The following is a 56147-nucleotide window of genomic DNA, read 5'->3' as shown; positions in this document are numbered from 1 at the left end:
GGCAAGGGGCCGGCGGCCAATCCGGGAAAGATCGGGAACACCCTGGGCCCATGGGCTGTTGATGGATCCTTGAGGATGCATTGAGCAGGCACCACGGAGTTTTGTGCCTGGTTTGCTTTCCTTGAGAAGGTTGGTACCTTCAGTCCGAATCACGCAACGCACCCCATGCGTTGCCGCCGGTCGCGCCAGGCGCGGCCGAGGATCGCGGAGCGGATCCCGCCCGCGAACGCGCACCCGACGAGGGGCGCTGCATCCCATCAAGATCAGTCAGTAGATCAATCCGAATATCCGGCACCGCGTTCCGCGGTGCGAGGCCGAGTCCGTCCTGGTCGAGACGACCGGAACGGAGCCGGGGACCCAGGTTCCAGGGGTGAATCGGCGCGACCCGAGAGCCGCGCCGTAGGGCTGCTTCCATGCCCGAATCCGTCAGCTAACCCGGTAGGCGTCATGGGAGTAAGGAGATTTCCTGCATGACCGGTCGTTTCGATCGTCTTTCCCTGAGCAGGTTCACGCCCGAGGACAAGGCCGTCGGCGTCGCCGCCAGCGCGGTCCTCGCCGGGGCCATCGGCCTCGCGGTGTTCAACCCCCTCGCCGGCGAGAGGGCCGTCGCCGACGACGCCCCGCAGGCCGCTGCCGTCGTCCAGCAGGGCAAGTCCGCCGAGTCCCCGGCGGCCGCGAAGGCCGCCGAGAGGGCCGACGGCGGGACGGGCAACGTCTCCGCGGCCGACGCCCGCGCCGAGGGCTTCAAGGTGGCGCCCCGCGCCGTCAAGCCCTCCGAGGTCATCAAGCTGGCCGAGAAGCAGATCGGCACCCGCGAGGGCAAGGGCGGCATGACCAAGTACCACAACTGGTACGTGTCGACCCCGCAGGCCGCCGCGACCGCCGAGCGTGACGGGGGCTTCTCCGTCAACGACTACAAGGGCGCCCAGTGGTGCAACATGTTCGTCTCGTGGCTCGGCGCCCAGACCGGCGTCAAGAACATGGGGTGGGACGCCTACACCGTCCAGCACGCCACGTGGTTCAAGAAGACCGACCGGTGGGGCCACAAGCCCAAGCCCGGCGCGGTGGTGTTCTTCGACTGGAAGAACGGCTCCAGCGGCGGCATCGGCGGGATCGACCACGTCGGCATCGTCGTCAAGGACAACGGCAACGGCAAGATCACCACTGTCGAGGGCAACACCGACAACGCGGTGAAGAAGAAGGTCCGCGACAAGTCCCAGGTGGTCGGCTACGGCTACCCGGACTACGCGTCCTGATCCGCTCAGGAAGCCCTGATCCACTCAGGAGGAAGGCGCCCGGCTCCCCGGCCGGGCGCCTTCTGGCGTTCCGGGGGAAGTGACCAGTGCCTCCGGTGAAGTCGGGTAATGCCAAGCGTTGACAGCCTTTGCCCGCCCTTGGACCTCACTGCGGCGTTTCTGGAAAGGAATGCGACACCGCGTCCCGCCGGAGCGTGGGAAGGAGAGGTCGCCGTGCGCCCCGATGTCAGCGTCGTGGTGATCGCCTACAACGACGCGCGGCGGCTGCCCCGCGCGGTCGGCTCCGCGCTCGCGCAGTCGCTCGGCGGCGTCGAGACGGTCGTCGTCGACGACGCCAGCACCGACGGAACGGCCGAGATCGCCGACCGGCTGGCCGCCGCGCATCCCGGCCGGATCAGGGCCGTCCACCTGCCGGAGAACTCGGGCGGCTGCGGGCGTCCGCGCAACACCGGCATCGAGGCGTCGACCGGCCGGTACGTGATGTTCCTCGACAGCGACGACCTGCTGGACCGGCACGCCTGCCTGAATCTCCTCGCCGCCGCCGAGGACACCGGTGCCGACATCGTGTCCGGGCTGTGCGACCGGATCTTCCTGGACGTGCCCGTGGGCGTGAAGGGACGGGTCCGCGCCTGGTATCCGTGGCTCTACCGGAACAGGGCCGTGTACGAGGCCCTGGACGACAACCCCGACCTCCTCTACGACACGCTCTCGACCAACAAGGCTTACAGGCGGGGATTCCTGGAGGAGCACGACCTCCGTTTCGTGGAGCAGCTGCACTACGAAGACTTGCTCTTCACAGCCGAGGCGTACCTCGCGTCAGGACGGACGGCGCTGATCCCGCACCGCGTCTACAACTGGCTCGTCCGGGAGCGGACGCTCGACCCGTCAATCTCCAACCGGCGCGCCGAACTCGCGAACTTCGCCGACCGGCTGGAGATCCACCGCCGCATCGACCGGCTGTTCGAGGCGCGCGGCGCGCACGCGCTCGGACAGGCCAAGGACGTCAAGTTCGTGAACCACGATCTGATGCTCTACCTGCGCGAACTGCGCGACCGCGAGGAGTCCTACCGGGCCCGCTTCCTCGATCTGGCGGCCGGGTACCTGGCCGGCCTCGACCCGCACGTGTTCGAGGAGGCGAACCCGCTGTCGGCGATCGCCGCCTACCTGATCCGCGAGGGCGACCACGCGGGCGCGCTCGCCGCCGCCGAGTACGACCCGGCCGGGCGCGCCGAGCTGCGGGCGCGGCTGGTCGAAAGGGACGGACGGGTCTTCTGGGGCGCGAGCGGTCCGAGCGGGAGCCTGGGGCACCGCGTCCTGGACGTGACCGGGTTCGGCTTCCACGTCCGGCCCCTGAAGGAGCTGCGTCCGGCGAACACGGTCACGCGGCTGGAGGTCCGGGACGGGCGCGTCCGCATGGCCGGGCACATGCTGAACCCGCTGAACCGGATCGGCCCGGACGCCGCCCTCTCCGGCACGCTGGAGTTCCGCGACCGGCGGGGCCGCGCCCCGCGCGGGCGGGTGCCGGCGGCCGTCCGGTACGAGGGCGACCGGATCGGCTGGCGGGCCGAGTTCGACCCGCGGCGGCGCATCAGGCCGGTCGGGTTCGTCGACCCGGTGTGGGACGTCCGGCTCCGCCTCCGCGTGGACGGCGAGGAGATCGTCACCCGGCCCGGCCCGGGCCCCGGCGCGCCGCCGCTGGACGGGGCGGCGGCGCTGCCCGTCCGTCCCCGGCTCACGCGGTTCGCCGCCGACCGGCTCCGCTCGTACGTCACCGAGGGCGGGCATCTGGCGTTCGCCCTGGAGGCGGGGAGCCCGTGGGCGCGGCGGGCGGGGACGGCCGCGCGCCGGGCCGTCCGCTCCCGGGCCGGGCGGCTGGCCTGGCGGCACACCGGACGGCGGGCGCGGCGCGCGAAGAAGGGCGTCCGCGCGGCGCTGACGTCCAAGAAGACCAAGACCGCCGTGTTCAACCGGGTGCTGAGCAGGCTCCCCGTCAAACCCGCGGTGGCCGTCTTCGAGAGCCACATGGGACGCCAGTTCTCGGACAACCCGAAGTACATCTACCGGGAACTGCGCAGGTCGGGCAGGCACGTGGACGCGGTCTGGTCCTACGCCTCGTCCCGGGAGGGCTTCCCCGGCGACGCCCGGTTGGTGCGGCGCGGCACGTGGGCCTACTACCTGGCGCTCGCCCGCGCCCGCTACTGGGTCGACAACCAGGGCTTCCCGGACGGCCTGCGCAAACGCCCCGAGACCACCTACATCCAGACCTGGCACGGCTCGGCGTTCAAGCTGATGGGGCTCGACCAGCCGCGGCTCAAGCACGGCCCGGCCGCCGACCGGGCCAAGCTGCGGCGGATGGTGGAGCGGTTCGACTGCTTCCTCGTCCGGTCCGGGCACGACGTGGAGACGCTGTGCGCGGGGCTCGGCGTCCGCTCGGAGCTGCTCGCGACCGGGTATCCGCGCAACGACCCGCTGGTCAACGGGCTGGACGGCGACCCGGAGCTGGCCGCCGAGGTCGCCGCGCTGCGCCGCGCGCTCGGCCTGGACGACGGCCGCCGCGCCGTCCTGTACGCGCCGACGTTCGCGACCGGCCCGCGCGGGCGCCCGGTCAGGCTGCTGGACCCGCCCGTCGACCCGGACGTGTTCGCGCGGGAGCTGGGGGAGGAGGCCGTGCTGCTCGTCCGGCCGCACTACCTGTGCCGGGCGAACGTCCCGCCGGGCGCCCGCGCGGTGATGCGGGACGTCGGCCGCGTCCCCGACGTGACCCCGCTGCTGCTCCTCGCCGACGCGCTGGTCACCGACCACTCGTCGATCATGTTCGACTTCGCGCTGCTGGACCGGCCGATCGTCCTGCACCTGCCGGACGGCCGCGACCTCGCGCCCGGCTACTTCGACCTGGAGCGGCACGCCCCCGGCCCGGTCACCCGCACCGAGGACGAGCTGGTCGCCGCGCTCGCGGCCCTGGACGACGCCGCGCCCGGCCACGCCGCGCGCCGCCGCGCGTTCGCGGCCCGGTTCGGCGAGCACGACCGGGGATCGGCCGCCAGGGCCGTCGTGGAGCGCTATTTCCCCACATCACGGACTGTCCGGGGGAGGGAGCACCATGGCCGCCGCACCGCGTGACGTCTTCATCGTCTGCAACAACGCCGACGACATGGGCGGGCTGCAGCGCTGGGCGCACCACATGGCGCGGCGGCTCGCCGAGCGCGGCGACCGCGTCACGCTCGTCGGGATCACCCGCGGCGATCTCCCGCACCACCACGACCGGGACGGCTCGTACGCCGTCGAGGTGCTGCACCGGGTGTGGCGCCCGCCCGTGCTGGCCTGGCGTCCCGCGACGGCGGCGCAGCGGCTGAACGTCGCGGCCCGCACCCGCGGCGCGTGGCGGGCGGCCGCCCAGCGGCGCGGCGCGGCCCGGCTGTCGGAGCTGTTCGCCGGGGCCCGTCCCGGCGCGGTCGTGATCGCCGCGCAGGTGTGGGCGATGGAATGGGTCCGGCGGGCGGACACCTCCGGGCTGCGGGTCGTCGCGATGAGCCACGAGTCGTTCGAGGCGACGCGCGCGTCGTCGCGCTACAAGCGGGTCAAGGAGCACTACGCGGACGCCGACCGGATGCTCGTGCTCACCGCCGAGGACGCCGACGCCTGGGCCAGGGCGGGCATGACCAACGCCGACTACGTCCCGAACCCGGTGCACGTGACGCCGGACGTCCATCCGACGCTCGACCTCCCGGTCGTCGCCTGCGTCGGGCGCCTCTCCTACGAGAAGGGCGTCGACCTGCTGCTGGAGGCGTGGGAGCGGGTCGCGGCGCGGCATCCCGGCTGGCGGCTGCACGTCTACGGCGCCGGTCCGGACGAGGAGCGCCTCCGGGAGCAGGCGGCCTCGCTCGGCTCCGTGGAGTTCAGGGGCGTGATCGCCGACGTGGAGGAGGCGCTGGTCGAGGCGTCGGTGTTCGCGCTGCCGTCCCGCGCGGAGGGGTTCCCCATGTCGGTCCTGGAGGCGATGGCGTACGGTCTGCCGACGGTGGCGTTCGACTGCGCGCCGGGCGTCCGCACGCTGATCGAGGACGGCCGGGGCGGCGTGCTCGTCCCGCCGGGCGACACGGCCCTGTTCGCGAAGGAGCTGGAGCGGCTGATGGAGGACCCCGAGCTGCGCCGCGCGCTCGGTGCCGAGGCCCGCGCGTCGGTGCTGCGGTTCCATCCGGACGCGGTGCTCGCCCGCTGGGACCGGCTGTTCGACCTCCTGCACCGCGACCGGCCGTCCGGCGCGCCGGAGCGCGCGGCGCGCTCCGTCCCGGTGACGGAACCCGCGGCCCGGAGTGATTCTTTCTAACAAGTGTTTGGTAGAGTGCTCGCGTGACGGAGCATGAGTCCCCGGCGGACCGGGCCTTCCGCGCCGAGGTCCGCGACTGGCTGCGGACCGAGCTGGCGGGCCGGTTCGCGCACGCCCGCGGCCTCGGCGGCCCCGGCCGCGAGCACGAGGCGTTCGAGGAGCGGCTCGGCTGGGAGCGGCACATGGCCGCCGCCGGCTGGACGTGCGTCGGCTGGCCCGAGGAGTACGGCGGACGCGGCGCCACCGTCGAGCAGCAGGTGATCTTCAACGAGGAGTACGCGCTCGCGGACGGGCCCGCCCGGGTCAACCACATAGGGGAGAACCTCCTCGGCCCGACGATCATCGCCTTCGGCACCGACGCGCAGCGCGCCCGGTTCCTGCCGCCCATCGTGGCGGTGCGGGAGCTGTGGTGCCAGGGCTACTCCGAGCCGGACGCCGGGTCCGACCTCGCCAACGTGCAGACCCGCGCCGAGTTGGACGGCGGCGAGTGGGTGATCAACGGCCAGAAGGTGTGGACGTCCCTCGCCGTCGAGTCCGACTGGTGCTTCGTCGTCTGCCGCACCGAGCCGGGCTCGTCCCGGCACCACGGGTTGTCGTATCTGCTCGTCCCGATGCGCCAGGACGGCGTGGACATCCGGCCGATCGTCCAGCTCACCGGCACGTCCGAGTTCAACGAGGTGTTCTTCGACGGGGCTCGCACGGACGAGGCCGACATCGTCGGCGCGCCCGGCGACGGCTGGAAGATCGCGATGGCGACGCTCGGGTTCGAGCGGGGCGTCGCGACGCTCGGCCAGCAGGTCGGGTTCCGGCGCGAGTTCGAGGGCGTCGCGGAACTCGCCAGGCGCACCGGGGCGATCGGCGACCCGCTGCTGCGCGACCGGCTGACCAGGTCCTACATGGGCCTGGAGATCATGCGGCTGAACGCGGTCCGGACGATGGCGGGCGTCGCCGCGGGCGCGCCGGGCCCGGAGTCGTCGATCTCCAAGCTCGTCTGGGGAACCTGGCACCGTGAGCTGGGGGAGCTGGCCATGGACGTCCTCGGCGTCGCCGGGCTCGTCATGGACGGCGAGCCCTACGACCTGAACGACTGGCAGCGGCTGTTCCTGTTCTCCCGCTCCGACACGATCTACGCCGGGTCGAACGAGATCCAGCGCGACATCATCGCCGAGCGCGTCCTCGGGCTGCCGAGGGAGGCCCGCGGATGACGCCCCGCTACGTCCCCGGGCACGGGCTGCTCGACGGCCGCACCGTCGTGATCACCGCGGCGGCCGGGGCCGGGATCGGCGGCGCGACCGCGCGGCGCTGCCTGGAGGAGGGCGCCCGCGTCCTGCTCTCCGACGCGCACGAGCGGCGGCTCGCCGCGTCCGCCCTCGAACTGGCGGAGGAGTTCGGCGCCGACCGGGTCGCCGCGCTGGCCTGCGACGTCACGTCCGAGGAGCAGGTCACCGCCCTGTACGCGCTCGCCGTGGAGCGTTTCGGGCGCGTCGACGTCGCCGTCAACAACGCCGGGCTCGGCGGGACGTCCGACCTCGTCGACATGACCGACGACCAGTGGGGGCGCGTCCTCGACATCACGCTCACCGGCACCATGCGCTGCACCCGCGCCGCCCTGCGGGCCATGCGCGGCCAGGGCTCCGGCGTGATCGTCAACAACGCCTCGGTGATCGGCTGGCGGGCGCAGCGCGGGCAGTCGCACTACGCCGCCGCCAAGGCCGGGGTCATGGCCCTCACCCGCTGCTCCGCGCTGGAGGCGGCCGACTTCGGCGTCCGGGTGAACGCGGTGTCGCCGTCCCTCGCCATGCACCCGCACCTGGTCAAGGTGACCTCGGAGGAGCTCCTGGCCGACTTGACCCGCCGCGAGGCGTTCGGCCGCCACGCCGAACCATGGGAGGTGGCCAACGTTATCGTCTTCCTGGCCAGCGACTACTCCTCGTACATGACGGGCGAGGTCGTCTCCGTCTCCTCACAGCACGCATAGGACGTATCCACGATGAGTCCACGACGGCGCGACGCCGAGGGCACCGCCGCCGCCCGCGCGGAGCGGCGGGCCGAGCTGCTCGCCACGGCCGCCGAGGTGTTCGCCTCCCAGGGCTACTCCGCGACGACCGTCCGGCAGGTCGCGGACGCCGCCGGGATCCTCGGCGGCAGCCTCTACTACCACTTCGACTCCAAGGAGGCGATGGCCGACGAGATCCTGTCGACCTTCCTGGACGAGATGTGGGCCGCCTACGAGCGCGTCCTCGGGGCCGGGCTCAGCGCCCGCGACACGCTCGAAGGGATCGTCGTCGAGTCGTTCCGGACGATCGACCTGCACCGCCCGGCCGTCGTGCTGTACCAGAACGAGTCGAAGCACCTCGCGACGAGCGAGCGGTTCGCCTACCTGCGCGAGTCGCGGAGCCGGTTCGAGGAGATGTGGCTCGCGCTGCTGGAGCGCGGCGTGCGGGAGGGCGCGTTCCGCGCCGACCTCGACCCGGGCCTGGTCTACCGGTTCATCCGCGACACCGTCTGGGTCGCCGCCAACTGGTACAAGCGCGGCGGACGGCTGTCCTCCGACGACATCGCCAAGCAGTACCTCGCCCTGTTCCTGGAGGGGATCGAGGCAGGCTAGCCCCCGTACGAAGGAGAGTCCCATGGCCGAGGCCTACATCGTCGACGCGGTCCGCGCTCCGGTCGGGCGGCGCGGCGGCGGCCTGTCCGGCGCGCACCCCGCCGACCTCGGCGCGCACGTGCTGACCGCGCTGATGGAACGCACCAAGGTCGACCCGGCGGCGGTGGAGGACGTCGTGTTCGGCTGCGTCGACGCCGTCGGCCCGCAGGCCGGGGACATCGCCCGCACCTGCTGGCTCGCCGCCGGGCTCCCCGAGGAGGTGCCGGGCGTCACCGTCGACCGGCAGTGCGGGTCGTCGCAGCAGGCCGTGCACTTCGCCGCGCAGGCCGTCCTCGCCGGGACGTCCGACCTGGTCGTGGCGGGCGGCGTGCAGAACATGTCGCAGATCCCGATCGCGTTCGCGATGACCGCCGCCGAGCCGCTCGGGTTCACGCGGGGCCCGTTCCTGGGCTCGACCGGCTGGACGCGCCGCTACGGCGACGCGGAGGTCTCCCAGTTCAACGGCGCCGAAATGATCGCGCGTGACTGGGACATCTCCCGCGAGGACATGGAGGAGTTCGCCTACGAGTCGCACCGGCGGGCGATCCGGGCGATCGACGGGGGGCGGTTCGAGCGCGAGATCGTCGCCTACGAGGGGGTGTCGGCGGACGAGGGGCCGCGCCGTGACACGTCGCTGGAGAAGATGGCCGGGCTGAAGACGCTGGTCGAGGGCGGACGGCTCACCGCCGCGCTGTCATCGCAGATCTCCGACGGCGCGGCGGCGCTGCTCATCGCGTCTGAGCGGGCCGTCAAGGACCACGGGCTCACGCCGCGTGCCCGCGTCCACCACATCTCGGCGCGCGGCGAGGACCCGATCCGGATGCTGTCGGCGCCGATCCCGGCCACGGCGTACGCCTTCAAGAAGACCGGCATGACGATCGACGACATCGACGCCGTCGAGATCAACGAGGCGTTCGCGTCCGTCGTGCTGGCCTGGCTGAAGGAGACCGGCACGGACCCGGCGAAGGTCAACCCGAACGGCGGCGCCATCGCCCTCGGCCACCCGCTCGGCGCGACCGGCGCCCGCCTCATGACGACGCTGCTGCACGAACTGGAGCGGACCGGCGGGCGCTACGGCCTCCAGACGATGTGCGAGGGCGGCGGCCAGGCCAACGTCACCATCCTCGAACGCCTCTAGACGGCGGTGAGGGGCGGTTCGGGCTCGGCGACGGCCGGGCCGCCGCGCCGCTCCGCCGTGATCTGGAGGACGTACCGCTTGATCTCGTCGGCCACGTCGTCCTCGCTCCAGCCGAGCCGGTCCGCGAGGAGGCGGGCGACGTGGGCGGCGGCCGCGACGCCGCCGTCCCATTCCTCGATCGAGACCCGCAACCGCCGGGCCAGGACGTCCTCCAGGTGCAGGGCGCCCTCGTGGGTCGCCGCGTAGACGGCCTCCGCGCACAGGTAGTCGTCCGCGCCGGGGATGGGGGCGGCGAGCGCCGGGTCGTCCGCGACCAGGTCCAGGACCTCCCGCGCGCACGTCCCGTACCGGCGCAGCAGGTGCTCGACGCGCGCGACGTGCAGGCCGGACGCGGCGGCCAGCCGCCGCCGCTCGTTCCACAGCACCTCGAACCCGACCGCGCCGAGGAGCGGGAGGCGTGCGGTGACCGACTCGGGGACGGCGTCGTCCAGGCTCGCGGCGACGGCGTCCACCGCGTCCCGCGCCATCACCCGGTAGGTGGTGAACTTGCCGCCGGTCACGACGACGAGACCGGGCACGGGCTCGGCGACGGCGTGTTCGCGCGACATCCGGGTCGTGTCGTCCGCCTCGGCGGACAGCAGCGGCCGCAGCCCCGCGTACACGCCCTCGACGTCGTCGCGGGTCAGCGGGGTGCGCAGGACGGCGTTCGCCTGATCGAGCAGGTAGGCGACGTCGGTGTGGTCGGCCACGGCTTCGTCGGGGCCGTCGTCGTGCGGGGTGTCGGTCGTGCCGATGAGCCAGTGCCGTCCCCACGGGATGATGAACAGCACGCTCCTGGACGTCCGCGTGATCACCCCGGTGTCCATCGGGATGCGGTCGCGCGGCACCACCAGGTGGACGCCCTTGGACGCCCGCACCCCGAACGCGGCGCGGGAGCCGGTCATGGCTTGGGCGCCGTCCGTCCACACGCCGGTCGCGCAGACGACGCGGCGGGCGCGGACGGCGATCTCCCGTCCGTCCTCCAGGTCGAGGACGCGCGCGCCCGTCACTCGCTCGCCCTCGCGCAGGAACCCGGTCACCTCGGCGCGCGTGACGGCCTTCGCGCCGTACCGGGCGGCGGTGCGGACGACCGTCATCGTGTAGCGGGCGTCGTCCACCTGCGCGTCGTAGTACTGGATCGCGCCGACGAGGGCGTCCCGGCGCAGCGCGGGCGCGGCCCGCAGCGCGCCGCGCCGGGTCAACTGCCGGTGCCGGGGGAGCGCCCGCGCCCCGCCCATCGAGTCGTACAGGGTGACGCCCGCGCCCACGTACGCCCGCTCCCACACGCGCCCGCGCAGCGGATAGAGGAACGGGACGGGACGCACCAGATGCGGCGCGAGCCGGTTCAGCAGCAGACCGCGCTCCCGCAGCGCCTCCCGGACGAGCCCGAAGTCGCGCCGCTCCAGGTAGCGCAGCCCGCCGTGGATCAGCTTGCTCGACCGGCCGGACGTCCCGGCCGCCCAGTCCCGCGCCTCCACCAGCGCGACGGACAGGCCCCGCGAGATCGCGTCGAGCGCCGCCCCCGCGCCGACGATCCCGCCGCCGACGACCAGGACGTCGAACTCCGTCTCCGTGAGGGCGCGCACGGCGTCCGCGCGGTAGAGCGGTCCGAGGGCTACGGATGTCACTGCGATGCTCCCGAGAAGAGGTCCGTCACGAGTGTCGGTCGGCCGGGTTGCGGCGAGCCGTCCCCGGACGAACGTCCCGGACAACAGCACGCCGCGGCCCGGCGAAAGGACGCTTTGGCGCTGGTCGTCGTCCCAGGTTGAGCGGGTGGCGCCGGAGGCGCTGGCGCGGGCGGACGCGACGACGTCGCAGATAGCGGCGGTGGGGATCGCGAACCAGCGCGAGACGACCGTCCTGCGGGACCGGCTGACCGGCGTCCCGATCGGCCGCGCTATCGTCTGGCAGGACATGCGCACCGGCGCGCTCGTGGACGAGCTGAACCGCGCCCCCGGCGCGGCGGTGGTCACCGAGCGCAGCGGCCTGCCGATCGTGACGTACTTCTCGGCGCCGCGCGTCCGCCGGCTGCTCGACCACACGCCCGGCCTGCGGGCGCGGGCCGAGCGCGGCGAGGTGCTGTTCGGCACGATGGAGAGCTGGCTGATCTGGAACCTGAGCGGCGGCGTCGACGGCGGCGTGCACGTCACGGAGCGCACGTTCGACTGGATCCGCGCGGGCGAGGACCCGGCCGCGCGGCCGTAGAAGCGGCGCGATACGCGCTTCGCGAAAGGGAATCTGAGTGAGCAGGCTGCAGCAGACGCACGGGCTGACGGACGAGCAGCGCGAGATCGTCGCGACCGTCCGGGCGTTCGCCGACAAGGAGATCATCCCGGCCGCCGCCGAATTGGAACGTGCCGACGAGTATCCGCACGCGATCGTGGACGGGATGCGCGACCTCGGGCTGTTCGGCCTGATGATCGGCGAGGAGCACGGCGGGCTCGGCGAGTCCCTGCTGACCTACGCGCTCGTCGTCGAAGAATTGGCGCGCGGCTGGATGAGCATTTCCGGAATCGTCAACACCCATTTCATCGTCGCGTGGATGATCGCCCAGCACGGCACCGCGGAGCAGAAATCGCATTACCTGCCGAGAATGGCGGAGGGCGATATCCGGGGCGCGTTCTCGATGTCGGAGCCGGGCTGCGGCTCGGACGTCTCCGCGATCACGACGCGCGCCGTCCCGGACGGTGACCACCACGTGATCGACGGCCAGAAGATGTGGGTGACGAACGGCGGGTCGGCGAACCTGGTCGCCGTCCTCGTCAAGACCGACCCGGACGCCGGGCACCGCGGCATGACCACGTTCCTCGTCGACAAGACGCCCGGGTTCGGGGAGGTCGAGCCGGGGCTGACCATCCCCGGCAAGATCGACAAGATGGGCTACAAGGGCGTCGACACCACCGAGCTGATCTTCGACGGCTACCGCGTCCCATCAGCGCGGATACTCGGCGGGACGCCCGGTCGCGGCTTCTACCAGATGATGGACGGCGTCGAGGTCGGCCGCGTCAACGTCGCCGCCCGCGCCTGCGGGGTCGCCCGCCGCGCCTACGAGCTGGCCCTCGGCTACGCGCGGCAGCGCGAGACGTTCGGCCGCCCGATCGCCGACCACCAGGCCGTGCTGTTCCGCCTCGCCGAGATGGCGACGAAGGTCGAGGCCGCGCACCAGATGACGGTGATGGCGGCGCGCCGCAAGGACGCGGGCGAGCGCAACGACCTGGAGGCCGGGATGGCGAAGTACCTGGCGAGCGAATACTGCAAGGAGGTCGTCGAGGACGCGTTCCGCATCCACGGCGGCTACGCCTACTCCACGGAGTACGAGATCGAGCGCCTCTATCGTGAGGCCCCGATGCTGCTGATCGGCGAGGGCACCGCCGACATCCAGAAAATGATCATCGGCCGCCGCCTCCTGGAGGGCTGACGGACCCTCCGCGATACCCACTTTTTTGTGGGTACTTGGCTGGATGCGCCGATGGGGCGAAGGTGGGTGGTGGGCGGCGAACCGGCCGCCCACCAGGGAGAACGGAGGTGGCGCGCGTTCAGTTGACCGGCTGTGCGGCGGTCAGCGTCTCCAGCCGCCGGTGACCCCAGTCGGACAGCGGGGCCAATGCCTCGGAGAGGTCGCGGCCGAACCCGGTCAGGGAGTACACCGTCTTCAGCGGCAACCCATCGTGCACCTCGCGGTGCACGAGGCCGTCGTCCTCCATTTCGCGGAGCGCCTGGGTCAGCACCTTCTCGCTGAGCCCCGGAAGCCTCCGGCGCAGCTCGCCGGGACGGTACGGGCGGTCCTCCAGCAGCCAGAGCAGGGCGGTCTTCCATTTGCCGTCGATCACGGCGATCGCGGCGGTCACCCCGCAGACGCCGGTCTCCTGAGCCTGCTTGCGCGTCATCGAATTCCCATTTGCCGCTTCGTAGATTCTTTTATGGAGGTTAATCGATGTCCGATCAGTCTGCCGTCACCGTGATCGGCCTCGGCCCGATGGGGCGCGCCTTGGCGGGCGCCTTCGTCCGCGCCGGGCTGCGGACCACCGCCTGGAACCGGACCCCTGGCCGGGACGGCGAACTCGTCGAACTGGGCGCGGTCCGCGCCGAGTCGCCCGAGGAGGCGGCCGCCGCCAGCGAACTGACCGTGGTGTGCGTCGTGGACCAAGAGGCGGTGGGCTCGGTACTGCGGCGCGAGGCGGTGACCAGCGCGCTCAAGGGGCGCACGGTGGCGAACCTCTCCGCGAGCACCCCCGCCAAGGCCCGTGACACCGCCGACTGGGCGTCCGTCCACGGCGTCCGCTACCTGGACGGCGCGATCATGACGCCGATCGGCACCATCGGAACGCCGGACGCCGTCTTCCTCCACAGCGGCCCGAAGGACCTCTACCGGGAGCATCACCCGGCGCTGGAGGCGCTCGGCGGTTCCCACACCCACCTGGGCGAGGACCCCGGCCGCGCCGCCGCGTACGAGATCGCGCTGCTGGACGTCTTCTGGACCGCGATGGCGGGCTACGCGCACGCCCTCGCGGTGGCGCGGGCGGAGGGGATCACCGCCCGCGAGCTGGCCCCGTTCGCCACGGGCATCGGCGCGATCCTCCCGCCGATCTTCGAGGAGCTCGCGGACGGCGTGGACGGCGGCGACTACTCGGGCGAGAGCAACCCGATCACCTCGGCGGCGTCGTCCATGGCGCACATCATCGACACGTCCGAGGGGCACGGGATCGACTCGGGCGTGATGCGCGCCGTCGAGGGCCTGGCCCGCCGCGTCATCGGGACGGGCCACGGCACCGACGGGTTCATCCGCGTCACCGACCTCCTCCGGGCGGAGGCGGCCGTCCGATAGCCGTGGTCGTTCGGGAGCGGCGGTTATCGTTGACGGCATGGCCAGTCCAGCCTCAGCCTCCGCTCCCGGCCGCCGCCACGAGGAACTGCGCGACTTCCTGCGGACCCGCCGCGCCCGGCTCGCCCCCGCCGACGTCGGCATGCCGGACGGCGGCCGCCGCCGGACGCCGGGACTGCGCCGCGAGGAGGTCGCGGTGCTCGCCGGGGTCGGGGTCTCCTGGTACACGTGGCTGGAGCAGGGCCGCGACATCAAGGTGTCCGGGGACGTGCTGGACGCGGTCGCCCGCGCCCTCCGCCTCGACCGCGCCGAACGCGAGCACCTGTACCTGCTCGCCGGGCTGAACCCGCCGCAGGCGGAGGCCGGCCCGGCCGTCCCGATCACGCCGGAGCTGCGCCGGATTTTGGACGCCTGGTCGCCGCGCCCCGCCTACGTCCGCGACCGGCACTGGAACTTCGTTGCGATCAACGACGCGGCGCGCGAGGTGTTCGGGTACGGCGACGTCGACCACAACTGCCTCGTCACGTTCTTCACGAACGTCCGGTACCGGTCGGTGCACGCGCACTGGGTGGCGGCGGCGCCGGGCGTCGTCGCCCGGTTCCGCGCCGACGCCGCGCGCTTCCCCGACGACCCCGAGTTCGCCCGGATCGTCGACGACCTCCTCGCGGTCAGCTCCGAGTTCGCCGAGCTGTGGCCGCGCCACGAGGTGAGCGCGCCCGCGCAGGCGGTCAAGGCGATCAGGCATCCGGAGGTGGGCGAGCTCGTTTTCGAGGGGACGCTGCTGCCGCTCGCCGACCGTCCGGGGCAGCTCCTGGTGCTGAACAACCCGCGTCCCGGAACGGGCACGCAGGAGCGGCTCGAAGCGCTGATGGCCCGCCGGGGGCTGATCGCCGCGAACTGACCGGCGTCCGAGGGTGGTGGTGCCACACCCAGTATGAGCAGCGTCTGTTTCATCCCCCTTCCGTGCCACAGGATCGTTCTCGGAGCGAGAACCACGGAGGGAATTGCATGAGGAAGCGTGAATTCGCCGGGACGCAGGTCGGCGCCATCGGGCTCGGCTGCATGGGGATGAGCGGGGTGTACGGCGAGGCTACGGACGACGAGGCGTCGGTCGCGCTGATCCGCGAGGCCCTCGACCACGGCGTGACGTTCCTGGACACGGCGCAGGCGTACGGCGCCGGCCACAACGAGACGCTGGTCGGCCGGGCGCTCGCGGGCCGCCGGGACGAGGCGGTCGTCGCCACCAAGACGGGTCTGATCATCGAGACGACGCCCACCTGGAAGATCATCCGGGACGGAAGCCCGGAGTTCGTCACCGCGTCCGCCGAGGAGAGCCTGCGCCGCCTCGGCACCGACGTGATCGACCTGTACTACCTGCACAGGGTCGACCGGGAGTATCCGCTCGCCGAAACGTGGGGGGCGATGTCCGGACTGGTTGCGGCGGGCAAGGTCCGCAGGCTCGGCCTGTCGGAGGTCAGCGCGGCACAGGCGGCGGAGGCGCACGCGATCCACCCGGTCGCGGCGATCCAGTCGGAGCTGTCGCTGTGGACGCGCGACCCGCTGGGCGTGCCCGGCGCGCTCGCGGGCACCTCGCCCGGCGCCACCGAGGGGGAGGAGATGGGCGACGTGGTCGGCTGGTGCGCCGCGAACGGCGCGGTGTTCGTCCCCTACTCGCCGCTCGGCCGGGGCTACCTGACCGGCACGGTCACGTCCGCCGACTTCCAGTCCTCGGACTTCCGCGGCGGCAACCCCCGCTTCCAGGAGGACGCGCTCAAGGCCAACATGGCGATCGTCGACGTAGTGCGGACGGTCGCGGAGCGGCACGACGCGACCCCGGCGCAGGTCGCCATCGCCTGGACGCTCGCCCAGGGCGACCACGTCATCCCGATCCCGGGCACGAAGAAGCGGCACTACCTGCTCGACAACGCGGGCGCGGCCGGCCTCGACCTGACGGCCGCCGACCTGGCCGAGTTGGACGGCGTCCCCGATCCGGTCGGGACACGGTACTGATGAGGGCGGTCGCCATCCCCGGGTTCGGCGGCGCCGACGTCCTGCGCGTGACGGACGCCGGCGTCCCCGAGCCCGGGCCGGGCCAGGTCTCCATCGACGTGGCGTACGCGGGGGCGAACTTCGCCGAGATCCTCTACCGGCGCGGCGTCGTGGACGTGCCGCTGCCGTTCGTCCCGGGCATCGAGGTGTCCGGGCACGTGCGGGCCGTGGGCCCCGGCGTCGAGGGGCTGCGCGGGGGCCTGCCCGTCGCGGCGCTGACGATCGTGGACGGCGGCGGCTACGCCGAGGTCGCCGTGACCTCGGCGGACCTCGTCGTCCCGCTCGACGGGCCGCTCGCCGGGCTCGGCCTGGACGTCGCGGCGGCCGTGCCGTCCAACGGGACGACGGCGTTCCTCGTCCTGGACCGCGTCGCGCGCATCGAGCCGGGCGAGAGCGTGCTCGTCCACGCGGCGGCCGGGGGAGTGGGCGGCCTGCTCGGGCAGGCCGCCCGGCTGCTCGGCGCCGGACGGGTCGCCGGGACGGTCGGCTCCGCGGCCAAGATCGAGACCGCGCGCGGGTTCGGCTACGACGACGTCGTGCTCCGCGCCGACCTGTCCGGCGCCGTCTCCGACCTGACCGGCGGACGCGGGTTCGACGTCGTCGTGGACATGGTCGGCGGCCCGGCCCGGCGCGCGAGCCTCGACGCCCTCGCGCCCATGGGCCGATTGGTCGTGATGGGCAACGCGTCCGGCGCGGACGACGTGGGCGTCCCGGCGAACGAGCTGTGGTTCGCCAACAAGACCGTGTCGGGGTTCAACCTGGCCGCGTTCGCTGGAACGTTTCCGGAGGAGGCGGGCCGGGCCCTGCGCCGCGCCGTCACCGCCGCGGCCTCCGGCGACCTGCGGGTCGGGGTCGAGGAACTGCCGCTGGAGAAGGCCGCCGAGGCGCACCGGCGCATCGAGTCGGGCACCACGACGGGCAAGCTCGTCCTCGCCGTGCGCGGCTAGCGGATCAGCAGGGACTGCTGGGCCGCGATGGCGTCCGCCGCGCGCTCTACGATCGCTCCGATCAGCTCGGCGCAGCTCGGCAGGTCGTCGATGAGCCCGACGACCTGCCCGGACGCCATCACGCCGAGGTCGGGACGACCGTCCACCATCGCCGCCTTCAGCAGCATCGGCGTGTTCGCGGCCATCAGGACCTGCGACCACGACAGGTCCTTGCCGTGCTTCATCGCCTTCCCGTCCGCGATCATCGCGCGCCACGACATCCCGGACAGCCTCTTGAACCGGGCGCCGTTGCGCACCGCGCGGACGAGCCCGCCGAGCCGGCCCGACCGCTCCAGCGTGTCGACCAGCTCGCTGCGCAGCACGCGGTGCGGCATGCCGTCCACGTGCCGGGTCACGACGGTCTCGCCGGTCTTCAGGTAGACCCGCTTGACCGCGTCCGGGACGGAGCTGTCCGACGTCAGCAGGAACCGCGTGCCCATCGCGACGCCCGCCGCCCCGTACGCCAGCGCGGCGGCGAGCCCGCGCCCGTCGAAGAACCCGCCCGCCGCGATCACCGGGATGTCGACGGCGTCCACGACCTGGGGGAGGAGCAGCGTCGTGGCGACGGCGCCGGTGTGCCCGCCGCCCTCGCCGCCCTGCACGAGCACGGCGTCCGCGCCCCACCCCGCGACCTTCTCCGCGTGCCGCCGCGCGCCGACGGACGGGATCACGACGACGCCCGCGTCCTTCAGTCTCCCGATCAGTTCCTGCTTGGGCGCGAGCGCGAAGGACGCGACTTTCACGCCCTCTTTGATGAGGAGGTCGATGCGGTCGCCCGCGTCTGTGGCATCCGCCCGGAGATTGACGCCGAATGGCGCGCCCGTCCGGTCCTTCACTTCGTGGATGGCGTCGGCGAGTTGGTCGAGCGTCATCGTCGCGGACGCCAGGATTCCAAGGCCGCCCGCGTTGGCGACCGCCGTGACGAGCTTGGGTCCGGCCACCCACCCCATTCCCGTCTGCACGACCGGATGCTTCACGCCCGCCAGCCGCGTAAGCGGGGTGTCGAGCACCTGTTCGTTCACTTTTTCGCTCACGACGGGACCTCGCGTTCCCGCAGCCCCTTCGGGTCGAGTTCCTCGCGCATGATCCGCAGTTCCCCGGCGTCCGGGAGGCGGGTTTCCGGCACCTCGTCCGGGACGATCAACTCGAACCCGGTCGCCGCCGCGACGTCCGCGACGCTCACTCCGGGATGGACGGAGCGGAGCCGCATCCGCCGATCCGGGGTGTCGAAATCGAGCACGGCGAGATTGCTCACGACCCGGCGGATCTCGTGCGCGCCCCGGTCCCAGCCGACGCCGCTCACCATGTCGACCTTCTCGGTGAACACCCGCGTCGAATGCTTCGGGACCCAATAGCTCGTCGGATTCAGCAGCGTGTTCCCGGGCCCGCCGCGGACCCCGAGCAACTGTCGCGTCGGACGCTCCCATTCGCCGATGCACGAGATGTTCGTGTTGCCGTGCGCGTCGATCTGGCTCGGCCCCATCACCACGTGCCGCCGCCCGTTCAGCACCAGCCACAAATGGTCGCGGAATGGCAGCCATCCCTCGACCGTCGCCGCGGACGCCCCGAGCGGGACGGGCTCGCCGCTCAGCGCGGGCCCGCCGTCCGTGGTCAGCAGGTCGGGCGCGAACGTCGACCGCGCCAGCCGCGAGCCCAGCATCGGCACGAAACCGGCCACCGCCGCCGCGACGATCTCGCCGTCACCACGGAAAAGGTCCGCGCACGCCGCCGCGCAAACTTCCGCACGTGTAACCGTGTGGGTAGCCGCGTTCATCGGTTCTCCTCCCGCCACACCCGGACCGCGTCCTGATAGGCCGCCTCGTCGCCGGACAGGAACCGGTCGCTGAACTCGGCCCATTTCTCCGGGTCGGCCGCCGACTGGGCGTAGAGCTTCTGGAACTTCTCGTCTCGTCCGAAGTCGGGGGCGCAGTCGGTGAAATGCGCGCCGTTCGGCGTCTCCACCACCCCGGTTACGTGCGCTCGGCTGATCAGCAGCGACTGCACCGGCCCTTCCTTGGCGAAGTCCTCGGTGTCGACGAGCCGTTCGCATGACACGTACGTGCGGTCGGCGGCTTTGGCGAAGAGGTCGTCCATGTACGGGTCGGGGCCGAGGTACTGGGCGTTGCCGCGCGCGTCGGCGCGGTTCATGTGGACGAGCGCCGCGTCCATCGTCAAAGCGGGAACGGCGACGAGTTCCCGACGGTCCTCATAGGGCGAGCGGATCGTCTTCAATTCGGGGTTGTTTCGCAGAACGTCCGAGCCGAGCCCGACGGGCGTGGGCAGGAACGGCAGCCGGTGCGCCGCCGCGTAGAGCCCGAACATGAACATGCCCTCGTCGTACTCGGTCAGCTCGATCGTCCCGGACTGCCGCGCCTGCCGGAAATGCGGCTCAAGGGGAATCGAGTCCATCGTCACGAACGCGGTGACGAGCCGCCGCACCTTGCCCGCCGCGCACAGCAGCCCCACGTCCGGCCCGCCGTACGTCACGACCGTCAGATCCGTGATCGGGGACAGGCAGATCGCGCGGACCAGGGCCATCGGCTTGCGCCGCGACCCCCAGCCGCCGATCCCGAGCGTCATGCCGCTTTCCAGCGACCCGACGACCTTCTCGATCGAAAGCACTTTGGAACTCATTCGGCCCCCTTGGCGACGAAAGCGTCGCGGTGCTCGTCGCCCGCGCCGACGAGGTTCAGCTCGAAGGTGAAACCCTGCTCGTAGCGGTAGCTGCGCTTGACGTCGACCGGGTCGATCCCGTTCAGCGACTCCTTGGCGCGGCGGATCACGTACCGGTCCTTGGCGGCGATCGACGCGGCGACCTCCATCGCCTTCGCCCGCAGCTCGTCCGCAGGGACGACCTCAAGGACCGACCCGTGCCGGTGCAACTCGTCCGCCGTGACGTTGCGGCACGTATAGACCATCGCGCGCATCAAGTGCTGCGGGACGAGCCGCGCCAGATGCGTCGCCGCCCCGAGCGCGCCTCGATCGACCTCCGGCAGACCGAAGTAAGCGTCGTCGGAGGCGATCACGATGTCCGCGTTGCCGACGAGGCCGATCCCGCCGCCGAGGCAGAACCCGTGGACGGCCGCGACCACCGGCACCTCGCAGTCGTAGACGGCGGCGAACGCCGCGAAACAGCCGCGGTTGGCGCCGACCAGGGCGGTGTGGCCGTCGGTGCGCTGCATCTCCTTGATGTCGACGCCCGCGTTGAAGCCCCGTCCCTCGGCGCGCAGCACGACCGCTCCGACCTGCGGATCACGGCCCGCCGCGAGGACCGCGTCGGCCAGCTCGTACCAGCCCGCGACGGTCAGCGCGTTGACCGGCGGGGCGGCCACGACGATCTCGGCGACCCCGTCCCGGGTCGTGGTGGAGACTCCCATGCGCTACCTTTCCACCAAACATTTGTTAGAACAGAAGGTAGCAGAGGCGGAACACGGGCTCGCAGAGGAGACGGGATGTCACTGACGCTCGATCTGGACGGCCGGACCGCCGTGGTCACCGGCGGCGTGCGCGGGGTCGGCGCGGGGATCACCCGCGCCCTCCTGGACGCGGGCGCCGACGTCGTCGCGGTGGCCCGGCGCGAACCGGAGACGCTGCCCGAGTCCGGCGGCCGGACGCCCCGGTTCGTCTCCCTGGACGCCCGCGACCCCGACGCCGCGGAGGCGTTCGCGGACGGCCTCGACCGCGCCGACATCCTGGTCAACAACGCGGGCGGCGCCCCGTTCCTGCCGGTCGCCGACGGCCCGCTGCGCACCCACGTCAAGATCCTCGAACTGAACCTGACCACCGCGCTGATCATGGCGCGGGCGCTCCGGCCCCGGCTGCTGGAGCACGGCGGCGGCTCGGTGATCAACATCGGCAGCGTCAGCGGGATCCGGCCGTCGCCGGGCACCGCCGCCTACGGCGCGGCCAAGGCCGGGCTGCAGAGCCTCACGCAGTCGCTCGCCGTCGAATGGGCGCCCGACATCCGGGTGAATCTCGTGACGCTCGGAATGGTCCGCACCGAGCAGTCGCACCTGCACTACGGGGACGAGGAGGGCATCGCCGCGGTGGAGCGGACCGTCCCGATGGGCCGCCTCGCCGACCCGTACGAGGTCGGCGCGGCCTGCGTCTTCCTGGCGTCCGACCGGGCCGCCTACATCACGGGGTCGTCGCTCCTGCTGCACGGCGGCGGAGAACGCCCCGCCTTCCTGGACGCCGCCAGCGTGAACAAGGAGCAGCAATGAGCGAAGCGAACCGGGGGAGCGGAGGGTCGTCCCCCCGCGAGGAGAAGCGATGATCTGCAAGGACCGGGTGGTCGCCGTCACCGGGGCCGGACGGGGGCTCGGCCGCGCCCACGCCCTGGAGTTCGCCCGGCAGGGCGCGCTCGTCGTGGTCAACGACCTCGGCGTCGCCCGCGACGGCACGGGCGGGGCGTCGGCGGGACCGGCGCACGACGTCGTCCGCGAGATCGAGGCCCTCGGCGGACGGGCCGTCGCGAACACCGACGACATCGCGACCGAGGCGGGCGCCGCCGCCTTGGTCGCCACCGCCCTCGACGCCTTCGGACGCCTCGACACCCTCGTCAACAACGCCGGTTTCCTCCGCGACCGCATGCTGATCAACCTCGGCGAGGACGAATGGGACGCCGTCATGCGCGTCCATCTCAAAGGCCATTTCCTCCCGCTCAAGCACGCCGGACGCCACTGGCGTGCCGAGAGCAAGGCAGGCCGCCCGGTGGACGCCCGGATCATCAACACCTCGTCCGGCGCGGGCCTGCTCGGCAGTGTGGGCCAGGGCAACTATTCGGCGGCGAAGGCGGGCATCGTCGGGCTGACGCTCGTCGCGTCCGCCGAACTGGCCCGGTACGGCGTGACGGTCAACGCGATCGCGCCCGCCGCCCGAACCCGGATGACCGAGGAGGTGTTCGCGCAGACGATGGCGGCCCCCGCCGAAGACGGATTCGACGCGATGGCGCCCGAGAACGTCTCGCCGCTGGTCGTCTGGCTGGGCTCGGCGGCCTCCCGCGACGTCACCGGACGGGTCTTCGAGGCGGAGGCCGGAAGGATCTGCGTCATGGACGCCTTCCGCCACGGCCCCACCGCCGACAAGGGCGCCCGCTGGGACCCGTCCGAGGTCGGCGACGTGATCGCGGACCTGCTCGCGAAAACGCCCGCCCCCGAACCCGTTTATGGGGCCGGTTGACACAAATGTCACTGAACTGAGAGTGCTTGATCACACGTCGTACCTGTCGCCGATTCACGCGACAAGGGGGCGTTGATGAGAAGGGGACGGGAACGTCCGGGGCCGCCGCAGGGCCTCGCCCACGAGGGAACGCAAGCGTTCCTCATAGCACCGGACGGCTTCCACCGCGGCGAACCGCAAGGCCGCCGCAACCGGGCCAGACCTCAGCTCCGGCTCGTCGTTCGCGCGACCGTCGCGGGCTGCACCGGGCTGCTCCTCGGTCTCGGTGTCTCGACCGGCGTCCTGCTGCCCGAGTTGCGCGCCGTCGGATCGTTCGTCGACTTCTACTGCGGCGTCTTCGCGCTGGTCTCCCTCTCGCTGACGGTCATGGTCGGGGTGCTGGCCACCGACCAGGCGATCCTCGCGCCGGCCCGGCGCGTCCGCGCGCAGGCGGCGCACCGCGCGCTCGCCTTCCTCGCCGTCGCGACGCTCGTCCTGCACATCTCCTCGCAGATCGCCCGGCACCGGATCGGCGCGACGCAGGCGTTCCTCCCGCTCTCGGCCGACCATCTGACCGACTACGGCCTCGGCACCCTCGCGCTCTACCTGATGATCGTCGCGTTCGCGGGCGGGATCGCGCGCGGCCGGTTCGCCGCCGCCCGCCGTCCCTGGACGTGGCGGGCCCTGCACCTCACCGCGTACGCGGCCTGGCCGGTCGGCGTCCTGCACGGGCTGACGTCCGGACGCCCGCCCGCGCCCTGGGTCACCGCCGGATACCTGCTCTGCCTCGCCGGGGTCGCGCTCGCCGTCGCGGCCCGCCCGGTCCTGCGGCGGCGCGCCGGGAGGACGTCGTGACGACCCTCGCACCCCCGCGCGTCGCGGTCCGGCACATCGGCCCGCCGCGCCTCACCAAGGGCCTCGAAGGCGGCGCCCGGCTCGGCTGGGACGCCCACCGCGCCCTCCACCCGCACCCGCGCCCGCTCACGGCAACCGAGCTCATCGCCCTGTGCGAGGCGGGACGCCTGCACGGCCGCGGCGGCGCCGCGTTCCCCTTCGCCCGCAAGGTGAAGGCGACCGCCGACAGCGCCGTCCGCCGCCGCAGGCGCACGGTCGTCGTCGTCAACGGCACCGAGGGCGAACCCGGCAGCGCCAAGGACAAGGTGCTGCTCCAACGCGCCCCGCACCTCGTCCTGGACGGCGCCGCCCTCGCCGCCACCGCGCTCGGCTCCGTCGAGATCGTCCTCGCGGTCACCGACGAGGAGGCGGCCCGCTCGCTCGACGACGCGATCGCCGAACGCGGCCTCGGCGCCCGCGCCCGGACCGTCCGGCTGCCCGAGCACTTCGTCACCGGCGAGAGCGGCTCGGTGATCCGCGGCGTCAACGGCAGCCGCCCGATCCCGCCCGGACGCAAGGGCCGCGCCTCGACCAGCGGCGTCGACGGCCTGCCCACCCTCCTCTCCAACGCCGAGACCTACGCGCAGCTCGCCGTCCTCGCCGGGCTCGGCCCCCGCGCCCACGCCCGCGCCGGGACGCCCGACGAGCCCGGCACCGTCCTGCTCACCGTGACCGGCGCGGCCCGGTTCCCCGCCGTCGTCGAGACGGCGGCCGGGGCGCCGCTCGGCCACCTGCTCGACCTGTGCGGCGCCCGCGCGGGCGAGGGCGTGCTGGTCGGCGGGTACCACGGCGCCTGGCTGACCGGGGAGCGCGCGTCCCGGACCCGCGTCTCCCGGGCCGGTCTCGCCGAGTCCGGCGGGGTCCTCGGCGCCGGGATCGTCATGCCGCTCGGCCGCGGCACCTGCCCGCTCGGCGAATGCGCCCGGGTCGCGCGCTATCTCGCCGCCGAGTCGGCCGGGCAGTGCGGCCCCTGCCGCCTCGGCCTGCCCGACGTCGCCGGGGCCTTCGCCGACCTCGCCGCCGGACGCGACGCCGCCACCGCCCGCGACGCCGTCCGCCGCGCCGCCCGGATGGCCGCCGGACGCGGCGCGTGCGCCCACCCCGACGGCTCGGCCCGGTTCGTCCTGTCCGCCCTGGACGTGTTCGCGGACGACGTCACCCGCCACATCGAGGACGGCGGCTGCGGACGTCCCGTCCGCGGCGTCCTTCCCGCCGGAACCGACGCGCGGCTGAGCCTGGAGGTCGACTGGAGCCGCTGCGACGGCCACGGCCTGTGCGCGGACATCCTGCGCGGCACCGTCCGGATGGACGAACACGACTACCCGGTGATCCCGTCCGAGCCGATCCCCGACCGCTTGGAAGCGGACGCACGCCGCGCCGTGGCGATGTGCCCCGGCTTGGCCCTGCGCCTCGTCCCACGCGTCCGCTGAACAGCGCGAAAGCGGCACGCGCGGCTGCGAAATCCTCCAAGTGGAGGGTCCCGCAGCCGCGCGCCCCGTGTGTGCCGGTGCCGATGGGCGGTGTCGCGGTTCAGGACGGGATGGAGGTGCGGCGCAGCGCCGGGGCGAGCAGGGCGATCGCGAGGATGGTGACCGCGAGCGCGGCGACGATGATGCCCTTGGTGGTTCCGGAGGTGTCCTGCGTGGTGAGGCCCGGCACCGCGGCGAGGGCCGACAGCGCCCGGGTGGCCGCGACGGCGAAGACTACGCGGCGGTTCCCGCGCCGCCAGGCGGGGACCAGCGCGGCCAGGGTGGCCAGGCCGAGAACGATCGCGATCACGATGGCCGGAGCGGGCACGTCCGGCGCCCCGGCGGTGGCGAGGTCGGCCAGGCCAAGCAGGCCCGCCAGCACGAGCCCGACGGTGACGGTGCCGGATCTCATCGCGCGCTCCCGTCCGTGCCGCGGACGACGGCCGGGGCGGCGGCCGCGAAGCCGACGGCGGTGAGGCCCCAGGCCAGCCCGTCCAGGGTGGCGTTGGGCAGGGCGACGGCGAAGACGGCATGCAGGGGCTGGGAGGCGACCAGGGCGACGCCCGCCCAGGCCGGGACTACCCGGCTGCGCCACAGCGCGATCCCGAGGAGCACCACGCCGAGGATGTGGCCGGCGACGAACAGGACGCTGCCCACCGCGACGGGGGGCAGGCCTTGGAGGTCGTCCAGCAGACGCGCCGTGTCGGCGGACGCGAGCCCGCTGCGCGCCGCCGACAACGCGACGTGGTCGCTGATCCCGACGGCGTAGAGCGAGGAGAATCCGGCGACGGCGAGGACCAGCCCGGCCGTTCCCAGCCGCGGCGAGCGCCGGGCGGCCTGCAGGCCGATGGCGATCGTCCCCGGCACCAGGGTGAGGAGGGCGATGAGGCCGAGCCAGAGCACGGCGCCCTGCGCGCCCTGGTGGGCGGACGCCTTGGCGGCGAGTTCGGCGGAGCCGTCGGTCGTGGAGTAGGGCAGGACGGCGCGCAGCACCGCGACGGCCAGCGGACCGACGGGGACGAGCAGCGCGAGCGCGGCGCGGTTCAACGGGACGGTCGCCCGCGTCGCCGCCGCCGTGGTGGCGGTCATGGAGAGCCTCCGGAATGGGTGGGTCGTTTCCCGACGCCGAAAGTGTCCGGCCGCACCGTTCCGGAGCGCATGGGCGGAGGCCGCCGCCGGGCCGGGAGGAACTCCCGGCCGCCCTGGGAGCACGCACCCAGGACAAACCGGGGCGGCGCGCCTCATCATGAGGCCATGACTGCGTCCGCCGTACCGGGGCGCCCGTTCGCCGCGCCGGGGCGCCGGTCCGCCATGGCGGCCGCCGGGCTGTTCTGCCTGGCCGTCGCCGAGGTCGCCGTCGCGGTGAGCGGCGCCGTCGCGGCCCGGATGAGCTGGGCCGAGGCGCTGGACCTGTTCGTCGTGACCAACTCGGTGATCGGCCTGTCGTTCCCGGTCTGCGGCGTGCTGCTGGCCTGGCATCGTCCGCGCAACCCGATCGGCTGGCTGCTGCTGGCCGCGGGGATCGGGTACGCCACGACGGCCGCGCTCGCCCCGCTGATCGAGGTCGGTGTGCGCGACGGATGGCCGACCCCTCTGCTGCGCGCCCTCACCACGGTCGCCCGGTGGTCGTGGCCGTGGTCGATCGGGTTGTGCCTGCCGGTGGTGCTGCAACTGTTCCCGGACGGGCGTCCGGTGTTCCGGCGGCTGCTGTGGGCGACCGTGCTGACCGCTCCGCTGTTCGCCCTGGAGATGGGGACCGAACCCGGCCCCCTGGTCGGCGACTCTCCGGCTACCTGACCGTCCACGCGAACCTCGCCCCGGTGTGGACGGCCGTCGAAGTGCGCGGCCTCGTCGCGACGGCGATCGGCCTGGTCGCCCTCGTGGTGCGGTATCGGCGCGGGGACGACCGGCAGCGGCGCCAGTTGCTGTGGCTGACGCAGGCGGTCCTGCTCGTCCTCATCGTGATGGTGCCCTGGGGCGTGCTGGAGAACGCGCCCGTGTACGTGCTGTTCGCCATCCCGCTGGTGCCCGCCGCGATGACGGTGGCGATCCTGCGCCACCATCTTCTCGACATCCGGCTGGTTGTGTCCCGGACGGTGCTGTACGGGCTGCTCACCACCGCCGTGGTCGCCTCGTACATCGGCCTGGTGGCCATGCTCGACCGGGTGATGCGGCAGGAGGTCGGCCTGGGCAGCTCGGCGGCGGCCACCGTGCTGATCGCCGTGGGGTTCAACCCGGTGCGCCTGCGGCTGCAGCGCGTCGTCGACCGCGTCATGTACGGGGACCGCGCCGATCCCGTCCGGGCCGTGTCGCGGGTCGGGGCCCGGCTGGACACCGGGCTGCCCGCCGTCCCGGAGGCCGTCCGGCAGGCCCTGCGACTCCCGTTCGCGGCGCTGCGCGGCCACGACACCGAGCTCGCCGCGTCCGGCACCGCACCGGAGTCGCTGCACACGATCCCGCTCACCCACGGCGGCGAGCGGGTGGGTGAGCTGGTCATCGGGCTGCGCGCCGGGGAACGGCGGCTCGGCGGCCGCGATCACGCGGTCCTCGAACTGCTGGCGGCGCCGCTCGCGGTCGCGGTGCACTCGGTCGCGCTCTCCGAGCAGGTACAGCGCTCCCGCCAGGCCCTGGTGACCGCCCGCGAGGAGGAGCGGCGGCGGCTGCGCCGCGATCTGCACGACGGCCTGGGCCCGGTGCTGACCGGCGTCGCGTTCAAGGCCGACGCCGCGGGCAACCTGCTGGACTCCGACCCCGCCGCCGCCCGCGCGCTCCTCGCCGAACTGCGCGCCGAGACCGCCGAGGCCATCGACGACATCCGGCGGCTGGTCTACGACCTGCGGCCGCCCGCCCTGGACGACTTCGGCCTGGCCGGGGCGATCCGGCAGCGTGCCGCGCAGCTCGAACGCCCGGACCTCGCCGTCCGGGTCGAGGCCGACGGTCTGCCCGCCCTGCCCGCCGCGGTCGAGGCGGCGGCGTACCGGATCGCGGTGGAGGCCCTCACCAACGCCGTCCGGCACTCCGGCGCGGCCCGCGTGGACGTGCGCGTCCGCGCCGACGGGCGCCTGCACGTGGAGGTGGCCGACGACGGGACCGGGCCGGACCGCGCGTGGCGACCCGGCGTCGGCATACGGTCGATGTGCGAACGCGCCGCCGAGCTGGGCGGCACCTGCGCCGCGGGCCCCGGCCCGAGCGGCGGCCGGGTGACCGCCGCGCTACCGCTGGGAGAATCATGATCACGATCGTGCTGGCCGACGACCATCCCGTGGTGCGCAGCGGGCTGCGGGCGCTGCTCGACTCCATCGACGGCTTCACCGTGGTCGCCGAGGCCGCGGACGGTCGCGCCGCCGTCCGGCTGGCGGTCGAGCACCGGCCGGACGTCCTCGTCATGGACATCCAGATGCCCGGCCTGGACGGCATCGAGGCGACCCGCCAGATCGTCCGGGCGGCGCCCGACACCGCGGTGCTCATGCTCACCATGTACGAGGACGACGACTCGGTCTTCTCCGCGATGCGCGCGGGCGCCCGCGGCTACCTGCTCAAGGGCGCCCAGCAGGACGACATCGCGCACGCCATCCGCGCGGTCGCCTCCGGCCAGGCCATCTTCGGCCCCGGCGTGGCCCGCCGGGTGCTCGGCTTCTTCGCGGCCCCGCCCGCGCCGCACCACCCCTTCCCCGGCCTCACCGCCCGGGAGCGCGACGTCCTCGACCTCATCGCCGCGGGCCGTCCGAACGGCGAGATCGCGCACCGCCTCGCCATCGCCCCGAAGACGGTCGCCAACCACATCTCCAGCATCTTCACCAAGATGCAGGTCGCCGACCGCGCCGAAGCCATCGTCCGCGCCAGAGACGCCGGCCTCGGCCGATCCTGACCTGCGCCGGGGGCTCTATGACCTGTCGTCCACCAGCAGGTCGATCACGCCCGTCAGATCCTCTTCGCCGCTGCCCTCCGCCAGGCGGCGGCGCATCAACTCGAAGTAGGGGGTGAGCAGTTCTGGGCTCACACCCTGTTGTTCGGCGGTGCTCAGGAAGGTCGGTGTACCGGCCACCTGCATGGCCAGGTTGGAGACGACGCCCTTGGTGTAGTCGCCGCTCCGCAGTTGTTGGGCGGTCTGGTGTACCGCCGGGGCCATCGAGACGAGCCAGTCGGCGAGCAGCGGGGCGAGCGCGGTGGGGTCGATGTCCTCCTTGCGGATCAGGGCGAAGGCGTGGGCGGCACCGGCGAACATCCCGTACATGGCGCTGAGCAGAGCCACGTCGTGGAGGGCCGCGAAGCCCGCGTCCTCGCCGACGAAGTTGGTGCCGGCCGGGACGCTCAAGGTCTCCTGATGCCGCTCGAACACTTCCCGCGACCCGCTGTAGAAGACGTAGCCGCCCGCTTCCGGGACGCCGATCATCGGAGGGACGGCCATGATCCCGCCGTCCAGGTAACGGGCGCCGCGCTCGCGCGCCCATTCGGCTCGGGCACGGGCCTGGCCGGGCGTGCTGGTGGTCAGGTTGACGAGGTCCTTGCCGACCAGGTCGGTGCCCGCCAACACCTCCTCGACCGAGGTGTCGTCCAGCAGGCAGACGACGATCATGGTGTTCGCCGCGACCGCCTCGGCGGCGGTGGCCGCGTCCTTCGCTCCCTCGGCGGCGAGTGCCGCGGCGCGGGCCGGGCCGCGGTTCCAAACGGTGAGCGGGTGACCGTCGGCGAGCCAGGCGCGGGCCAGCGCGGCGCCCATCGCGCCGAGGCCCAGCATCGTGACGGAAGTCTTCTCAGCGGTGTTCTGTGCCATGCCGATTAGGCTGGTCACAGCTCCGGAGGTGATCAGGTACGCACTTTGGAGTGGGTGGTTACCCCGAGGTGAGCGAGCACGTCAGAAGGGCGGGGCATGACGACGTTGAATCGGCCGGTCACCCCAGACGGACACGTCTGCGGCATCGACACCGCGATGGAGGTGATCGGCGGCAGGTGGAAGGTGCTGATCCTTTGGGCGCTCCACGAGCACCCCTGCCGCCGCTTCGGCGAACTGCGCCGGCTGCTTCCGGGGATCACCGAGAAGGTGCTGGCCTCCCACCTGCGTGAGCTGGAGTCGGACGGCGTCGTGCGCCGCGTCTCCTACGACGAGGTGCCGCCCCGCGTCGAGTACTCGCTGACCGAGGACGGCATGCGCCTCAACGCCGCACTGGAGCCCCTGGCCGCCTGGGGCCGGGACAGGACGTAGCCCAACCTTTCAACCAGAAGGCGATATCGAGATATCGGCTCACCAGGACCGGGCTCCGAAATGGAACGGTCCTTGTCAAACTCGGGCTCGACTTTCACCAGTTCGGCCGCCGAGTTGAATTTTACTGATTGACAACACCCGTATACTCGGTTACTTTCCCGGTAAAAGATCTTGATTCAATTTCCATTGACAAGTGCTGTCCAATTCCGTGGAGGGAACCGCATGCATAAGGGGATCGCGTTTTCCGTCGCGGCCGCCGCCGCGCTCGCACTGACCGCCGCGTCCGTCGCACCGGCCGTGGCGTCCGCACCGCCGACCCCTGGCGGCCCGGCCGACGACATGATCGAGATCGTGTCCATAAACGGCTCCGGATGCGCGCCGGACAAGACCGCGGCGTTCCTGGTGTGGGGCAAGGACGGCTTCGTCATCGACTACCGCGACTACACGGCCCAAGTGGGCGGCTCCTCGAAGCCCGCCGACGCTCGCAAGAACTGCCAACTCGGCCTGAAGGTACCCACCCGCCAGAACTCGACCTACGCGATCTCGCAGGTGGACTACCGTCTAACCCCCAACCTGCAGGCCGGTGCGACGGCCACTTTGAAGGCCGAACACAACTTCCTGGGCAGCGACCGGAGCGACGTCAAGACGTTCAGCATGGCGGGCCCCTTTAACGACCAATACCAGATTGTCGAGCAGGTGCCGACAACCGACCTCGTGTGGAAAGTCTGCGGTGACACGCGACCCATCGGCATCTACACGGAACTGCGAGTCACCCCAGGAACCTCGGACCACTCAAAGGTCAGCTCCGTCTCCATGAACTTCCTCGACGGCACCCTCCAAACGACCTACCACCTCGTGTGGAAAGAATGCACCTAACCCACTCTCTTCCCGTGGCCTAGCGTGGGCGGTAGGTTTCCAGGTACTGGTGGACCTTGTTGGTGTAGGGCTTGAATCTGGCGGGGACTCCGCCTGCCTTCACTATGGTCTTTGACGAGCTTCGGTACGTGGCAGCTAGGTTTAGAGCTGGGTCGCCTGGGACGTTTTTCAGGTCCTTGCCCCAGTAGCAGAGGAAGCGGCCCATCGCCGGGATGGACAGTTCGGGCGTGATCTGCTGCGGCTTCGGTTCGGGATTGTTGAGGCCGCCCGGCTGCCAGAAGACCAGGACGCTCGGCGTCCAGCGGGCGATTCCGTATTCGTTCTTCGCCGGGTCGGCGAGGTGCGGGTCGAAGCCGCTTTCCGCCTTCAGCATCGCGGCGATCAGGGCGGGGGACAGGCCGCGCATCTCGCACCACGTCCCGGCGCGGACGATCAGGTCGCGGTATTGGGTGGGGATGTCGGAGTCGGCACGGAGCCGGTGGTCGTCCGCTCGGCTCTGCTCGGAGTCGCCACCGCCGGTGAGCGCCCAGATCGCGCCTGCGGCGGCCATCGCGGCGACCGCCGCGCCGGTCCCGGCGACTAACGTGACGCGGCGCTTCAGCCAGGAACGCCGACGGGACGGCGGGGGACTGGCGGGCGGGGCGTCGGGCAGCGGGTCTGTGTCGATGTCGCTGGCGACCTCGGATAGAGCCGCCTCGAACGCGGCTGCGGATTGCCAGCGCTTCTCCCGGTCGGGTTCCAGGGCTCGGAGTACTGCCGCTTCTACGCGGCGGGGGACGCCGGGGCGTACTTCGGACGGTGGCCGGGCCGGGGACGCGGGAGGCTTCCCCGTCAGCAGGTGGTAGGTGAGCGCGCCCAGGCCGTACACGTCCGAGCGGCGGTCCGGCGCGCCGTCGACCTGCGTCTGCTCGGGTGACATGTAGCCGGGCGACCCGGCGGGCAGCGTCAGGCTGGACAGGTGGTCCTCGGTGCGGGCGATCCCCAGATCGGAGATCATCAGCCGTTCGCCGCCGCCCGCCGCGGACCGCAGCAGCACGTTCGACGGCTTGAGGTCGCGGTGCACCACCCCGAGTTCGTGCAGTTCCTCGACGCCCAGGATGATCTCCCGGGCGGTGCGGACCGCCTCGTTCAGCGGGAGCGGGCCGTCCGCGAGCCGTTCGGCGAGGGTGCCCCGGTCGGCGTAGGACATGACGAAGTAGGGACGTCCGTCCGGCAGCTCGCCGATGTCGAAGACCTGCACGACGCGGTGCGAGTCGGCCCGGCGCAGCAGCCGCGCCTCGCGGACGAACCGCTCCCGCACGTCGGTCCGGAGCGTCCAGTGCTCGCCCAGGATCTTGATCGCCACGGGGGAGTCGAGCTCGGGATCGTGCCCGAGCCACACCGAGGCGAACCCGCCCGTGCCGAGGAGGCGGTCGATCCGGTAGCGGCCGGCGGCACTCGGCTTGTCCACGCCTCCCAATGATGGACGACCGGGCGGGGCGGCGCACCCATACCGCGAACGACCCGCCACGCTCCGTGGCCGCCGGAGGCGGAATGCCCCCTTCGGGCCCGACGTTCTACGGTGAAGGCACCGGAAAATGGATCGCCTTCTCCGGGCGTTCCGGTTACGGTGCGAAGGTTTGCGGGGTGAGCGGGACCGGCGGGCCTGGAACAGCCGGACGGCCCGCCGCCCCATCGCTACCCCTAAGGACGAGTGTGAGAACGCCGCTCGCCGACCTGCGCGCGCGCCTGCCGCAGCTCATGCTGCGCGACCAGCACCGGCTGCGCCGCCGGATCGACGGAGCCCGCAAGATGAGCGACGCGGCCCGCCGCGCCGCCGTCTTCGCGGAGATCACCGCCGACGTCGACGCCGCGGAGCGGCGGGTCGAGCGGCGGCGCGCCGCCGTGCCCGCGATCGGCTACCCCGAGCAGCTCCCGGTCTCGCAGAAGAAGGACGACATCCTCGCCGCGATCCGCGACCACCAGGTCGTGATCGTCGCGGGCGAGACCGGCTCCGGGAAGACGACGCAGATCCCGAAGATCTGCCTCGAGCTCGGACGCGGCGTGCTCGGCTCGGTCGGGCACACCCAGCCGCGGCGGCTCGCGGCCCGCACCGTCGCCGACCGGATAGCCTCCGAACTCGGCACCGAACTCGGCGACGCCGTCGGGTACAAGGTGCGGTTCACCGACAGGTCCAGCGACGACACGCTGGTCAAGCTGATGACGGACGGCATCCTGCTCGCCGAGATCCAGACCGACCGGCTGCTCCGCCAGTACGACACGCTGATCATCGACGAGGCGCACGAGCGCAGCCTGAACATCGACTTCCTGCTCGGCTACCTCAAGGAGATCCTGCCGCGCCGCCCCGACCTCAAGGTGATCATCACGTCGGCGACGATCGACCCGGAGCGGTTCTCCGAGCATTTCGGCGACGCGCCGATCGTCGAGGTCTCCGGGCGGACGTACCCGGTCGAGGTGCGGTACCGCCCGGTCGTGGACCCGGACGACCCGTCCGCCGACCCCGACCGCGACCCGATCCAGGCCATATTGGACGCGGTGGACGAACTGTCCCGCGAAGGCCCTGGCGACGTGCTCGTCTTCCTCAGCGGTGAGCGCGAGATCCGTGACACGGCCGACGCGCTGGCGAAGCATTTCACCCGGCGGCGGGAATCGACGGATGTGCTCCCGCTCTATGCCCGCCTTTCGTCGGCCGAGCAGCACCGGGTCTTCCAGGCGCATCGCGGGCGGCGGATCGTCCTGGCGACGAACGTGGCGGAGACGTCGCTGACCGTTCCCGGCATCAAGTACGTCGTCGATCCCGGGACCGCGCGCATTTCTCGCTACAGCCACCGGCTGAAGGTCCAGCGGCTGCCGATCGAGCCGGTGTCGCAGGCGTCGGCGAACCAGCGCAAGGGACGCTGCGGCCGCGTGTCGGAGGGCGTGTGCATCCGCCTGTATTCCGAGGACGACTTCGAGTCGCGTCCCGAGTTCACCGACCCGGAGATCCTGCGCACGAACCTCGCCTCCGTCATTCTGCAGATGACGTCGCTCGGGCTCGGCGACATCGCCGCGTTCCCATTCGTCGAGCCGCCGGACCGCCGCAACGTCAAGGCCGGGGTCGACCTCCTGCATGAGCTTGGCGCGATCGATCCGGCGCAGAAGGACCCGCGCAAGCGCCTCACCCCGCTCGGCCGCAGCCTCGCGCAGCTTCCCGTCGACCCGCGTCTCGGGCGGATGATTCTGGAGGCGGACAAGAACGGCTGCGTCCGGGAAGTGCTCATCATCACGGCGGCGCTGTCCATTCAGGACCCGCGCGAGCGTCCCGCCGAGCAGCAGCAGGCCGCCGACGAGAAGCACCGCCGGTTCGCCGACCCGACGTCCGACTTCCTGGCCTACCTGAACCTGTGGAACTACCTGCGCGAGCAGCAGCGGGAACTGTCGGGCAGCGCGTTCCGGCGGATGTGCAAGAACGAGTTCCTGCATTTCCTGCGCGTCCGCGAATGGCAGGACCTGCACGGTCAGCTCAAGCAGGTCGCGAAGTCGCTCGGCGTGACGCTCAATGACACCGACGCCGCGCCCGACCATGTCCACGTGGCGCTTCTGTCCGGCCTGCTGTCGCACATCGGCCTCGTCGACGCCGACAAGAAGGACGGCAAACCACAGCGGCGCGGCCAGGAATACCTGGGTGCGCGAGGCGCGAGGTTCGCGGTCTTCCCCGGTTCTGCGCTGTTCAAGAAGCCTCCGCGCTGGGTGATGTCGGCGGAACTGGTCGAGACGTCCCGGCTGTGGGGACGCATCAACGCCAAGATCGAGCCCGACTGGATCGAGCCGTTGGCGGGCCACCTCGTCAAGCGCAATTACAGCGAGCCGCACTGGTCGAAGAAGCAGGCCGCCGTCATGGCGCACGAGAAGGTGACGCTGTACGGGGTGCCGATCGTCGCCGACCGCCGCGTGAACTACGGCAGCATCGACCCGGCGACGTCGCGGGAGCTGTTCATCCGGCACGCGCTGGTCGAAGGCGACTGGGAAACGCACCACCGGTTCTTCCACGACAACCGCGCCCTGCTGGACGAGGTCGAAGAACTGGAGCACCGGGCCCGCCGCCGCGACATCCTCGTCGACGACGAGACCCTTTTCGACTTCTACGACGAGCGCATCCCCGAGGACGTCGTCTCCGGCCGCCATTTCGACGCCTGGTGGAAGAACGCCCGCCGCTCCGATCCCGACCTGCTCGGGTTCGAGAAGTCGATGCTCATCAACGAGACGGCGGGCGGCGTCAGCGAGGCCGACTACCCGGACGTATGGAAACAGGGCGCACTTCGGCTGCGCCTCACCTACCAGTTCGAGCCGGGCGCCGACGCCGACGGCGTGACGGTCCACGTCCCCGTCCAGGTGCTCAACCAGGTGCGGCCGGACGGATTCGAATGGCAGGTCCCGGGCCTGCGCGGGGAACTGGTCACCGAGTTGATCAGGTCGCTGCCGAAGCAGTTGCGCGTCAATTTCGTTCCCGCGCCCGACTACGCGCGCAAGGTGCTCGAAAGGGTCGCGCCGCGCAGCGAGCCGTTGCTGGACGCCCTGGAACGCGAACTCACCGCGATGACGAGCGTGCCGGTCGCGCGTGAGGCATGGGACACGTCCCGGCTGCCCGCCCATTTGCACATCACGTTCCGCGTCGTCGACGACAAGGGCCGCACTCTCGGCGAGGGCCCCGACCTCGACGAACTGAAACGCCGCCTCGCGGGCAAGGTACGCGGGACGTTGTCCAAGGCCGCGTCCACCATCGAACGTTCCGGCCTCACCGAATGGACGATCGGCGAACTGCCCCGCACCTACGAGCGCAACCAGGCCGGATACGACGTCAAGGCATATCCCGCGCTCACCGACGAAGGCGGCAGCGTCGCCGTCCGAATGTATGAGACGGAGGCCGAGCAGGCTCGCGCGATGTGGCTCGGCACCCGGCGGCTCGTCCTGCTGAACGCGCCTTCCCCGGTGAAACTCATCCAGGGCCGTCTCACCAACAAGGGCAAACTCGCGCTCAGCCACAATCCGCACGGTTCGATCGCGGCGCTGTTCGACGACTGCGTGACCGCCGCCGCCGACCGGCTCATCGCCGCGGCGGGCGGCCCGGCCTGGGACGAGGACGGCTTCCGCGCGCTGTACGACCGCGTTCGCGCCGACCTGCACGACGCGACCGCCGAGGTCGTCGCGCTGGTGGAGCGCGTCCTCGCCGAGGCACACGAGGTCGACCGCCGGTTGCGCGGGACGACGAGCCTGACGCTCGTCCCGGCGCTCACCGACATCCGCGGGCAGTTCAACGGGCTGATCCGTCCCGGCTTCGTCACCGCGACCGGATGGGCGCGCCTGCCCGACCTGCCGCGCTACCTGCGCGCCCTCCAGGTCAGGCTCGACAAGCTCCCCGAGAACCCGGGCCGCGACCGGATGCTCGCGCACCAGGTCGACGTCCTGAACGAGGAGTACGAGCAGGCGGTGCGGCGGCTGCCCCCGGCCCGCCGCGACGACGAGCCCGTCCGGCAGGTCCGCTGGATGCTGGAGGAGCTGCGGGTCAGCCTGTTCGCGCAGCAGCTCGGGACGCGCTACCCCGTGTCGGACAAACGCATCCGCAAGGCGCTGGCACAGCTCTAGCGCGCGCTCACATCTGGTCGCGCCGAGGAGGTTGGCGCGGTCCAACCATGATCGTTTATGCGGTACTACTTGGTCGCATGGGTCTACGGGAGTTCTATCCACCGATCGAGCCGTACGAGTCCGGCCTGCTCGACGTCGGCGGCGGCAACGAGATCTACTGGGAGACGTGCGGGAATCCGGACGGCAAGCCCGCAGTGTTCCTGCACGGCGGGCCCGGAGGCGGGGTGCTTCCGGACAACCGGCGCTTCTTCGACCCGACCGCGTACCGGATCGTCCTGTTCGACCAGCGGGGATGCGGACGGAGCCGACCGCACGCCGGCGACCCGGACGTGTCGCTGGAGCACAACACGACGCGGCATCTGGTGGCCGACATCGAGCGGCTGCGCGAGCATCTGTCCGTCGACCGGTGGCTCGTGTTCGGCGGAAGCTGGGGGAGCACCCTCGCCCTCTCCTACGCGCAGGCGCACCCCGGCCGCGTCACGGAGCTGGTGCTGCGCGGCATCTACCTGATCCGCCCGGCGGACGAGGAATGGGGCTTCGCGCCGACCGGCCTCGCGCACCTCTTCCCGGCCGAGTGGGAGGCGTTCAGCGGCGCGATCCCCGCCGCCGAGCGGCACGACCTCCTCACCGCCTACGGCCGCCGCATCAACGACCCGGACCCGGCGGTGCGCGTCCCCGCCGCCCGCGCGTTCATGGACTGGGAGCTCGCGGCGAACACGCTGCTGCCCGTCCCGCCGCCCGACCTGGACGGCGCCACCGTCCTCGCGTTCACCCGCATCCTGCACCACTACATCGTGAACGGCGGGTTCCTGCCCGAGGGCGGACTGCTCGCGGGCGTCGACCGCATCCGGTCGGTCCCGGCCGTCGTCGTCAACGGCCGCTATGACATGAAGACCCCGCCCGACCAGGCGTGGGACCTGCACCGCGCGTGGCCCGAGGCGGAGTTCCACATCGTCGAGGACGCGGGCCACGGCGGCTCCGAACCCGGGATCCGCGACCGCCTCATCACCGCGACCGACGGGTTCCGCGACAGGTGACATCGGGGGAGGCCCCGGGCGGCGCGGCCGCTCATCTTCCGGTGCTCCCGGGTGCCCGCTCCGCGATGGCATGACCGTCCCCACATGTCCCTCACAACTCACTGCGACATCGAGGAACAGTGCGTATGGTTCATTCCATGCCTAACAGCGAAGAGCGCGACAATAGCGGCCGGGAGGCGGCCGCAGCTCCCCAGAGCGCGGTCGCCGAAGGCGCGGGGGACGCTGCCGAAGGCACGGCGGACGGGCCGGAGGGCGCCGCCGCGCGGCCCGCGGAGTCCGGTGAGACGGCGGTCGCCCGGCTCGGGGAGCCGGTGACGGTGTGGCCGTGCGCGAACTGCGGGCGTCCCGTCCCGCAGCCGGTGGGCGCCGTCCGGACCGTCCGGTACTGCCAGGACAACGACGGCGCGTGCGCCCGCGAGGCGCGCGAGCGCCGCGAGCGCGGCCGGGACGCGCCGGGCCTCACCGGCCAGGTCGCGTCGACGTGGGAGATGGTGGAGCGGCTGGAGAAGACCGCCGACCTGCTGGCCGACTCGCTCACCTCCGAGCTGAGCGTCGCCGGGGTCGAGCGGCGCGTCGCCGAGGTGCGGGCCGAGGCCGCCCGCGAGCTGGCCATCGCGCAGAGCGAGCGGGACGCGTCGCAGCGCAAGGCGGAGGAGGCGTGGCACGAGGCGTCGTCCGCCCGGCAGCGCGCCGACACCGCGGAGCGCGAGTCGTCCCGCGCCCGCGAGGAGGCGAAGCTCGCGACCGCCAAGCGCGACGCCGCCCAGCAGGCGTGGGAGGAGGCGCACCAGGTCGCGCAGCAGTCGATGACCGCGAAGCTCGCCGCCGAGAGCGAGCGCGACCGCATCGCCGCCCGCGAGACCGAACTGCTCGCCGCGCTGGAGAGCACCCGCGCCGAGCTCGTCGCCGCGCGCTCCAAGCTCGCCGAGGCGGAGGGCGCCGCCGAGTCGCAGCGCGTCGAGGCCGCCGTCGCCAAGCAGGGCGCCGAGGACCTGCGCAACGCCATGCGCGACACCGAGGCGCAGCGGCAGCGCGCGATGCAGGCCACCAGTAAGGCCGAGGCCGAGCGGACCGCCGCGCTGCGCGCCCAGTCGGAGGCGGAGGCCGAGGTCGTCCGCGCCAACGCCCGCGTGGAGGAGGCCGCCAAGGAGCGGGACGCCGCGCACGCCCAGGCCAAGGCCGCGATCACCGAGCGCGACGAGCTCACCGCGAAGGTCAACGACCAGGGCGTCCAGCTCCGGCAGTTGTCGCAGTCGGTCGCCGAGCAGCAGGCCGCGCTCACCGCCCTCGCGGAGGAGCGCGACGCCGCCCGCGCCGAGGCCGACCGCGCCCGCCGCCAGATCGACCAGTTCACGCACCACACGCTGTCGTCGAACTTCCCGCCCGGTGGCCGGATGTCCGGCGGCGGCCCCGCGGCCCCGCACCAGCAGGGCCCGCAGCCGCCCGTCCCGCCCGGCCCCCCGCCGATCGGCGGCCCCCAGGGCCAGCCCGGCGCCCCCATCCCACCCGGAATGAACGGCCAGCCGAGCGCCCCCGCGCCAGCGGGAGCACCGGGCCAGCCGGGCGCGCCCATTCCGGCGGGGACGAACGGCCAGCCCAGCGCACCAATCCCAACCGGAGCACAGGGCCAACCGACCGCACCAGCCCAGCCTGGAGCACACGGCCCGGCCGGGACGAACGGCCAGCCTGGCGCGCCCGTTCCGACGGGGGCGCAGGGGCAGCCCGGCGCGCCCGGTCCGCTCGCGGCACCCGTCGACGATCCGCTCGGGTCCGGCACCGGCGGCCACCCGCGGCCCGGAGTCGGCGGCCCGCGCCGCGGCCGCCCGCTGAACGGCGCGGACCGGGAGGACCCCCTGTTCACCGGCCCATGACCGGCGGACGCCCCGCTAGCGGTAGGTGACAAGCACGAACATCGCCACCACCGCCACCACCGTGACCATCGCGCTCTGGGTGCGCTCGCGCGCGACCGCCTGCCGCAGGTCGCTCATCCGCTGGCGGCTCGACCGCGTGTCGGTCACCGCGCGGCGGGCGCGCCCCCAGTGCACGCCCGTGAAGATCGCCAGGGCCACGATCCCCAGGACCAGTAATCCGTCTCCGCTCATCAGACCCGCCTCCGTTACCGCGGAAGCTCGATTGAACAGCGGAACCGGACGTCCGCACCACGTCCGGCGACACATTTCCGGAATCCACGGGCCCGGCCGACGACGGCCGGGCCCGGCTCAGCCTCCGAACCGTTCCAAGTCGATCTCGATCCAGATCTGCTCGGCGCGGCCGAGGAGCCGTCCGTCCGCCCCGTAGAGGGCGGTGGCCGCGTGCATCTTGCGGCCCTCGCGGCTGCGCGCGTAACCCATCACCACGCACCGTTCACCCGCGTCCGGCACGTCCATGACCTGCGCGGTCATCGTGCCGAGCACGGCCGGACGGCCCCGTACGTCGAACGACCAGCCGCCGGGGCAGTCGAGCGCCGCCCACACGAGCTCGCGTCCGGGCACCTGCTCGGGAGTCCACGGCGCGGCGACCGTCCCGTCGGCGACCGGGCCCGGTGCGAGCCGCAGCCCGTCGCCCGCGTCCCGCTCCGGGCCGCAGACGAAGCAGCGCGGGAACGGGTGCTCGCCCGCCGCCCGGTACTTCTCCGCCGCGGCCAGCGCGTCCTCGAACGGGACCGGCGGGACGGGCGGCACCACGATCGCCCCCGCGAGCGCCTCGGCGACCAGCAGGTCGCCGTCCCAGAGCCGGACGCCGTTGCCGCGCTCGTCCGTCGCCGTGACGGTCAGCTCGGTGTCGAGCGGCGGCGGCCGCCGCAGCGTCACCGTCACCGTGTCGACCGGCACCCGCCCGGCGAGCCGTCCGGCCACGTAGCCGCCGTTCCCCGAATCGTCCGGCCCGTGGAACCGCTTGTCGATGATCACTCGCGTCCCCCCGCACTCACACGCACCACACAAAAGCGGCACCGATCATAATGCGCGCCACCGACACCCACCGCCCCCACCTGCCCAAGTACTGACCCACCCTTGAAACGCGCCGCGGCGGCGGGCACGGGGCGTGCGGCCGGAGGCGCCCCGCGCCGGAGGCCGCACGACCCGCCGACGCAGGCGACCGCAGCGACGCCGCGCACGCCAGTACAGGCACGGCAGCCCGTCACGGCGGCGTGAGGATCGCCTGCGTCGTGACGGGGGTTCCAGGGGGCGCCCCCCTGGGCTTACACAGCCCGGGAGGGTTGGGGGCGGCCGGGGCGGGTTGTGAAGAAGACGGAGAAGGAGCCTTGGAGGCGGGCGCGGGCGGTTGTCTCGTCGACGGGGCCCTCGGCGGGGACGGGGGTCACGTCCAGGGCGCGGTCGATGAGGACGTCGACGTTGCGGTCGGCGACGAGGACGGAGCACGTGTCGCACGCGTACCACGGGTAGAGCATGTTGAGGACGGCGACCGCCGTGTCGTCGTCGGACAGGTGGGTCGTGTCGAGTTCGACCTCGAACATGTCGGTGTCGTCGGGGTCGAGCGTGGGGTAGTAGAGCCAGCTCGGGCCGTCGGCGCCGCAGAAGTCGCAGCACGGGTCCTGCTCGGCGGGTTCGCCGACGGCGAGTTCGAGTTCGTGGTCCCAGGGTTCGACCCGGCGGTTGTGGCGGTACCCGACGCCGTCGAGGGAGCCCTCGCGGTTGTGCGTGACGTCGTGCACCTCGCCGCCGCAGCGGGCGCACATGAAGCCGATGTCCTCCATGTCCCCCTCCCCTGATCGCTGAGGCACCGGAACTCACAGTATCCGGCCGGGGCCCCGACGCGTACCGGCGGCGCGATCTCGGCTAAATTGAAGATCCATCCTCTTTCGCGGGCCGTCCCCGGCGATCCCGGCCGTCCGCGCCCCTCGTGCGTCCCATCCCCGCGCCTTCTGCAGCCGAACGGGAGGTCCTCCGTGTCCGACGTCGTCCTCAACGCCGACAAGATCGATCTCGTCCGGGAGCGGCGGCCGCTGCTCGACCGGGTCACGCTGACCGTGCTCCGCGGCGAGCACTGGGCGCTGATCGGTCCGAACGGGGCGGGCAAGAGCACGCTGCTCGGCATCCTCGGCGCGTACACGCATCCGACGCGCGGCACGGCGGAGATCCTCGGGCGGCGGCTCGGCCGGGTGGACGTCCAGGAGTTGCGCAAGCTGATCGGTCAGGTCAACCCGCGGCATCCGCTGGAGTCGGCGCGGACCGTCCGGGAGGTCGTGCTGACCGGGGTGACGGGGACGATCGAGCTCGTCCCGCGCTGGACCCCGTCCGACGCCGACGTCCGCCGCGCGGACGGGCTGATCGGCCTGCTCGGCCTGTCGCATCGGGCGGACGCGCGCTGGCCGAACCTGTCGCAGGGCGAGCGAGGCCGGACGCTGATCGCGCGTGCGCTGATGCCCGACCCGCCGCTGCTCCTGCTCGACGAGCCCGCCACCGGCCTGGACGTCGCCGCCCGCGAGCGCCTGCTCACGAGCATCGACCAGCTCCGCGCGGAGCGTCCCGACCTGACGACCGTTCTGGTCACGCACCATCTGGAGGAGCTGCCGATCAGCACCAGCCACGCGCTGCTGCTGCGGGAGGGGCAGGTGCTCGCGTCCGGCCCGGCGGCCGAGGTGCTGACGACGGAGCTGGTCAGCGCCTGCTTCGACCATCCGATCACGATCAGCCGGAACAACGGCCGCTGGGCTGCGACCGCCGGACCCGCGCAACCCGCCTAACCCGCCGCCACGCGGTGCCGGGACAGGTGGGCCAGCACCGACTGGTTCGCCTCCCAGCCGTCCGGGAACTTCACCGGCACGCCGAGGTGCACCGGCTCGGCGGACGGGTGCGCGTCCAGCAGTTCGGGGATCCCCGCCCGCGCGACGACCACGCAGGCGTGCCGGTGCCGGGACGCGAGCACGCACAGCCGTCCCGACTCCAGGTGGAAGGCGGTGGCGTCGCGGCGTCCCGACAGCGGGTGCAGGACGACCGTGACGTCGTACTCGCGTCCCTGGAGCCGGTTCGCGGTATCGACGGTGATGCCGCCGCCGTGCGGGCCGAGCGCGGCGCGGATCGCGGCGACCTGGTCGCGGTGCGCCGCGCCGATCGCGACGCGGGTCGCGTCGACGGGACGCGAGCCCAGCTCCGAATGCGCGACCGGCCCGCGCTGCAGCAGCCGGACGGCGAGCGCCGCCGTCGCCCGGACGGCCTCGGAGTCGGTGCGCAGCGTGTGCCGGGCGGGCAGTTCGTAGAGGGCCCAGCCGGTGGCGGCGGCCTCCTCGATCGCGCGGTCGTGGGAGGTGTCCATGCCGCGCGTCCCGAACTCCAGCCGGCGGTCGCCGGGGCCCGTCCCGGCGCGGAAGCCGGTGAACGGGTAGAACGCCTCGGACACGACGGGCGCGGCCGACGCGGGCAGCCGCCACGACACCGGCAGCCGGTGGACGGGCAACTCCGGGTTGTGCGCGAGGAGCACCGAAACGGCGCTGCGCATCGGGTCCCAGGTGAGCCCGGCCCAGCGCTCCACCTCGACCGTGGAGAACGGGTCGAGCTGGCCGGGGTCGCCGACGAACAGTGCCCGCTCGAACCGTCCGGCGATGCGCAGCAGCATGTCGGAGCGCATCTGGTACGCCTCGTCGACGATCGCCCACGGCCACGTGCCGTCCGAGAGCGTGGCCCATTTCGCGGCGGTCGCGATCACGACGGTGTGCTCGGCGAGGTCGTCGGCCTTCTGCGCGACCCGCACCGCCGGATGCGCCAGGACGCGCTCGGACGGCGCGTACCCCGACGCCGACAGCCGTCCGAGAGTGATGTCGGGATGCTTGCCCGCGATCCGGTCGATCAGGTCGTCGACCTGCTCGTTCGTCTGCGCGACGATCATCAGCCGCGCACCGGACCCGGCCAGGTGCGCGGCGGCCCGCACGACGAGCGTCGACTTGCCCGCGCCCGGCGGGGAGTCGACCACGACGCCGCGGTGCCCGCCGTCCAGGTCGGCGATGACGGCGCCGACGACCTTCGCGGCCTCGTCGGACGCGGTCACGACCACGCCTCCTCGGCGTCCTCGGCGGTCGGCACGTACTCGCCGGGCGGGCCGCCGTGCGTCCACGGCGTGTCCTCCCGGTCGGGGAACTTCGCGACGCCGAACGAGCCCTCGGTGAGGGAGGTGAAGCACACCCGGTCGCCCACCTCGGGGACCGCGCCCGGCTCCGGGGTGAGCTTGCGGCCCATCCCGCCGGTCAGCTCCAGCAGGACGGTCCCGTCGCCGATCTCCACGATCTTTCCCTTCAGGCCGGGACGGGCCGCGTTGCAGACGGTCGTGCCCTCGTCGAGGCGCACCGGGTCCTGCGTGGCGACCCGGAGGAGGGGACGCAGCTTCGGGCGCTTGCCGGTCTCGTCCAGGCGGGCCGGGTCGGCGTCGGTGACCGTTCCGCCGAACGCCTGCCCGCCGAGCCGGTACTCGGCCATGACCAGGGGGTCGTCGAAGGCGCGTTGCGCGTCGTAGGCGTCCTGGGCGCGTTCCAGGTCGTGCAGCCGCCGCGCCGCGCGGACGGGCGCGTCCCGGCGCGCCTGCGGATACGCCTCGCCGAACGTCTGGTGGTAGTGGGTGAACGCGTCCCGGTCGCGCTCCCAGCGCTTCGGGACGCTCGCGCCCTCCGGCAGCTCGCGCAGCAGGCCGACGGCCCGCCACATCAGCTCCCACGTCGGGGTGAGCTGGTCGGCGAGGACGGCGCGCAGCCGCTCCTCGGCGCGCGGGTCGCCGCCCGACCGGTCGTAGGAGGCGATCGCCGGGGCGAGTACCTCGTTGTCGAACGTCGGGTCGGTCGTCGGGCCCGCGGGCGGGCAGAGCACCGGGTCCTCGGCGCGGGCGGCGGCGGATGGGCCGTCCAGTCCGTCCGGCGGGTCGATCCAGCCGACCAGCGCGGCGAGGTTGCCGTCCTCAAGGGAGCTCTGGCCGGTCGTCCAGTGCAGGCGCAGCAGCTCCGTCATCGCGCCCAGCAGCGACGAGCCGGGATGGTCGAAACGGTCGGCGAACCAGGTCAGCCAGCGTCCGAGCACCGGGACGGCCGGATCGACCGCGTACTGGCCCTCGGTACTGCGGAAGCGCGTGGAACGTCCCATCAGGCGCAGGAACGCGACGCCGCCCCGGTTCGGGACGAGCAGCTGCGGCGCGTCCCCGTACCGGATGCGTTCGTCGCCGTCCTTGCCGGGCGGCAGCTCCTCCACCGCGCCCCGGCTCGTCTCGACGTGCTTCAGGACGATCGTCGCCAGCGACGCGGCGAACGCGAACCGCAGGTCGCGGTTGCGCGGCTGCGGCACCGCCAGCAGGGTCGGGTCGCCGGGGCCGCTGCCGACCATGACCGCGAGCGGCGCCGCGGCCTCCCCGGCGAGCTTCAGCGGGACGAGCACCAGCGGCGCGTCCGCGAGATGGCAGTGCCGCACGGTGGCGAGCGGCTGCGCGATCCCGGCGGCCGCCGCCTGCACCCGGGCCAGCGAGGACAGCGCGCTCATCGGCCGATCACGCGACCCCGCCCAGTGCCCCGCCCAATGCCTCGGCGCGTAGCCGCGCCGCCGTGCGGAGCTGCTCGGCCGTCTCCGCCAGGTCGTCGGACGGCGGCAGCGACCCGTCGGCCAGCGCGAGCGCGGTGCCGATCGTGTCGACCCCGCCGAGGTCGTCGCGGACGGACCGGCCGAGCGCGCCCGTCCGGCCGCAGGCGCGCGCCTCGTCGCGGCAGAACAGGGCCATCTCGCAGCCGGACATGCAGTCGGGCGCGTACCGGGCCTCGACCGCGCGGACCGACGTGGCCAGCTCCTCGCCGAGCTCGAACGACAGGTCGGCGGGCAGCTCCGCGAGGATGTCGTCGACGCGGACGAGCCGTGTGAGCTGCCGCTCCAGGACGGCGAGCTGCGGCCGCACGTCCAGCGGCGTCGCGGTCGGACGGTTGGAGAAGTTCTCCGGGCAGACGAGGAACACGTCGTGCGAGACGCGCGCCGGGTCGTGCCCCAGCTCGGCGACCAGACCGCGCAACGCCAGCACGTACACCGCCGACTGCCGGGCCGCCGCGGCGACCTGCTCCGGCTCGGCCTGCCCGTCCACGACCGCGAACGACTTGATCTCGATGACGTGCAGCCGTCCGGCGAGCTGGAACGCGAGGACGTCGGGCTCCAGGTAGGCGGGATGCCCGGCGATCTCCAGCCGGAGCAGCGGATGGTCGAACAGCGTCCCGTCGCCGGACTCCAGCGCCTGGGCGACGAGCCGCCGCGTGCGCGAGTGCCGCAGCTCCCGGGCGTCGTTGCCGGCGACCGACTCCAGGTCGTCGTAGGCGACCTCGGGGACGGTGAGGCCGAGCCGGTCGCGCAGCAGCGCCAGCAGCTCGGCGCAGCCGTCGGCCTTGATCTGCGCCTCGAACGCGTTCCCGCGGGTGATCGCGAACTGCGACTGGCCGAACGGCGCCGGGAAGCCGAGCGCCCGCGCCACCGCGTCCTTGTCGACGGCCGCCGCGTCCATGACGCCGCGCCGCGCGCAGCCGGGGTTGGACGTCAGCGCGGCGATCGTGCGGGCGTCGTGGTTGCGCGGGGGCGCGCCGCCGCGCAGCCGGGACAGGTCCGGCGCGGTCTCGGTCATCCGTCGGTCTCTCTGTCGTGGGCCGGGTCGGGTGCAGCGTTACGGGCGGCGGGGCGGCCGGACTCGCGGACGGCCCGCAGGCGGCTGCCGAACAGCCGTTGCGCGTCGTCCAGCCGGTCGCGGGCGCGGCGCGCGGCGGACTCGCGGCGCCGCAGGTCGCGGTCGCGGTGCACGTCCAGTTCGGCGCGGGCCGCCGCGGCGAGCGCCGCCGGTTCGACCGTACCGACCGTACCGGTCGCGGCGCCGGGGATCGTGGACGCGAACCGCCACAGCAGCCGCCGCGCGTCGGGCGACGGCGTGCCGCGCTCCGCGTGCTCCGCGAGCCGGATCGCGGACGTCAGGAAGTCGGCGCGCGGGCTCAGCGGCCCGACGATCCGCCGCTCCAGCGGCCACGTGCTCACGGTGAGCAGCCCGCGCGCGGGCGCGAGCATGTCGGCGGTGAGCGCGGCGCACAGGTAGTACGGGCGGGCGTAGGGCGCGGTGCGGAACGAGCGCTCCTCGTCGCGGCGCAGGCTCGCCAGCCGCTGCCCGGGGATCTCGCCGGGGAAGAACGCGGCGTACACCGTCCCGATGAGCTTCGGGGCGGCCGGGGCGCCGAGCAGCGTCAGCGCCTGGTGCACCTGCTCGCGGACGGGCTGCAACCCGCGCCGGTCCTCGTTGCGTGACGCGGCGGCCGGAGCGGGGGCGTCGCCGAGGACGGCGTCGTCCCACGCGCGCTCGGCGTCGCGGAGCTCGGCGCGCAGCCCGCGCGCCCCGTCCCGGTCGCCCGCCGCCATCGCCCGGCGCACCGCGGCGCGCAGCTCGGTGATGCGCGCCTCCAGCTCGTCGGGGGTCGGAACGCCGGGGGAGCGGAACATGCGGCAGACAGTACCGGAGCTTCCAGACAATTCCAGGGTTCTCCAGTTTCGCGACGTCCCGGCTGCCGAAAAGCCCGCCATTCGGGACGTCGCACCGGAGTCAGCGCGGTTTGCGCCACACGATGGAATAGCGCCAGAGCAGATGCTTCTGGAAGACGGCGCCCGGCAGGAGCCGCAGCGCCTCGTCGCGGACCTCGCTCCACGTCATGTCCGGATCGGCGACCGGAGCGTCCGGACTGCCCGCCCGCCGCCGGTTCCGCAACCGGTGGAAATGGTGCGCCGGGACGCCCGCCACCGCGTACGACCAGTCGCGGGCGCCTTTGTTGTTCGCCAGGCTGATGACAACGAGCGTGCCGCCGGGCGCGACCGCGTCCCGCATCGCCGACAGGCCCTTCGCGAAGTCCATGTGGTGGATCGCGGCGACGCTGCACACGAAGTCGTAGTGGTCTTCGGGCAGGTCGTACTCCAGCAGCCCGGACTCGACGAAGTCGACGTTGCCGATCCCGGCGCTCAGCGTCTTCGCCTTGAGGATCATGTCCGGCGACCGGTCGATGCCGGTGACGTGCGCGGCGCGCGGCGCCATCCGGCGGACGAGCAGGCCGTCGCCGCAGCCGACGTCCAGCGCCTCGCCGCAGCCGCGCGGCATGCCGCGCAGGACTATGCCGTGGTAGTGGGTGTTGTGGTTCCAGTAGTCGGTCATCGTCTCCGCCGGCTCAGGAGCGTGGATCGCGACGCATGGGATGGTCGTCCGGAACCTCCACGATAACGATGCGCACGCCGTCCGGGTCCTCGATCCACATCTCGACGAGCCCCCACGGCTCCTGCCTCGGCTCCCGCGTGACGCGCGCCCCCGCCGCGGCGAGCCGCCCGTGCTCCGCGCGGACGTCCCTGACCTGCAACCAGATCATCGGGGACGATCCCGTCTCGCCCGCGCCGTGCCCCGACACCTCCAGGAACCCGGGCCCGAGGAAGAACACGAGGCCGGGCGAGTCGGCCGGGCCGAACTCGCGGTGCACCGCGAGGCCCAGCACGTCGCGGTAGAAGCGCTGCGTGCGCGCCGCGTCGGCGGGACGCAGCAGGATGCGGCTGCTCAAAACGTCCATGCCCGCCACCCTCGCATGCGCTGCCGGACGGCCGTGCCGCGCGTGCCGGTCACGAGGGGAAGCTCGCGCGGTAGGTGGCGGCCATGTCCTCGTCGCCGTGCCCCTGCCCGATGACGCGCCGGAACCGCTCGCCCGCCGCGTCGTTGACGTCCACCCGGATGCCCGCGCCCTCGGCCGCGTCGTGGATCAGCCGCGTGTTCTTCTCCGCGTTGTCGACGGCGAAGCTCGGCGAGAAGTCCTCGGCGAGCATCGCCTTCATCTTCATCTGCAGGTAGACGCTGTCGAGCGGGCCGCCGGTGAGGACGTCCCCGAGCAGCGACGGGTCGAGCCCTAGGCCCTTCGCCAGCGCGACCGACTCGGCCACCACGGCGGTCAGCGAGATCGCGTAGCTCACCGCGGCGAGCTTCAGCCGGGTGCCCGCGCCGGACGCGCCGTCGCCGTCCAGCCAGAGGGTCCGGGAGCCGACCGCGTCGAACAGCGGGTCGAGGACGGTCCGCGCGTCCAGCGGCCCGGCCGCGAGGACCATCAGCTTCCCCTGCTCGGCGGGCTGCCGCGTCCCCTGGACGGGCGCGTCGACGAACACCACCCCGTGCTCGGCGGCGAACCCGGCGAGCACCGGCACGGACGCGACGGCGACCGTCCCCATCTGCGCCCAGACCTGCCCGCGGCGCAGCGCCCCCGCCGCGTCCTTGAGGACGGACAGCGCCGTGTCGCCGTCGTTCAGCATCGTGATGACGACGTCGGCGTCGACGACCGCCTCGCCGGGGGAGTCCGCCACCGCCGCGCCGTCGGCGGCCAGGGGCTCGGCCCGCGACCGCGTGCGGTTCCACACCGTCACCTGGTTCCCGTGCTTGAGCAGGTTGCGGGCCATCGCCGCGCCCATGATCCCGGTGCCGAGCACCGCCACTTCCGTCATGATCGCCCTCCTTTTGGATCGCATGGTACAGAAACATGCCGCCCCTGAACGCCTACCCAGCGAACGTGTCCTCCTCGCCTCCGGACGCGCCGGAAAGCGCTCTAGCCGTAGGCGGGGTTGTCGCCGGGGGCGTCGGTGAACGCGGCCGTGTAGGGCGCGGCGAACGCGTCGAGGGTGCGGTCGAGGTTCGCCGACCACCACGCGACGAGGGCGGCGGAACCGCGGTCGCCGTCGTCGCCGTGCTCGCCGCCGTCCCCGAGGTAGCGGTTCCGCAGCGCCGCCACGTCGCAGAGCCGCTCCCACCACTCGCGGTGCACCGCCGCCTGGATCTGCCCGGCGTCCAGTGGGAACGCCGACCGGTGCCCGCGGACGAACGCCGCCACGCGGTCGAGGTCGAGGCCCCGCTCGTCGTCGCACGCGAACAGCCGCGCCGCCGACCGCACCACCTCGCCCGCGACCGGGCCGGTGGTCAGCCCGTCCCAGCCGAGGACGGCCGTCACGTTGCCGGACCCGCCGTAGCGCAGATGCCCCGCGTCGAACGCGCCGTGCAAATGCCCGACTGTGCTGACCTCGATCTCCGGCGGCTGGTGCCCGGCGAACTCGGCGAGCAGGGCGCGCCGCTCCCGCAGCCGCCGCCCGGTGAGCGCGTCGAAGTCGGTGCCGTCGCCGTCGCCGGGGACGTCCCGCAGCATCTCCTCGACGGCGGCGGACGCGGCCGCGGCGCGCGGCGTCGGCACGAGCAGGCTCTGCTGCACCGGCGGCGTCAGCCGGTCGAGGGCCTCGTGCAGGCGGCCGAGCAGCTCGCCGAGCGCCTCGCACTGGCCGAACGTCAGCTCCAGGCCGCCGCGCCCGCGCCCGCCGACCCACGGGTACAGGACGTAGCCGCGCCCCGCGGAGGTGACCAGCGTCCGGCCTGCGCGCGCGGGCAGCGGCGCGAGGACGGGCAGGCCCTCCTCGTCCAGCGCCGTCGTGACGGCGTGCTGGAACAGGACGCGGCGGCGGTCGGGCCGGTCGTGCTCGCGCAGGAAGTACTCCCCGGCCGCCGTCCGGACGCGCCAGGACCGGCGGCCGGACCCGCCGTGCAGCGGGTCCGCGCCGCCGGCCGCGCCGATCTCCCAGCGCCCGAGCAGCCGCGGCGGCGGACCGGTGTCGGCGCTCTGCTCCGCGCCCCGCTCTTCGGCGCTGTGTGACGTCGGCACCTCGGCACCTCGGCTGCGTCGGACGGACGATGGTCGAAAGGATGTTCTACGTCGACGCTACACGTCCCGTCCCGCACCGCAAAAGGGAATCGCGAAAGGGGCCCGTGCCCCTCAGGCGCGAGTTTCAGGCCCGTTCGAGGATGACCACGGGAATCTGCCGGTCCGTCTTCTTCTGGTATTCGTCGTAGTCGGGCCAGACCGCGGCCATCTTCCGCCACAGCGCGGGCTTCTCGTCCGGTCCGGCGACCCGCGCGTGGGCCGTGAACCGGTCGTCCTTCACCTGGACCTTCACCTGCGGGTCGGCCTCGATGTTCTTGAACCAGAGCGGGTCGTCCTCGGCGCCGCCCTTGGACGCCACGATGACGAAGGCGTCGCCGTCCGGCTGGTAGATGAGCGGGGTCGTGTGCTCCTGGCCGGTGCGGCGTCCCTTGGTGGTGAGCAGCAGCGTCACCGTCCCATTCCAGTCGTGCCCCTCCGCGCCGTCGGTCTCCTGGTAGCGCGCGACGTGTTCTTTCCCGTACAGCATCGGTCTCTCCTCGGCGTTGGCGTTGTCCCGGCTCTGGATCCGCCGCACGGCGCGGCGGCCGTCCGCATAACCTCCGGATGCCCGATGACCTTCCCCGCCGCGCGCCGCTGATTCCGAACCGTCATTACCCTGGGCGCGTGGACGCGGCTGAGACGGCGCGGCGATGCGCCGAGACGATGTACGCGCGGGACAAGGTGGCGCAGGACCTGTCCATGCGGGTGACCGAGATAGCGCCCGGACGGGCGTCCCTGCGGATGACGGTCGGCGACACCATGGTGAACGGCCACGACATCGCGCACGGCGGGTACGTGTTCCTGCTGGCCGACTCCGCGTTCGCCTACGCGTGCAACACCCATGACAGCGTGACGGTCGCCGCGTCCGCCGACATCGTGTTCGTCGCGCCAGCCCGCGCCGGGGACGTCCTGGAGGCGACCGCCGTCGAGCGCACCCGCTACGGGCGCAGCGGGATCTACGACGTGACGGTGCGGCGCGTCCCGGACGGCGCGGTCATCGCGGAGTTCCGCGGCGGCGGCCGCAGCCGCGACCAGCGCGTCCTCGACGACCCGGCGCCCACGCGAGACTGACGCCTCACCCTCAGGCGAGATTGACGCCCGCCGTCCGGGCGGGCCCGGCCGGACGGCGCGGGCGGCGGGTCAGAGGTCGCGGAGGGCGCGGGTCAGGTGGTCGGCCGTGCCGTCGGGGCGCGCGGCCGTGACGCACAGGTTGTTCATGGCGCGCATGTAGGTGTCGACGTCGGTCGGCTTGTCGAGGTAGAGCGCGCTGGTGAGCTGCTCCAGGTACACGACGTCGGACAGGCCCGGCTCGGCGAAGCGCAGGATCGTGAACGGCCCGCCCGCCGCGGCGTGCCCGCCCGCGCCGAACGGCACGATCTGCAGCGTCACGTTGGGCAGCTCCGACACCTCGATGAGGTGCTCGATCTGGCGGCGCAGCACGGCCCGTCCGCCGAGGGGGCGGCGGATGACGGCCTCGTCCACGACGGCCCACAGCGTCGGCGCGCCGGGGGAGGTGAACCGCTCCTGCCGGGTCCGGCGGAGCAGGACGCGCCGCTCGACCTCCTCCTCGGAGGCGTCCGGGAAGCCCAGCCGCACGACGGCGCGGGCGTAGTCCTCGGTCTGGAGCAGCCCGGGGACGAACTGCAGCTCGTAGGTGCGCAGCAGGGACGCCGCCTCCTCCAAGCCGAGGTAGACCTCGAACCAGCTCGGCAGCACGTCGCCGTACCGGTGCCACCAGCCGGGGGTGTTGGCCTCCTTCGCGAGCTGGAGTAGCGGCGCCCGCTCGGCGGGGTCGGACACCCCGTACAGCGTGAGGAGGTCGGAGACGTCGCGCTCCTTGAAGCCGACCCGGCCGAGCTCCATGCGGCTGATCTTGGAGTGCGAGCCGCGGATCTCGTAGCCGGCCTGCTCGGTGGAGATGCCGCGCGCCTCGCGCAGCCGGCGCAACTGGGCGCCGAGCAGAATGCGCAGGACGGTCGGTCCGCCGCGCCGGGGATAATCGATCAGCCGTCCGGCCGGATCACCTTCGGACGGAGGTGTTGGGGCAGCTGAATCCTGGGCCAAGGGGTCACCAGCCAGTCGAAGGGTCTGCTCGTGGGACGGAGAGGCACCGACCCATGTTAGAGGATCCCACACCGTTTTTGGGAAGCGCGGAAAATGCTTCCGCATGAAAACATCCGGTACGGGTCGGCCGGGTGAGGTTCGCGCGGTGATCGCGTGATGATCGTCGGCCGTTCCCGGGCGAAGGGCGGCGAGAAGGTCGCGGAGACGGCCGATGACCAGTGCTGTCGGTGGCGCAATGGCTCCGCAGCGTGGTTCGGTCACTATGCGTGAGTACCGCCGGGCGTCAATTCCGGGCCCGGCCGCACCGCCGTTGCCAGGCCAATTGGGGACGGTTCCGCCGCGCCGGCGCGGCCAATCGGACGGAACATTCCCGCCGGTCGGTATGGCCCGCGAATGACCGCCGCCGGGCATTCCGGTGAATTCGCGGTTCGGCGCCGCCGGGTTGTCCGGGGATCTTCGTGACGAAGCTCTCGTCCGAGAAGGGTGATGTTTGAGACGCGCGTGGCGTTGTTAAGGCAGAGGGGTGATCGGCGGCGGGCCGCCGCCGCGTCGGCGACCGGCCGCCGCAGCCGCTCACGCAACGAAGCGAACAGCACTGGGGGGATCATGAACGCGACCCGAGAGCGACCGGAGATCCGGTTCCTCACCTCGGGGGACGTCACGGCGCACGAGCGCGGGGCGGCGGAGCGCGCCGTCCGGGACGCGCTCGCCGGAGCGCAGCACGTCACGTCCGTCAAGGTCACGCTCAGCGTCGTGGCCGACCCGTCGCTGCCGCGCCCGGCGCTCGCCCAGGCCGTCGTCGACCTCGACGGCCGCCGCGTCCGCGCCCAGGCCGCCGCCCGGCGCATCGACGAGGCCATCGACATGCTCCGCGAACGCCTGGCGATCCGGACGTACGCCCTGCGCACCGGCTGACCCGGCACGACACGTCCGACGGCGGCGCCCCGGGTCGGGGCGCCGCCGTCTTCCGTTCCAGGGCAAGTCTCACACCCAGCGCGGTCGGGGCTCACGTTCCAGGGCAGGCTCAGGCGTCGCGGCGGCGCAGGACGGCGGCCGCGAAGCCGAGCGGCACGATCGCGTACGCCGCGAGCAACGCCGCCGCCGCGCCCGGCGGGAGCAGGTCGCCGTAGATGGAGTTCTCCGCGTCGCGTCCGGCGATCTGCGCGGGCAGGCCGCCGATCATCACCGAGCCGACCCGCTCGTTCCACGGCCCCGGCAGGTGGTACACCAGCAGCGGCAGGACGTGCCACGCGAACACCAGCGAGACGATCGAGCCCGCCGTCGACCGCAGCAGCGCGCCGAGCGCGAGGCCGATGAGCGCGTACACCGCCGGTGTCGCGCCGGCGACGGCGAAGCCGGGCAGCTCGTGCGCGAGGGACGCGCCCTGGTCCGCGAACCGCCGGTCGCCGACGACGAGCCGCGTCCCGACGAGCGAGCCGACGGTCACCGCCTCGCCCGCGACCAGCGCGACCGTCCCGACGACGGCCGCCTTGGCGGCGAGGAGCACGCCGCGCCGCGGCACCGCCGTGAACGTCGTGCGGATCATGCCGGTCCGGTACTCGGGCGTGATCGCCAGCACGCCGAGGACGCCGACGCACAGCCCCGCCGCCCAGCCGCCGATCTCCTGCAGCGGACGCAGCTCGAACTTCGTCCGGTCCGCGGCGGACAGGCCGTCCCACGCCCGCGCCACCTGGACGCCCAGCAGCAGGACGAGCCCGAGCGTCAGGGCCGTCGCCGTCAGCACCCAGTACGTCGACCGGACCGAACGCAGCTTCCACCATTCGGCCGCGACGGCGTCCGCCGCCCCGCGCCCGTTCAAGCGTCCCTGCGGACGAACGAGAACGCGCCCACCGCCAGCGCGATCGCCACGTACACCGCCATCAGCACGGCCGCGACCGGCGCGGGCAGGACGCCCTCGCCGCCGGACGTCCCGGGCGCCGCCGCGATCTGGCCGGGCAGCGCCTCCGGCAGCAGCGACCAGGCCCGGTCGTCCCACGGCGACGGCAGCAGCCGCGTCAGCACCGGCACCACGATCAGCAGCCCCAGCATGGACGTGATCGTCGCCGCGGTCGACCGGAGCACCGCGCCCACCCCGTAGGTGATCAGCGTCAGCGCCGCCGCCGCCAGTCCGACCCACAGCAGATGCGCCGCCGTCGCGCCCGCCGGGCCGTGGAACGTGGGCAGCGCCCGGTCGCCCACGACCGCCTTCCCGCCGAGGAACCCGGCGGCGAGGCTCGCCAGCGCCGCCGCGAGCATTGCGCCTCCGGCCACCCCCGCCTTCGCGGTGAACAGGGTCAGTCGGCGCGGCAGTGCGGTGAGGCTCGTCCGGTGCATGCCGGTCGCGTACTCCGAAGTCAGCGTCAGCGCTCCGAGGACCACCGCGCACACCGGCAGGGTCACGGCCAGCAGTTGGTCCGGGGGAGACGCCTCGGTCCGCGACCGCTCGGCCGCCGACAGGCCGTCCCAGTAGTGGCCCACGTACCAGGAGTAGAGGACGCAGAGCAGCATGAAGACCCCGACCGCGCCGAAGACGGCCGCGGTCGAACGGATCGTGCGGAGCTTGTACCACTCAGCCGCGAACGCATCGATCATGACGTCCTCCTCGCGGTGGCCTCGGTGGTGGGCTGCGTTTTGGCGTCGGCGGTGAACTCGGCGTTGCCGGAGGTGAGCGCCATGTACGCCTCCTCCAGCGAGGCGCTGTGCGGCGTCACCTCGTGCAGCGGGATGCCCTTCGCGGCGGCCATGTCGCCGATGGCCTCGACGTCCAGCCCGCCGACCGCCAGCCTGCCGTCCGCCAGCCTGCCGTCCGTCGCCGGGCCGCCGGGGGCGGGCTCGACGCTGCCGCCCGCCGCCTCCAGCACTTCGGTCAGTTCTGCCGGACGCGGCGTCCGGACGAGCACCCCGCGCCCGAACCGCTGCGCCAACTCGCGCACGGACGTGTCCGCGATCAGCCGTCCGCGGCCGATGACGATCAGCCTGTCGGCGGTCAGTTCCATCTCGCTCATCAGATGGCTGGAGATCAGCACGGTCCGGCCCTCGGCGGCGAGCGCCCGCATCAGCTCCCGGATCCAGCGGACGCCGTCCGGGTCGAGGCCGTTCACCGGCTCGTCGAACATGAGCACGCCGGGGTCGCCGAGCAGGGCCGCCGCGATCCCGAGGCGCTGCCGCATGCCGAGCGAGAACCCGGCGACCCGCTTGCGCGCCACGCCCGCCAGGCCCACCTGTTCGAGGACCTCCGTCACCCGCCGCGCCGGGATGCCGTTGCCGCGCGCCAGCCAGCCGAGATGGTCGAACGCCCGGCGCCCGCCGTGCACCGCGCCGGCGTCCAGCAGTGCGCCGACCTCCCGCATCGGCCGCCGCAGCGCCGCGTACCGGCCGCCGTTCACCAGCGCCTCGCCGGACGTCGCCGCGTCCAGCCCGAGCAGCACGCGCATCGTCGTCGACTTCCCCGCGCCGTTCGGGCCGAGGAAGCCGGTCACCGTCCCGGGCCTGACGGCGAAGGACAGCCGGTCCACCGCCGTCGTCGCGCCGTAGCGCTTGGTCAGCTCGCGTACTTCGATCATGCGGTCGACCCTCGTACGGGACGCCTTCGCCGCACATCGGATCGGGGGCGGGACTCGTCCGTCGGAGCGTGCTCCGAGACCGTCCCGCCCGCCTCGGACCCTGGTATGAGGCGGCGGTTCGGGGCGTCCGGATAACGTCGTGACGTGGACGAACCCGACCCGCGCTCCTCTTCCCGGTGGCCGGACGAGCGTCGGCTGATCGGCCTGGACGCGGTCGCCGCCGTCCTGTGCACCTTTGCGCTGCTTGTCCTCCCCGGGGAGACGGGCGTCTCGGCGCTCCTCGCCCTTCCGGTGG

General features: G+C 72.9%; 55 protein-coding genes and 1 riboswitch (1 of these 56 running past the window's edge). Of the genes, 29 read left to right on the top strand and 26 right to left on the bottom strand.

Annotation, left to right across the window (positions count from 1 at the left end; genetic code table 11):
• The first annotated feature begins 302 nt into the window (after window positions 1-302).
• Window positions 303-459, top strand: a riboswitch (cyclic di-AMP (ydaO/yuaA leader).
• Window positions 460-470: 11 nt separating this feature from the next.
• The 7 genes from FXF65_RS43615 (at window position 471) to FXF65_RS10700 (ending at window position 9368) form a co-directional block, all read left to right on the top strand.
• Window positions 471-1256 (top strand): C40 family peptidase, encoded by a 786-nt coding sequence (locus FXF65_RS43615; RefSeq protein ID WP_187412207.1) that lies wholly within the window; start codon window positions 471-473, stop codon window positions 1254-1256.
• A 213-nt stretch (window positions 1257-1469) separates the two neighbouring features.
• Window positions 1470-4376 (top strand): bifunctional glycosyltransferase/CDP-glycerol:glycerophosphate glycerophosphotransferase, encoded by a 2907-nt coding sequence (locus FXF65_RS10725; protein WP_222868490.1) that lies wholly within the window; start codon window positions 1470-1472, stop codon window positions 4374-4376.
• The gene (locus FXF65_RS10720; RefSeq protein ID WP_148349612.1) at window positions 4357-5583 is read left to right on the top strand and encodes a glycosyltransferase; all 1227 of its coding nucleotides are present in this window, start codon (window positions 4357-4359) and stop codon (window positions 5581-5583) included. The genes FXF65_RS10725 and FXF65_RS10720 overlap by 20 nt, the downstream gene beginning before the upstream one ends.
• Window positions 5584-5606: 23 nt before the next feature.
• On the top strand, window positions 5607-6788 hold the full coding sequence (locus FXF65_RS10715) for an acyl-CoA dehydrogenase family protein (protein ID WP_148349611.1): 1182 nt from the start codon (window positions 5607-5609) through the stop codon (window positions 6786-6788).
• Entirely contained in the window at window positions 6785-7561 is a 777-nt protein-coding gene (locus FXF65_RS10710; RefSeq protein WP_148349610.1) for an SDR family oxidoreductase, read from the top strand. The genes FXF65_RS10715 and FXF65_RS10710 overlap by 4 nt, the downstream gene beginning before the upstream one ends.
• A 12-nt stretch (window positions 7562-7573) precedes the next feature.
• Window positions 7574-8191, top strand: coding sequence for a TetR/AcrR family transcriptional regulator (locus tag FXF65_RS10705; RefSeq protein ID WP_148349609.1), 618 nt, complete (start codon window positions 7574-7576; stop codon window positions 8189-8191).
• A 22-nt stretch (window positions 8192-8213) separates the two neighbouring features.
• A complete protein-coding gene (locus FXF65_RS10700; protein WP_148349608.1) occupies window positions 8214-9368 on the top strand; it encodes an acetyl-CoA C-acetyltransferase in 1155 nt (384 codons plus the stop codon).
• Here the strand turns inward: FXF65_RS10700 and FXF65_RS10695 are convergent.
• On the bottom strand, window positions 9365-11035 hold the full coding sequence (locus FXF65_RS10695) for a glycerol-3-phosphate dehydrogenase/oxidase (protein ID WP_148349607.1): 1671 nt from the start codon (window positions 11033-11035) through the stop codon (window positions 9365-9367). The two genes, FXF65_RS10700 and FXF65_RS10695, sit on opposite strands and share 4 nt — an antisense overlap.
• Window positions 11036-11066: 31 nt before the next feature.
• On the opposite strand from FXF65_RS10695, the gene FXF65_RS10690 reads away from it, so the two are divergent.
• Window positions 11067-11612: an FGGY family carbohydrate kinase gene (locus tag FXF65_RS10690; RefSeq protein WP_246198487.1), complete on the top strand. Its 546-nt coding sequence runs from the start codon at window positions 11067-11069 to the stop codon at window positions 11610-11612.
• 37 nt (window positions 11613-11649) lie between these two features.
• Window positions 11650-12825, top strand: coding sequence for an acyl-CoA dehydrogenase family protein (locus tag FXF65_RS10685; RefSeq protein WP_148349605.1), 1176 nt, complete (start codon window positions 11650-11652; stop codon window positions 12823-12825).
• Between the two features lie 118 nt (window positions 12826-12943).
• Here FXF65_RS10685 and FXF65_RS10680 read toward each other — a convergent pair whose 3' ends face one another.
• Window positions 12944-13294, bottom strand: coding sequence for a winged helix-turn-helix transcriptional regulator (locus FXF65_RS10680; RefSeq protein WP_148349604.1), 351 nt, complete (start codon window positions 13292-13294; stop codon window positions 12944-12946).
• 47 nt (window positions 13295-13341) lie between these two features.
• Here FXF65_RS10680 and FXF65_RS10675 point away from each other — a divergent pair, with 47 nt between their 5' ends.
• The 4 genes from FXF65_RS10675 (at window position 13342) to FXF65_RS10660 (ending at window position 17225) form a co-directional block, all read left to right on the top strand.
• Window positions 13342-14232: an NAD(P)-dependent oxidoreductase gene (locus FXF65_RS10675; RefSeq protein ID WP_148349603.1), complete on the top strand. Its 891-nt coding sequence runs from the start codon at window positions 13342-13344 to the stop codon at window positions 14230-14232.
• Window positions 14233-14269: 37 nt separating this feature from the next.
• Complete coding sequence (locus FXF65_RS10670; protein ID WP_148349602.1) at window positions 14270-15130, top strand: helix-turn-helix transcriptional regulator; 861 nt, start codon at window positions 14270-14272, stop codon at window positions 15128-15130.
• A 107-nt stretch (window positions 15131-15237) separates the two neighbouring features.
• Window positions 15238-16239 carry an aldo/keto reductase gene (locus FXF65_RS10665; protein WP_148349601.1) on the top strand — a complete coding sequence of 334 codons (1002 nt, stop codon included), beginning with the start codon at window positions 15238-15240 and terminating at the stop codon, window positions 16237-16239.
• Window positions 16239-17225 carry a quinone oxidoreductase family protein gene (locus FXF65_RS10660; RefSeq protein WP_148349600.1) on the top strand — a complete coding sequence of 329 codons (987 nt, stop codon included), beginning with the start codon at window positions 16239-16241 and terminating at the stop codon, window positions 17223-17225. The genes FXF65_RS10665 and FXF65_RS10660 overlap by 1 nt, the downstream gene beginning before the upstream one ends.
• On the opposite strand, the gene FXF65_RS10655 is transcribed toward FXF65_RS10660, so the two are convergent.
• From FXF65_RS10655 to FXF65_RS10640, 4 genes are read right to left on the bottom strand one after another with little or no spacing between them, the layout of a single operon-like run.
• Complete coding sequence (locus FXF65_RS10655) at window positions 17222-18298, bottom strand: NAD(P)H-dependent flavin oxidoreductase (protein WP_246198486.1); 1077 nt, start codon at window positions 18296-18298, stop codon at window positions 17222-17224. The genes FXF65_RS10660 and FXF65_RS10655 overlap by 4 nt on opposite strands.
• Window positions 18295-19038: a CoA-transferase subunit beta gene (locus FXF65_RS10650; RefSeq protein WP_148349599.1), complete on the bottom strand. Its 744-nt coding sequence runs from the start codon at window positions 19036-19038 to the stop codon at window positions 18295-18297. Before FXF65_RS10650 ends, FXF65_RS10655 begins: the two co-directional genes overlap by 4 nt.
• Window positions 19035-19898: a CoA transferase subunit A gene (locus tag FXF65_RS10645; RefSeq protein ID WP_148349598.1), complete on the bottom strand. Its 864-nt coding sequence runs from the start codon at window positions 19896-19898 to the stop codon at window positions 19035-19037. Before FXF65_RS10645 ends, FXF65_RS10650 begins: the two co-directional genes overlap by 4 nt.
• Entirely contained in the window at window positions 19895-20641 is a 747-nt protein-coding gene (locus FXF65_RS10640) for an enoyl-CoA hydratase family protein (RefSeq protein WP_148349597.1), read from the bottom strand. The genes FXF65_RS10645 and FXF65_RS10640 overlap by 4 nt, the downstream gene beginning before the upstream one ends.
• A gap of 75 nt (window positions 20642-20716) precedes the next feature.
• On the opposite strand from FXF65_RS10640, the gene FXF65_RS10635 reads away from it, so the two are divergent.
• The 4 genes from FXF65_RS10635 (at window position 20717) to FXF65_RS10620 (ending at window position 24748) form a co-directional block, all read left to right on the top strand.
• The gene (locus FXF65_RS10635) at window positions 20717-21487 is read left to right on the top strand and encodes an SDR family oxidoreductase (protein WP_148349596.1); all 771 of its coding nucleotides are present in this window, start codon (window positions 20717-20719) and stop codon (window positions 21485-21487) included.
• Between the two features lie 49 nt (window positions 21488-21536).
• Window positions 21537-22445 carry an SDR family oxidoreductase gene (locus FXF65_RS10630; protein WP_148349595.1) on the top strand — a complete coding sequence of 303 codons (909 nt, stop codon included), beginning with the start codon at window positions 21537-21539 and terminating at the stop codon, window positions 22443-22445.
• 75 nt (window positions 22446-22520) lie between these two features.
• Window positions 22521-23279, top strand: coding sequence for a hypothetical protein (locus FXF65_RS10625; protein WP_148349594.1), 759 nt, complete (start codon window positions 22521-22523; stop codon window positions 23277-23279).
• Window positions 23276-24748, top strand: a complete 1473-nt coding sequence (locus tag FXF65_RS10620) for an NADH-quinone oxidoreductase subunit NuoF family protein (RefSeq protein WP_148349593.1) — start codon at window positions 23276-23278, stop codon at window positions 24746-24748. Before FXF65_RS10625 ends, FXF65_RS10620 begins: the two co-directional genes overlap by 4 nt.
• A gap of 100 nt (window positions 24749-24848) precedes the next feature.
• Here the strand turns inward: FXF65_RS10620 and FXF65_RS10615 are convergent, their stop codons facing one another.
• The gene (locus FXF65_RS10615) at window positions 24849-25199 is read right to left on the bottom strand and encodes a hypothetical protein (RefSeq protein ID WP_148349592.1); all 351 of its coding nucleotides are present in this window, start codon (window positions 25197-25199) and stop codon (window positions 24849-24851) included.
• A complete protein-coding gene (locus tag FXF65_RS10610) occupies window positions 25196-25876 on the bottom strand; it encodes a hypothetical protein (RefSeq protein WP_148349591.1) in 681 nt (226 codons plus the stop codon). The genes FXF65_RS10615 and FXF65_RS10610 overlap by 4 nt, the downstream gene beginning before the upstream one ends.
• Before the next feature lie 165 nt (window positions 25877-26041).
• Between FXF65_RS10610 and FXF65_RS44505 the strand changes: the two genes are divergently transcribed.
• From FXF65_RS44505 to FXF65_RS10600, 3 genes are read left to right on the top strand one after another with little or no spacing between them, the layout of a single operon-like run.
• A complete protein-coding gene (locus FXF65_RS44505; RefSeq protein ID WP_222868489.1) occupies window positions 26042-26584 on the top strand; it encodes a hypothetical protein in 543 nt (180 codons plus the stop codon).
• Between the two features lie 23 nt (window positions 26585-26607).
• Window positions 26608-28020, top strand: coding sequence for a sensor histidine kinase (locus tag FXF65_RS10605; protein ID WP_222868488.1), 1413 nt, complete (start codon window positions 26608-26610; stop codon window positions 28018-28020).
• Window positions 28017-28655 carry a response regulator transcription factor gene (locus tag FXF65_RS10600; RefSeq protein ID WP_148349590.1) on the top strand — a complete coding sequence of 213 codons (639 nt, stop codon included), beginning with the start codon at window positions 28017-28019 and terminating at the stop codon, window positions 28653-28655. Before FXF65_RS10605 ends, FXF65_RS10600 begins: the two co-directional genes overlap by 4 nt.
• A gap of 15 nt (window positions 28656-28670) precedes the next feature.
• On the opposite strand, the gene FXF65_RS10595 is transcribed toward FXF65_RS10600, so the two are convergent.
• Window positions 28671-29561 (bottom strand): NAD(P)-dependent oxidoreductase, encoded by an 891-nt coding sequence (locus FXF65_RS10595; protein WP_148349589.1) that lies wholly within the window; start codon window positions 29559-29561, stop codon window positions 28671-28673.
• Between the two features lie 96 nt (window positions 29562-29657).
• On the opposite strand from FXF65_RS10595, the gene FXF65_RS10590 reads away from it, so the two are divergent.
• Together FXF65_RS10590 and FXF65_RS10585 are read left to right on the top strand one after the other, a co-directional pair.
• Window positions 29658-29990 (top strand): winged helix-turn-helix transcriptional regulator, encoded by a 333-nt coding sequence (locus FXF65_RS10590; protein ID WP_148349588.1) that lies wholly within the window; start codon window positions 29658-29660, stop codon window positions 29988-29990.
• Window positions 29991-30212: 222 nt separating this feature from the next.
• Entirely contained in the window at window positions 30213-30866 is a 654-nt protein-coding gene (locus FXF65_RS10585; RefSeq protein ID WP_148349587.1) for a DUF4360 domain-containing protein, read from the top strand.
• Between the two features lie 19 nt (window positions 30867-30885).
• Here FXF65_RS10585 and FXF65_RS10580 read toward each other — a convergent pair whose 3' ends face one another.
• On the bottom strand, window positions 30886-32316 hold the full coding sequence (locus FXF65_RS10580) for a serine/threonine-protein kinase (RefSeq protein WP_187412206.1): 1431 nt from the start codon (window positions 32314-32316) through the stop codon (window positions 30886-30888).
• Between the two features lie 245 nt (window positions 32317-32561).
• On the opposite strand from FXF65_RS10580, the gene hrpA reads away from it, so the two are divergent.
• The 3 genes from hrpA (at window position 32562) to FXF65_RS10565 (ending at window position 39396) form a co-directional block, all read left to right on the top strand.
• Window positions 32562-36488, top strand: a complete 3927-nt coding sequence (gene hrpA, locus FXF65_RS10575) for an ATP-dependent RNA helicase HrpA (protein ID WP_222868487.1) — start codon at window positions 32562-32564, stop codon at window positions 36486-36488.
• A gap of 77 nt (window positions 36489-36565) precedes the next feature.
• Window positions 36566-37525, top strand: coding sequence for a prolyl aminopeptidase (gene pip / locus FXF65_RS10570; RefSeq protein ID WP_148349584.1), 960 nt, complete (start codon window positions 36566-36568; stop codon window positions 37523-37525).
• A 137-nt stretch (window positions 37526-37662) separates the two neighbouring features.
• Complete coding sequence (locus FXF65_RS10565; protein ID WP_246198485.1) at window positions 37663-39396, top strand: chromosome segregation ATPase; 1734 nt, start codon at window positions 37663-37665, stop codon at window positions 39394-39396.
• A 15-nt stretch (window positions 39397-39411) separates the two neighbouring features.
• Here the strand turns inward: FXF65_RS10565 and FXF65_RS10560 are convergent, their stop codons facing one another.
• From FXF65_RS10560 to FXF65_RS10550, 3 genes are all read right to left on the bottom strand, one after another.
• Window positions 39412-39627 carry a hypothetical protein gene (locus FXF65_RS10560; RefSeq protein ID WP_148349583.1) on the bottom strand — a complete coding sequence of 72 codons (216 nt, stop codon included), beginning with the start codon at window positions 39625-39627 and terminating at the stop codon, window positions 39412-39414.
• Between the two features lie 117 nt (window positions 39628-39744).
• Complete coding sequence (locus FXF65_RS10555) at window positions 39745-40434, bottom strand: hypothetical protein (RefSeq protein WP_148349582.1); 690 nt, start codon at window positions 40432-40434, stop codon at window positions 39745-39747.
• Window positions 40435-40724: 290 nt separating this feature from the next.
• Entirely contained in the window at window positions 40725-41240 is a 516-nt protein-coding gene (locus FXF65_RS10550) for a hypothetical protein (RefSeq protein WP_148349581.1), read from the bottom strand.
• Between the two features lie 192 nt (window positions 41241-41432).
• On the opposite strand from FXF65_RS10550, the gene FXF65_RS10545 reads away from it, so the two are divergent.
• Window positions 41433-42230, top strand: a complete 798-nt coding sequence (locus FXF65_RS10545) for an ABC transporter ATP-binding protein (RefSeq protein ID WP_148349580.1) — start codon at window positions 41433-41435, stop codon at window positions 42228-42230.
• Here the strand turns inward: FXF65_RS10545 and FXF65_RS10540 are convergent.
• The 9 genes from FXF65_RS10540 to FXF65_RS10500 form a co-directional block, all read right to left on the bottom strand.
• Window positions 42227-43528, bottom strand: coding sequence for an AAA family ATPase (locus tag FXF65_RS10540; RefSeq protein ID WP_246198484.1), 1302 nt, complete (start codon window positions 43526-43528; stop codon window positions 42227-42229). The genes FXF65_RS10545 and FXF65_RS10540 overlap by 4 nt on opposite strands.
• Window positions 43525-44997, bottom strand: coding sequence for a hypothetical protein (locus tag FXF65_RS10535; RefSeq protein ID WP_148349578.1), 1473 nt, complete (start codon window positions 44995-44997; stop codon window positions 43525-43527). The genes FXF65_RS10540 and FXF65_RS10535 overlap by 4 nt, the downstream gene beginning before the upstream one ends.
• Window positions 44998-45004: 7 nt before the next feature.
• Complete coding sequence (locus FXF65_RS10530) at window positions 45005-46111, bottom strand: hypothetical protein (protein WP_148349577.1); 1107 nt, start codon at window positions 46109-46111, stop codon at window positions 45005-45007.
• Window positions 46108-46968, bottom strand: a complete 861-nt coding sequence (locus tag FXF65_RS10525; protein WP_148349576.1) for a hypothetical protein — start codon at window positions 46966-46968, stop codon at window positions 46108-46110. The genes FXF65_RS10530 and FXF65_RS10525 overlap by 4 nt, the downstream gene beginning before the upstream one ends.
• Window positions 46969-47068: 100 nt before the next feature.
• Window positions 47069-47668, bottom strand: coding sequence for a class I SAM-dependent methyltransferase (locus FXF65_RS10520; protein ID WP_148349575.1), 600 nt, complete (start codon window positions 47666-47668; stop codon window positions 47069-47071).
• A gap of 13 nt (window positions 47669-47681) precedes the next feature.
• Window positions 47682-48071 carry a VOC family protein gene (locus FXF65_RS10515; protein ID WP_148349574.1) on the bottom strand — a complete coding sequence of 130 codons (390 nt, stop codon included), beginning with the start codon at window positions 48069-48071 and terminating at the stop codon, window positions 47682-47684.
• Between the two features lie 49 nt (window positions 48072-48120).
• A complete protein-coding gene (locus tag FXF65_RS10510) occupies window positions 48121-48987 on the bottom strand; it encodes an NAD(P)-dependent oxidoreductase (protein ID WP_148349573.1) in 867 nt (288 codons plus the stop codon).
• Window positions 48988-49088: 101 nt separating this feature from the next.
• On the bottom strand, window positions 49089-50186 hold the full coding sequence (locus FXF65_RS10505) for a phosphotransferase enzyme family protein (RefSeq protein WP_187412205.1): 1098 nt from the start codon (window positions 50184-50186) through the stop codon (window positions 49089-49091).
• Window positions 50187-50310: 124 nt separating this feature from the next.
• Entirely contained in the window at window positions 50311-50712 is a 402-nt protein-coding gene (locus FXF65_RS10500; RefSeq protein WP_148349572.1) for a nitroreductase family deazaflavin-dependent oxidoreductase, read from the bottom strand.
• A 137-nt stretch (window positions 50713-50849) separates the two neighbouring features.
• Between FXF65_RS10500 and paaI the strand changes: the two genes are divergently transcribed.
• On the top strand, window positions 50850-51296 hold the full coding sequence (paaI, locus tag FXF65_RS10495; RefSeq protein WP_342787295.1) for a hydroxyphenylacetyl-CoA thioesterase PaaI: 447 nt from the start codon (window positions 50850-50852) through the stop codon (window positions 51294-51296).
• Window positions 51297-51365: 69 nt separating this feature from the next.
• Here paaI and FXF65_RS10490 read toward each other — a convergent pair whose 3' ends face one another.
• Window positions 51366-52232, bottom strand: a complete 867-nt coding sequence (locus FXF65_RS10490; protein ID WP_148349919.1) for a helix-turn-helix domain-containing protein — start codon at window positions 52230-52232, stop codon at window positions 51366-51368.
• 663 nt (window positions 52233-52895) lie between these two features.
• On the opposite strand from FXF65_RS10490, the gene FXF65_RS10485 reads away from it, so the two are divergent.
• A complete protein-coding gene (locus FXF65_RS10485; protein WP_148349570.1) occupies window positions 52896-53204 on the top strand; it encodes a hypothetical protein in 309 nt (102 codons plus the stop codon).
• 109 nt (window positions 53205-53313) lie between these two features.
• Here FXF65_RS10485 and FXF65_RS10480 read toward each other — a convergent pair whose 3' ends face one another.
• Genes FXF65_RS10480 through FXF65_RS10470 form a run of 3 tightly spaced genes read right to left on the bottom strand, consistent with a single transcriptional unit; the run spans window position 53314 to window position 55852 of the window.
• Window positions 53314-54108: an ABC transporter permease gene (locus FXF65_RS10480; protein WP_148349569.1), complete on the bottom strand. Its 795-nt coding sequence runs from the start codon at window positions 54106-54108 to the stop codon at window positions 53314-53316.
• Window positions 54105-54881, bottom strand: coding sequence for an ABC transporter permease (locus FXF65_RS10475; protein ID WP_148349568.1), 777 nt, complete (start codon window positions 54879-54881; stop codon window positions 54105-54107). The genes FXF65_RS10480 and FXF65_RS10475 overlap by 4 nt, the downstream gene beginning before the upstream one ends.
• Window positions 54878-55852, bottom strand: coding sequence for an ATP-binding cassette domain-containing protein (locus FXF65_RS10470; protein ID WP_148349567.1), 975 nt, complete (start codon window positions 55850-55852; stop codon window positions 54878-54880). The genes FXF65_RS10475 and FXF65_RS10470 overlap by 4 nt, the downstream gene beginning before the upstream one ends.
• Window positions 55853-55996: 144 nt before the next feature.
• On the opposite strand from FXF65_RS10470, the gene FXF65_RS10465 reads away from it, so the two are divergent.
• On the top strand, window positions 55997-56147 hold the beginning of the coding sequence (locus FXF65_RS10465; RefSeq protein WP_222868486.1) for a sensor histidine kinase. Its footprint extends 980 nt past the window's final position; the window shows 151 of its 1131 coding nt (coding positions 1-151); it begins with the start codon at window positions 55997-55999; the stop codon falls past the right edge of the window.

Source organism: Actinomadura syzygii, assembly GCF_008085905.1.
GTDB classification, from domain to species: domain Bacteria; phylum Actinomycetota; class Actinomycetes; order Streptosporangiales; family Streptosporangiaceae; genus Spirillospora; species Spirillospora syzygii.
This window is presented reverse-complemented; position numbering and strand designations above follow the sequence as displayed.

Coding starts and splice junctions, on each gene's coding strand:
- FXF65_RS10635 (WP_148349596.1), top strand. CDS start 20,717: ATGTCACTGACGCTCGATCTGGACGGCCGGACCGCCGTGGTCACCGGC.
- FXF65_RS10675 (WP_148349603.1), top strand. CDS start 13,342: ATGTCCGATCAGTCTGCCGTCACCGTGATCGGCCTCGGCCCGATGGGG.
- FXF65_RS10645 (WP_148349598.1), bottom strand. CDS start 19,898: ATGAGTTCCAAAGTGCTTTCGATCGAGAAGGTCGTCGGGTCGCTGGAA.
- FXF65_RS10610 (WP_148349591.1), bottom strand. CDS start 25,876: ATGACCGCCACCACGGCGGCGGCGACGCGGGCGACCGTCCCGTTGAAC.
- FXF65_RS10660 (WP_148349600.1), top strand. CDS start 16,239: ATGAGGGCGGTCGCCATCCCCGGGTTCGGCGGCGCCGACGTCCTGCGC.
- FXF65_RS10680 (WP_148349604.1), bottom strand. CDS start 13,294: ATGACGCGCAAGCAGGCTCAGGAGACCGGCGTCTGCGGGGTGACCGCC.
- FXF65_RS43615 (WP_187412207.1), top strand. CDS start 471: ATGACCGGTCGTTTCGATCGTCTTTCCCTGAGCAGGTTCACGCCCGAG.
- FXF65_RS10485 (WP_148349570.1), top strand. CDS start 52,896: ATGAACGCGACCCGAGAGCGACCGGAGATCCGGTTCCTCACCTCGGGG.
- FXF65_RS10475 (WP_148349568.1), bottom strand. CDS start 54,881: ATGATCGATGCGTTCGCGGCTGAGTGGTACAAGCTCCGCACGATCCGT.
- FXF65_RS10530 (WP_148349577.1), bottom strand. CDS start 46,111: ATGACCGAGACCGCGCCGGACCTGTCCCGGCTGCGCGGCGGCGCGCCC.
- FXF65_RS10550 (WP_148349581.1), bottom strand. CDS start 41,240: ATGGAGGACATCGGCTTCATGTGCGCCCGCTGCGGCGGCGAGGTGCAC.
- FXF65_RS10510 (WP_148349573.1), bottom strand. CDS start 48,987: ATGACGGAAGTGGCGGTGCTCGGCACCGGGATCATGGGCGCGGCGATG.
- FXF65_RS10650 (WP_148349599.1), bottom strand. CDS start 19,038: ATGAACGCGGCTACCCACACGGTTACACGTGCGGAAGTTTGCGCGGCG.
- FXF65_RS10720 (WP_148349612.1), top strand. CDS start 4,357: ATGGCCGCCGCACCGCGTGACGTCTTCATCGTCTGCAACAACGCCGAC.
- FXF65_RS10640 (WP_148349597.1), bottom strand. CDS start 20,641: ATGGGAGTCTCCACCACGACCCGGGACGGGGTCGCCGAGATCGTCGTG.
- FXF65_RS10600 (WP_148349590.1), top strand. CDS start 28,017: ATGATCACGATCGTGCTGGCCGACGACCATCCCGTGGTGCGCAGCGGG.
- FXF65_RS10700 (WP_148349608.1), top strand. CDS start 8,214: ATGGCCGAGGCCTACATCGTCGACGCGGTCCGCGCTCCGGTCGGGCGG.
- pip (WP_148349584.1), top strand. CDS start 36,566: ATGGGTCTACGGGAGTTCTATCCACCGATCGAGCCGTACGAGTCCGGC.
- FXF65_RS10535 (WP_148349578.1), bottom strand. CDS start 44,997: ATGAGCGCGCTGTCCTCGCTGGCCCGGGTGCAGGCGGCGGCCGCCGGG.
- FXF65_RS10500 (WP_148349572.1), bottom strand. CDS start 50,712: ATGCTGTACGGGAAAGAACACGTCGCGCGCTACCAGGAGACCGACGGC.
- FXF65_RS44505 (WP_222868489.1), top strand. CDS start 26,042: ATGACTGCGTCCGCCGTACCGGGGCGCCCGTTCGCCGCGCCGGGGCGC.
- FXF65_RS10615 (WP_148349592.1), bottom strand. CDS start 25,199: ATGAGATCCGGCACCGTCACCGTCGGGCTCGTGCTGGCGGGCCTGCTT.
- FXF65_RS10470 (WP_148349567.1), bottom strand. CDS start 55,852: ATGATCGAAGTACGCGAGCTGACCAAGCGCTACGGCGCGACGACGGCG.
- FXF65_RS10595 (WP_148349589.1), bottom strand. CDS start 29,561: ATGGCACAGAACACCGCTGAGAAGACTTCCGTCACGATGCTGGGCCTC.
- FXF65_RS10670 (WP_148349602.1), top strand. CDS start 14,270: ATGGCCAGTCCAGCCTCAGCCTCCGCTCCCGGCCGCCGCCACGAGGAA.
- FXF65_RS10520 (WP_148349575.1), bottom strand. CDS start 47,668: ATGACCGACTACTGGAACCACAACACCCACTACCACGGCATAGTCCTG.
- FXF65_RS10625 (WP_148349594.1), top strand. CDS start 22,521: ATGAGAAGGGGACGGGAACGTCCGGGGCCGCCGCAGGGCCTCGCCCAC.
- FXF65_RS10565 (WP_246198485.1), top strand. CDS start 37,663: ATGCCTAACAGCGAAGAGCGCGACAATAGCGGCCGGGAGGCGGCCGCA.
- FXF65_RS10710 (WP_148349610.1), top strand. CDS start 6,785: ATGACGCCCCGCTACGTCCCCGGGCACGGGCTGCTCGACGGCCGCACC.
- FXF65_RS10525 (WP_148349576.1), bottom strand. CDS start 46,968: ATGTTCCGCTCCCCCGGCGTTCCGACCCCCGACGAGCTGGAGGCGCGC.
- FXF65_RS10705 (WP_148349609.1), top strand. CDS start 7,574: ATGAGTCCACGACGGCGCGACGCCGAGGGCACCGCCGCCGCCCGCGCG.
- FXF65_RS10590 (WP_148349588.1), top strand. CDS start 29,658: ATGACGACGTTGAATCGGCCGGTCACCCCAGACGGACACGTCTGCGGC.
- FXF65_RS10515 (WP_148349574.1), bottom strand. CDS start 48,071: ATGGACGTTTTGAGCAGCCGCATCCTGCTGCGTCCCGCCGACGCGGCG.
- FXF65_RS10560 (WP_148349583.1), bottom strand. CDS start 39,627: ATGAGCGGAGACGGATTACTGGTCCTGGGGATCGTGGCCCTGGCGATC.
- FXF65_RS10585 (WP_148349587.1), top strand. CDS start 30,213: ATGCATAAGGGGATCGCGTTTTCCGTCGCGGCCGCCGCCGCGCTCGCA.
- FXF65_RS10630 (WP_148349595.1), top strand. CDS start 21,537: ATGATCTGCAAGGACCGGGTGGTCGCCGTCACCGGGGCCGGACGGGGG.
- FXF65_RS10665 (WP_148349601.1), top strand. CDS start 15,238: ATGAGGAAGCGTGAATTCGCCGGGACGCAGGTCGGCGCCATCGGGCTC.